Raw genomic sequence first — 56,407 nt, 5'->3', positions numbered from 1 at the left:
AGGCCGCGCAGCAGCGGGTCGCCGCGGCCGAGGCGCACGCCGCCCGCGTCGTCGGCGAGGCCGAGGCCTCGGCCGCCGCCGTCCGCCGGGTGCGCGACGAGCTGACCGCCCGCCTCACCGAGGCCCGCCGGGTGCTCTCCGCCCTGCCCGACCTCGGCGACCGGCCGCAGCCGCGTCCCGCGGCGCCGCAGCAGGGCCAGGGTGGCCAGCAGGGTCAGCCGCAGCAGGGCCAGCCCCAGCAGGGGCAGGCTCCCCAGCCGGCCCAGGCACCGCGCCCCGGGGCGACCGAGGAGGTGCGGCTGCCGCGCCGTGAGCCCGGCGGGCCGCAGACCGCCGTCCAGCCGGTCGCCGGGCCGCAGACGGCGATGCAGCCCGCCGTCGGTCCGCAGACGGCCGTGCAGCCGGCCGTGGGGCCGCAGACCGGCGGGCAGCCGGGCGCACCGCGACCGGCTCCGCACGCGCGCACCGTCGACACACCGGTCCAGGGGGTCGGGGAGGCCGCGGCCGCCCGCCAGCCCACCCGGTCGTCCTCGCCCTCCACGCTGCCGGCGGTGCAGCAGCCCGAGTCCGTCTCGACGGAGCGGACGCAGCAGATCCGCCCGGTCCACGCCAGCGGTCAGGAGGAGGACCGGCAGGCCGGCGGCTCCAGCCGTGTGGCCGAGCCCGGCCGGCCGGCCGAGGGCGCGCCCCCCGCGGGGGACGCGCCGACCAGGGTCCAGCCGGCCGTCACCCCGCAGGACACCGGCGGCCAGCCGGCCGTCCCCGGGCGCCGCTGACCCCGCATCCCCCGCGCGCGGGGGATGCCGCGACAGGGTAGGCACGACACGTGCCTGACACCGCCGGACCGGGGAGCCCCGGTGCGGCGGGCGGGCCGCGCCACGCCGCCCCCGCCGACGCCCCCGCCGCGGCCCTCACCCACCTCGGCCACCGGGCCCGGCACCGCGACCGGTCCTCGCTGCGGCGACCGCTCGTCCGCGGCGGCCTCCTGGCCCTCGTGCTGGCCGTCCTCGCCACCGCAGTGGTCCTGCTGCCGCGGCTGACCGGGGACGGCGGTACGGCCGCCGGGACGGGCGACCCGGCGACCGGGACCGCCACGCCGGCGGACTGGCTCCCGGCCGCCCTCCCGCCGTCGGCGGACCTGGCCGCCTCCACCGCCGTCCGCGAGGAGCTCATCGCCGGCGGGGTGCCGCCCGGCCGGCTCCGCGCGGCCGGGAGCGCCGTCCCGCCCGGTGCCCTGCTGGCGGTCGTCGGCCCCGCGCCCCCGGGCTCCCGGGTCGTCGCCCGCTTCGACCGGCCCGGCGACGACGACCTCCTGGTGGTCGACCCGCGGCCCGTCGAGCCCACGGCCGAGCAACGCGAGCGGCGGCGGTCGCTGGCCGCGGCCCTGCTGGCCAACCCGACCACCGGCGCGGACCCCGCCGTCGCGGCCGTCCTGCGCTCCGGGGAGGTGGACCTGCGGGTGCTGAGCCTCCTGGCCGGCCTCGTCGCGGGCGAGGGGGTCGGCATCGCCGCCCTCCCGGCCCTGCCGGGCGAGGAGGACGCCGGGACGCCGGCCCGGCGGGTGCTGATCGACGCCTTCGGCGGTGCGCCGGTGCCGGCCGACCCGGCGGGGACCGACCGGCTGCGCGCCTGGCTGGACGCCCAGTTGCCGCCGCTGCGTCCCGACGACGTGCAGGTGACCGCCGACGGCGTCCTGGTCTCCTTCCACCACGTCTCCGATCCCGACGGCCTGGTCGCCGGCGCCGTCGGCTGACGGCACGCCCGGCGGACCCCCGGCGTGCGCGTCCGGCGGGCGCGGGGTACACGTGAGTGACGCCCCGGCCGCGCTGCGACGCGACCGGGACCGCACACGGGGAGGAACGAGTGACGAGGACCAGCCGCGTCCTGGTGGTGACGGCGCTGGCGGCCGCGGTGAGTGGGCTGCCCCTGGCAACGGCGACGGCGGACGAGGGCGGCCTGCTGCGGCTGGCGCACCTGTCCCCCGACACCCCCGCGGTCGACGTGTACGTCGACTCGGTCGCCGACCCCGCCGCCGGGCAGGTCTTCCCGGCGGTCGGCTACGGCACGGTGTCGGAGTACCAGAGCGTCCCGGCCGGCACCTACGCCGTCAGCATGCGGGCCGCGGGCGCCGACCCGGACACCCCACCGGTGCTGTCGACGACCGTCGAGGTGGAAGCCGACAGCGCCCGCACGGTCGCCGGCGTCGGCCCGTTCGCCGACCTCGGGCTGGAGGTCCTCGAGGACGACCTGACGCCGCCGGCATCCGGGGCGGCCCGGCTGCGGGTCCTCGCCGCCGCGGCGAGCGCGCCCGCCCTCGCCGTCGGGGTGCCCGGCGGGCCGTCGCTGGCCGGCGACCTCGCCTTCGCCGACACCAGCGGCTACGTCGACGTGCCCGCCGGCCCTACGGGCATCGGGGTCACCCCGGAGGGCGGGCAGCCGGCCGAGCTGCCGGTCGAGCTGGCCGCGGGGTCGGTCTACAGCGTGCTGGTGCTCGACCGGTCCGGCGGCGGGCTGACCGTGCGGGCCGTGCGCGACGCCGCGGGGACCGCCGTCGTCCCGGCCGGCGGCGTGGAGGCCGGCGCGGGCGGCGCGGCGCAGCCGGACGGGGTGTCGCTGCCCGTCGCCCTGACCACCGCAGGCGCAGCGCTGGCCGCCGGCGCGGGGGTGTGTCTCGCGACGGCGCGGCGCCTGGCCGGTCGCCCGCGGCACGCCGCCACCTCCCGGAGCCGGTGACGCTCCCGGCCCGCCACCGGGCTCCCCAGCGCGGGACCCGGTACCGCACGCCGCACCGGCGCAGGAGCCCGCTGCTGCCCGTGGTCCTGACCGTGCTCGCCCTGGGCGCCGTGACGGTCGCACTGCTCGTGCCCGGCTCGTCTGCCCCGGCGGCGGAGGCATCGGGCGCGACGGCGCCCGCGGCGTCGGTCCCCGGACCGGTGGTGCTCGCCGCCCAGCCGACGGCACCGGCCACGGTCCCCGTCCGGGTGCGGGTACCGGCGGCCGGCGTCGACAGCGCCCTGGTGGAGCTGGGCCTCGACCCCGCCGGCGCGCTGGCGGTGCCGGCCGACCCCTCCCTGGCCGGCTGGTACGCCGCCGGCCCGGTCCCCGGCGAGGTCGGGCCCGCGGTGCTGGCCGGGCACGTCGACTCCGCCCGGGGGCCGGCCGTGTTCGCCCACCTCGCCGGGATCGAGCCCGGTGACGAGGTGCTCGTCGACCGCTCCGACGGCACCACCGTCCGCTTCGCGGTGACCCGCGTCGAGCGGCACTCCAAGGGCGCGTTCCCGACCGAGGAGGTCTACGGGCCGACCCCCGACGCCCAGCTGCGGCTGGTGACCTGCGGCGGGGCCTTCGACCGGTCGCGGGGCAGCTACGAGGACAACGTCGTCGTCTTCGCGACCCTGGTGAGCTGAGGACCTGAGCCGGGCGCCGTCACCGACGGCGGTCGCGGGCGCGCCAGCAGGCGGTGTGCCAGTGCCGGCGCCGGTCGGCCGCGGAGTCGGTGTCCCAGGGGTCGAGGTCGGAGTCGCGCGCGAAGGCCGGCCAGGTCACCAGGTGCGGCGTCCCGGGCCGGACCTCCTGGTCGCAGCCCGGGCAGCGGTAGGGCTTGGTGCTCGCCGCGCCGGTCAGGGACCGCACGACCCAGTCGCCGTCGGCGGCCTCCTCGACCGGGTCGGACCGGGGTGCCAGCGGGGGGCGGCCCGACGGCCGCCCTCCGCTGCCGCGTCGTCCCCGTCGGGGCACCTCAGCGGCCGGAGTAGTCCCGGAAGCCCCGGCCGGTCTTGCGGCCGAGGTACCCGGCGGTGACCAGGTGCTCGAGCAGCGGCGCCGGCGCGAAGCCGGGCTCGCGGAACTCGGTGTAGAGCTCCCGCTCGATCGCCAGCGACACGTCCAGGCCGACGACGTCGAGCAGCTCGAACGGGCCCATCGGGTAGCCGCAGCCGACCTTCATCGCGGCGTCGATGTCGTCGGCGGTCGCGTAGTGCGCCTGGAGCATCTTCACCGCGTCGTTGAGGTAGGGGAACAGCAGCGCGTTGACGATGAACCCGGCGCGGTCGGTGCAGGAGACCGCGTGCTTGCCCAGCTGCGCGCAGACCGCGTGCGCGGTGGCCGCGACGTCGGGGGCGGTGGCGATCGTGCTGACCACCTCCACCAGCTTCATCACCGGCGCGGGGTTGAAGAAGTGCAGGCCGACGACGTCACCGGGGCGCTCGCTGGCCTTGGCGCACTCGATCACCGGCAGGCTGGAGGTCGTCGTCGCGAGGACGGCGCCGGGCTTGGCGATCTCCCCCAGCGCGGCGAACAGCGCCTGCTTGACCGGCAGCGACTCGACGACGGCCTCGACGACCAGGTCGCGGTCGGCGAGCTCGTCCAGCGACGTCGTCCCGCGGACCCGGCCCAGCACCTCGTCGCGGCCGGCCTCGTCGAGGCGCCCGCGGGCCACCTGCTTGTCCAGCGACCGGCGCAGCGCCGTCAGCACCGCCTCGACCTTCTCCGGCGAGCGGGCCTGGAACAGCACGTCGTAGCCGCCCTTGGCGACGACCTCGACGATGCCGGTGGCCATCGTGCCCGAGCCGACGACGCCGACCAGTGACACCGGCCGGGCGCCCTCGGCGGCACCGCCGGCCCGCGGGGTGTGTTCGTCGGGGACGACCTCGGCGGAGCCCGGGGCGGCGTAGGTGTAGAAGCCGCGGCCGGACTTCCGGCCCAGCAGGCCCGCGGTCATCATCTGCTTGATGATCGGGCTGGGCGCGTGCAGCCGGTCGCGCGACTGCTTGTACATCGTGTCGAGGATCTCGTATGCGGTGTCGATGCCGATGAGGTCCATCAGCGCCAGCGGCCCCATCGGCAGGCCGCAGCCCAGCCGCATGGCGGCGTCGATGTCCTCGCGGCTGGCGTAGCGGTTCTCGTACATGGCGACCGCGTGGTTGAGGTAGCCGAACAGCAGCGCGTTGGCGATGAAGCCGGCCTTGTCGCCGATGGTGACGTCGACCTTGCCCAGCCGGGCGGCGAGGGCCTCGACGTCCTCGATGACCGCGGGCTCGGTGACCACCGTGCGCACGACCTCGACCAGCTTCATGACCGGCGCCGGGTTGAAGAAGTGCATGCCGATGACCTTGCTCGGCCGGCCGGTGGCCACCGACAGCTCGGTCACCGACAGGCTCGAGGTGTTGGTCGCCAGGATGGTGTCGGGCGGGCAGATCTTGTCCAGCTTCGCGAACAGCTCGGTCTTGAGCTCCATCCGCTCGGGGACGGCCTCGACGACCAGCTCGGCCTGGGACAGGTCCTCCAGCGCGGTGCTGAAGCGGATCCGCCCGATGATGGCGTCGCGGTCGGCGGGCTCGAGCTTGCCGCGCGCGACGGCCTTGCCGGTGGACTGCTCGACGTGGGCCCGGCCGCGCTCGAGGGCCTGCTCGTCGACCTCGACGGCGGTCACCGACAGGCCCGCGCGGGCCATGACCTCGGCGATGCCCGCACCCATGGTGCCCAGGCCCACCACGCCGACCTCGGTCAGTTCTCTGGCCACGCTGCCATCCCTCCACGACGCTGACCGGGGCAGTGTCGCACCCGCGGAGCCCCGCGGCGGCGGTGGGTGCCGGGCCTAGAACAGCCGCTGGGTGGGGTCGTCGGTGCCCTTGAGGACGGCGTAGTCGACGGTCACGCAGTCGATGCCGCGGTCCTGGGCGAGCACCCGCGCCTGCGGCCTGATCTCCTGCGCGGCGAAGACCCCCTTGACCGGGGCGAGCAGCGGGTCGCGGTTGAGCAGCTCGAGGTAGCGGGTCAGCTGCTCCACGCCGTCGATCTCCCCGCGCCGCTTGACCTCGACGGCCACCGTCGCGCCGTCGGCGTCGCGGCACAGCAGGTCGACCGGGCCGATCGCGGTCGGGTACTCCCGGCGGACCAGCTGCCAGCCGGTGCCGAACGTCTCCACGTGCAGCGCCAGCAGCCGCTGCAGCTCGGCCTCCACGCCGTCCTTCTGCAGGCCCGGGTCGACGCCGAGGTCGTGCGAGGAGTCGTGCTCGACCGCCTCGATGGTGATGACCAGCTGCTCGCCGGCCTTGTTGGTGACCGTCCAGGTGCCCGCCCCGTCGACCAGCTCGTCCTCCAACCTGCAGGGAGGACTCATCCAGTTGAGCGGCTTGTAGGCGCGGTCGTCGGCGTGCACCGAGACCGAGCCGTCGGCCTTGACCAGCAGCAGCCGGGTGGCGAGGGGCAGGTGGGCGGTCAGCCGCCCGATGTAGTCGACCGAGCAGCGGGCGATGACCAGACGCACGGGCGCCGACGGTACCGGTCCGGTCACGACGGGAACCGCCGAGGACGGCCGGGCGTGCCAGGACCGTGACGACGACGTGGGCGGTGCGTGCGGCGTCCCTGCTGGCCGGGGCGCTGGTCCTGACCGCGTGCGCGGAGGGCGGTGGCGACCCCGGCGCGCCGGCGTCCCCGGGCCCCCTGCCCGCCGGGCTGGTCCTGCAGGTCGCCCACACCGGCGGGTTCACCACGCCGGAGGAGCTGGCCACCCGGCTGCCGCTGGTCAGCGTCTACGGCGACGGCCGGGTGCTGACCCAGGGCCCGCAGATCGCGATCTGGCCGGCGCCCGCGCTGCCGAACGTGCAGGTGGCCAGGGTCGACGAGGCGACCGTCCGTGACCTCGTCGACCGCGCGGTCGAGGCGGGCGTCACGGGGTCCGGCGACCTCGGCGAGCCGCCGCTGGCCGACGCGGCGACCACCCGCTTCACGCTCGTGACGGCCGAGGGCACGTCCGTGCGGGAGGTGTACGCCCTCGCGGAGACCCCCGACGACACCGTGACCGACGAGCAGGCCGAGGCCCGTGGCCGGTTGCAGGACCTGGCCGACGAGCTCACCGGCCTGGGCGGTGGTGCGACGGAGACCTACGAGCCGCAGACGGTGGCCGCCGTCGTGCAGCCGTACACCGGCGGCGACCCCGAGCTGCCGCAGCCCGAGGTCGCCTGGCCCGGCCCCGACCTGCCCGGCACCCCGCTCGGCGCCGGGCTGACCTGCGTGAGCGCCACCGGGCAGCAGGCGGCCGACCTGCTGGCCGCGGCGGCCTCGGCCACCGTGCTCACCCCGTGGGTGACCGCCGACGGCAGCCGCTGGTCGGTCGCGTTCCGGCCGGTGCTGCCGCACGAGTCCGGCTGCGCCGACCTGGCTCCCTGACTCAGTCCGTCCAGACCGCCGGGCGCTTCTCGAGGAAGGAGCGCATGCCCTCGCGGGCGCCCTCGATCTGGCTGGCCGCGGCCATGACCTCGACAGCGGTGGCGTAGGCGTCGCGCTCGGGCCGGTCGAGCTGGGCGTACAGCGTCTGCTTGCCCCACGCCTTGCTCGCCCGCGACCCGCGGGTGGCCCGGGCCACCAGGTCGTCGACGGCGGCGTCGAGCCCGGCGTCGGGCACCACCCGGTTGACCAGCCCCCAGTCCAGCGCGGTCCGGGCGTCGATGACGTCGCCGGTGAGCGCCAGCTCCATCGCCCGCTTGCGGCCGACGTTGCGGGCGATCGCGACCATCGGCGTGTGGCAGAACCAGCCGCCCTTGCCGCCGGGTGCGGCGAAGCCGGCCGACTCCGCGGCGACGGCGAGGTCGCAGGAGGCGACCAGCTGGCAGCCGGCGGCGGTGGCCAGCGCGTGCACCCGGGCGACGACGACCTGCGGCACCTGCTCGAGGGTCTGCATGAGCTCGGTGCACAGCGCCAGCAGGCTGCGCACCTCGGGCAGCGGGGCGTCGAGGACGTCGCGGAAGTCGTGGCCGGCGCTGAACACCGGCCCCTCCGCGCCGAGCACGATCCCGGCGGCGTCGCTCTCCCCCACCTCCGTCACCGCGGCGAGCAACTGCTGCAGGTGGTCGCGGGACAGCGCGTTGCGGCGCTGCGGCCGGCACATCGTGATGCGGACGACGTCCCCGTCGCGCTCGACGCGGGGGGCACCCTCGGCGGTCATGTGAGCGACCTCACCACGACCGGGTCGCCCCGGGCAACGTGGCTGGGGAGGCTGGAGGGCGTGCTGCCCGAGCCGGTCACCGACACCGCGCCGCGCGGCGCGGGGCGGACCCTGTTCACCCAGGGCTGGCGCGACGTCGCGTTCGTGCACTGGGCGGTCGACCCGGCCGTCGTCGCCCCGCTGCTGCCGCCGGGCACCCGGCCCGACGTGCACGCGGGGTCGAGCTGGGTCGGCCTGGTGCCCTTCCGGATGCGGCGCATCGGCGTCCTCGGCTCGCCGGGGCTGCCGTGGGTCGGCTCGTTCCTCGAGACCAACGTGCGGCTGTACTCGGTCGACGACCGGGGCCGCCGCGGCGTCGTCTTCCGGTCCCTCGACGCCGACCGGCTGCTGCCCGTCCTGGTGGCCCGGGCGGCGGGACTGCCCTACCTGTGGTCGCGGATGCGGATCGCCCGCGACGGCGACCGGATCACCTACTCCTCGCACCGGCGCTGGCCCGGCCCGCGCGGGGCCGGGGGGCGGATCGAGGTCCGCGTGGGCGAGCGGCTCACCGACCCCGGCCCGCTCGAGCGCTTCCTCACCGGCCGGTGGGGGCTGCACCAGACCGCGCGCGGCCGGACGGTCTACTGGCCCAACGAGCACCCCGCCTGGCCGCTGCACCGCGCCGAGCTGCTGGCCTGGGACGGTGACCTGCTGGCCGCGGCCGGCCTGCCCGGCGTCGGCGGCCCGCCGGACAGCGTGCTGTTCTCCCCCGGCGTCGACGTGCGCTTCGGCCCGCGCTCCTAGGCCGGCGCGGGCACCCGCTCGTCGAGGCCGTGCGCGTCCCGGATGACGTCGACGACCTGGCCCATGATGTCGGTGAGCCCGAAGTCCTTCGGCGTGAACACCCGGGCCACGCCCTGCTCGCGCAGCCGGCGGGCGTCACCGTCGGGGATGATCCCGCCGACGACGACCGGCACGTCGTCGAGCCCGGCCTCCCGCAGCCCGCGCAGCACCGCCGGGACGACCTGCAGGTGCGAACCGGACAACACCGACAGCCCGACGACGTGCACGTCCTCCTCGACCGCGGCCGAGACGATCTGTGCGGGTGTGAGCCGGATGCCCTGGTAGACCACCTCGAAGCCGGCGTCGCGCGCGCGCACGGCGATCTGCTCGGCGCCGTTGGAGTGCCCGTCGAGGCCGGGCTTGCCCACCAGGAACCGCAGCCGGCCGCCGAGCTCGTCCCCGGTGGCCCGCACCCGCTCGCGGACCGCCACCAGCGTGTCGTCGGCCTCGCCGCCGCCGGTGGCCGCCGCCACGCCGGTGGGCGCGCGGTACTCGCCGAACGCCTCGCGCAGCACGCCGGCCCACTCCCCCGTCGTCACCCCGGCGCGGGCGCACTCCAGGGTCGCCGCCATCAGGTTCTCGTCGGTGCCCGCGGCCGCCCGCAGCCGGTCGAGGGCCCGCCGCACCGGCTCGGGGTCCCGCCCGGCGCGCCAGGCGCGCACCGCCTCCTGGGCCGCGGCCTCGACGGCCGGGTCCACGACCTGGATCGCGGTGTCGAGGTCGGCCAGCAGCGGGTTGGGTTCGGTGGCCTCGAAGCGGTTGACGCCGACGACGACGTCCTCGCCGCTCTCCATCCGGCGGCGCCGCTCGGCCAGCGAGGCGACCAGCTGCCCCTTCATGTAGCCGGACTCGACGGCGGCCACGGCGCCGCCCATCTCCTGCACCCGCGCGATCTCGGCGCGCGCCCCGTCGACGAGCTCGGCGACCTTCCGCTCGACGACCACCGACCCGGTGAACAGGTCCTCGTACTCGAGCAGGTCGGTCTCGTAGGCCAGCACCTGCTGCAGCCGCAGCGACCACTGCTGGTCCCAGGGCCGGGGCAGGCCCAGCGCCTCGTTCCACGCCGGCAGCTGCACCGCGCGGGCGCGGGCGTCCCGGGACAGGGTGACCGCCAGCATCTCCAGCACGATCCGCTGGACGTTGTTCTCCGGCTGCGCCTCGGTCAGGCCGAGCGAGTTGACCTGGACGCCGTAGCGGAACCGGCGGTGCCGGGGGTCCTGCACGCCGTAGCGCTCCCGGGTCAGCTCGTCCCAGAGCCGGGTGAACGCCCGCATCTTGCACATCTCCTCGACGAAGCGGACGCCCGCGTTGACGAAGAAGGACATGCGCGCGACGACCTCGCCGAAGCGCTCCGGCGGCACCTGGCCGGAGTCGCGCACGGAGTCGAGGACCGCGATCGCGGTGCTCATCGCGTAGGCGATCTCCTGCACCGGCGTCGCGCCGGCCTCCTGCAGGTGGTAGCTGCAGATGTTGATCGGGTTCCACCGCGGCATCGCCGTCACGGTGTAGGCGACCATGTCGGTGATCAGCCGCATGGAGGGCCCGGGCGGGAACACGTAGGTCCCCCGCGACAGGTACTCCTTGATGATGTCGTTCTGCGTCGTCCCCGCCAGCGCCGCGACGTCGTGGCCGTGCTCCTCGGCGACCGCCTGGTAGAGCGCCAGCAGCCACATCGCGGTGGCGTTGATCGTCATCGACGTGTTCATCCCGTCGAGCGGGATGCCGTCGAAGAGCGCCCGCATGTCGCCGATGTGCGTCACCGGGACGCCGACCTTGCCGACCTCACCGACGGCGAGCTCGTCGTCGGGGTCGTAGCCGGTCTGGGTCGGCAGGTCGAAGGCGACCGACAGCCCGGTCTGTCCCTTCGCCAGGTTGCGCCGGTACAGCGAGTTGGACTCGGCCGGCGACGAGTGCCCGGCGTAGGTGCGCATGACCCAGGGGCGGTCGCGCTCGTCCGGTGACGAGGGGAACGGCATGCCAGCGGAGTGTAAGGGGACCTACTGGCCGGTAACAGCACCGGCCGGAGGCCTCCGGCGGTGGCACACTCGATCGTGCGCGACCGGGCCGCGAGGGCCCGGCACCGATCGCCGAGGGAGGCCGGGATGCTGCAGCCGGGCAGTCTCAGCTACATCGCCGGGCCCGTCGTCGCGATCGTGGTCATGGTGCTGCTGGTGCTGTTCATGCGCTGGGCGTTCGGGGGCAGCTCCACGGGCGGGATGCGCCGCCGGCGGCCCACGCCGTCGGACGACGGCCTGCTCACCCGCGTGGCCACCCTCTCCCGCCGGGAGTCGGCGCTGGCGCTGCGAGCGGTGCTCTCCGACGCCGGCATCCGCTCGACGATCCGCTGCCCCGAGGCGCACCGGGCCGACGTGCTGGTGTTCCGCGAGGACGCCGCCCGCGCCCGCGAGCTGGCCGCGTCCTTCCCCGCCGCCTAGTCAGTCCGGGCGCTCGACCCGCTCGACCTGCGCGCCGAGACCGCGCAGCAGCTCGACGAAGTCGGGGTAGCCGCGGTCGACGTGGTGCACGTCCTGCACCTCGGTCACCCCGTCGGTGAGCAGCCCGGCCAGCACCAGCCCGGCACCGGCGCGGATGTCGGTGGCCAGCACCGGGGCGCTGGAGAGCCGCTCGCGGCCGCGCACCACGGCGTGGTGGCCGTCGGTGCGCACGTCGGCGCCGAGCCGCACCAGCTCGTTGACGAACATGAACCGGCCCTCGAACACGTTCTCGGTGACCAGCGCCGTCCCGGTCGAGACCGCGGCCAGGGCGACCGCCATCGGCTGCAGGTCGGTGGGGAACCCGGGGAAGGGCAGCGTGACGACGTCGACCGCGCGCGGCCGCTCCTCCATGGCCACGCGGATGCCGTCGGGGACCACCTCGACCGTGGCGCCGGCGCTGACCAGCTTGTCCAGCGGGACGGCGAGGTGCTCGGCCACCGCGCGCTCGACGACGACGTCGCCGCGGGTCATGACCGCACCGATCGCCCAGGTCCCGGCCACGATCCGGTCGGGCACGGTGCTGTAGGCGACCGGTGCCAGCGCCGTGACGCCCTCGACGGTGAGCGTGGACGACCCCGCTCCCTCGATGCGCGCCCCCATCGCGGTGAGCATCGAGCTGATGTCGACGATCTCCGGCTCCCGCGCCGCGTTGTCGATGACGGTGGTGCCCTCGGCGAGCACGGCGGCCATGAGCAGGTTCTCCGTGGCCCCGACCGACGGGAAGTCCAGCCAGATCGAGGTGCCCCGCAGCCGCGGCGCGCTGGCGACCAGGAAGCCGTGCTCGCTGTGGATCGAGGCGCCGAGCCGCTCCAGCCCGGAGATGTGCATGTCCAGCCCGCGCGAGCCGATCGCGTCCCCGCCGGGCAGGGCCACCCGGGCGCTGCCGCAGCGGGCGACCAGCGGGCCGAGCACGCTGATCGAGGCGCGCATCTTGCGGACCAGGTCGTAGTCGGTCTCGGTGGACGGGGCCTCGGGCACGTCGACGACGACCCGGCCGCCGCCGCCGGCCTCACCCGAGCGCTCGTAACCGACGCCGCAGCCCAGCCGGCGCAGGACCTCGCTCATGATGGCGACGTCGAGGATGTCGGGGACCTCGTCGATGGTCGTCCGCCCCGGGGCCAGCAGTGCTGCGGCCATGAGCTTCAGGGCGCTGTTCTTCGCCCCCGTGACGCGGACCCGGCCCTTGAGCGGCGTGCCGCCGGTCACCTCGAAGCACTGCACCGGGTCACCCTACGGCGGGCGTGCGACCCGCCTCCGCCCACCGCCTAGGCTCGGTCGCCATGACGGTCCGGCTCACCCGCATCTACACGAAGACCGGTGACGCCGGCCAGACGCACCTGGGCGACATGAGCCGGGTCGCGAAGACCGACCCGCGACTGGTCGCCTACGCCGACGTCGACGAGGCCAACAGCGTGCTCGGCGTGGCGCTGGCACTGGGGTCGCCGTCGCCGGAACTGGTCGAGCTGCTGCGCAGCGTGCAGAACGACCTGTTCGACGTCGGAGCCGACCTCTCGACGCCGGTCGTCCCGGACCCCGCTCACCCGCCGCTGCGGGTGACCGCCGCCTACACCGAGCGGCTGGAGGCGGCCTGCGACGCGCACAACGAGGCGCTGCCGGCGCTGACCAGCTTCGTGCTGCCCGGCGGCACCGCCCTCGCGGCGCTGCTGCACCAGGCGCGGGTGGTGGTGCGGCGGGCCGAGCGCAGCGTCTGGGCGCTGGTGGCCGCCGACGGCGAGCGGACCAACCCCGAGACGGCGCGCTACCTCAACCGGCTCTCGGACCTGCTGTTCATCCTCGCCCGCGAGGCCAACCCGGACGGCGACGTGCTCTGGGAGCCCGGCGCACACAGCGGCGTGCACGCCCAGCGGGCCGCCCGCGGCTAGTGGACCGGCGGGGCCGACTCCACCCAGGACAGGAAGCCGGTCACCGTCGAGGGGTCCATGGCCAGCTCCCGGGGCCCGCTGCCGGTCTCGCAGGTGAGGACGACGGCGTCGTCGGGCAGGGCGACGTCGTCCCGGCCGGCGGCGCGGCGGCCGGCCACGCGGAACTCGGTCCGGCACAGCCGCTGCTGCGGGCGCACCGACAGCGACAGCGCGCGGTACCAGAGCAGCGCGTCCCCGCCGTACCAGGCGACCCCCACCGACCAGCGGGAGCTGCCCAGCGGGCGCAGCCACATGGGAACCGCGCCCAGGCCCATCAGGAGCAGGCGGCGGCGCAGCAGGAACCCGACCACCAGGGCGAGGACCAGCGCCGCGGCGAGGAGCAGGAGGGCGGTGGTCACCGGCGGGCGGTGCGGGCTCGGTCCGGTGGGGTCAGACGGCCTGGCCGGCGGCCCGCAGGCGGGACTGGGCCCGGCGCGCGGCGGCCAGGGCGTCGGGGTCGTCGCCCGCCTGCTCGGCGCGGCTCAGCGCCGCGCGGGCGCGCTCGACGTCGATCTCGGAGCTGATCTCGGCGTTCTCCGCGAGGATGGACACCCCCTGCGGGGTCACCGAGAGGAAACCGCCGTGGGCGGCGGCGACGACGTCCTGGCCGTCGGCGCTGCGGATGGTGACGACGCCGCCGGGCGCCAGCTCGCCGAGCAGCGGGGCGTGACCGGGCAGCACACCGATCTCGCCCTCGGTGGTGCGGGCGATGACCATGCTGGCCTCACCGGACCAGATCGTCCGCTCGACGGCCACCAACTCGACCTGCAGGGTCGCCACGACACTCCTCCGGGTCCACCGACGCTGCGGTGCTGGGACGCCGGCCGGGCGGGCACGGCGACGGACCTGCCCACTCTAGCCGCGTGATCCCGGGGCACCCGGTGCGGGCCGGGTGAGCTGCTGGAACGGCCACCCTCCAGGGGCCCGCGCCGAGCTCGCGAGGCGTGGGGGCAGGGTGGTCTTCCCTCAGGCGGCCCGGCGGTAGAGGAGCGTCCAGCGGCCCACGCGGACCCACGGGTGGCGGACCGTGGAGGCCGGTGCCCACTCCTCGGTGTCGTACCGGATGTCGGTCACGTGCGAGACGGGAGCCGACGGCGGCCAGGTCCACCCGGGATCGGGTGTACACACCGTGGGCCCGGCCACCGCGCTCTGGGTGCTCGCCCCGTCCAGCCAGTCCATCGTCTCTCCCGCGCTGCGCGACCGGTCCCTCCGGGCGCCATCTGCTCGATCGGCAGAGAGGCTCCCGCGCTTGAGGGTGCATCCGCCAGGGTCGTGCCCACGGTTCACCCGTTGCGAACCACCGGATGGGGCACTTCCTGGCCGGTCCCGACGCTGCGTAGGCGCACACACGCGGAACGGCCCGCGCAGGTCTCGGATGGGTAACGGTGCCGCCCTGCCGGCACCCCGCGGACCCGGGAGAACGCGACGGCCGGGCACCCCCGCGAGGGGTGCCCGGCCGTCCTGCGTGGTGACGGGCTGGAACGGCCACCCTTCAAGGCCCCGCGCCGAGCCTGCGAGGCGTGGGGAGAAGGGTGGTCCTTGCTCAGCCGCGCTTGAGCTTCTCGGCGTTGCGCTCGAGGTCCTCGAGGCCACCGCACATGAAGAAGGCCTGCTCGGGCACGTGGTCGTAGTTGCCCTCAGTGAGCGCCCGGAAGGCCTCGAGGGTCTCCGACAGCGGCACGAACGAGCCGGGCTGACCGGTGAAGGCCTCGGCCACGAACATGTTCTGCGAGAGGAACCGCTCGATCCGCCGCGCGCGCTGCACGGTGACCTTGTCCTCCTCGGAGAGCTCGTCGATGCCGAGGATCGCGATGATGTCCTGCAGCTCCTGGTAGCGCTGCAGGATCTGCTTGACGGTCTGGGCGACCTGGTAGTGCTCCTGCCCGACGTACTGCGGGTCGAGGATCCGGCTGGTGGAGTCCAGCGGGTCGACGGCCGGGTAGATGCCCTTCTCCGAGATCGGCCGGGAGAGCACCGTCGTCGCGTCGAGGTGGGCGAAGGTGGTGTGCGGCGCCGGGTCGGTGATGTCGTCGGCGGGCACGTAGATGGCCTGCAGCGAGGTGATCGAGTGACCCCGCGTCGAGGTGATCCGCTCCTGCAGCTCGCCCATCTCGTCGGCGAGGGTCGGCTGGTAACCCACGGCGGAGGGCATGCGGCCCAGCAGCGTGGAGACCTCGGACCCGGCCTGGGTGAACCGGAAGATGTTGTCGATGAAGAGCAGCACGTCCTGGTTCTGCTCGTCGCGGAAGTACTCCGCCATCGTCAGCGCCGACAGGGCGACCCGCAGCCGGGTGCCCGGCGGCTCGTCCATCTGACCGAACACCAGCGCGGTCGAGTCGATGACGCCGGACTCGGTCATCTCGGTGATGAGGTCGTTGCCCTCGCGGGTGCGCTCGCCGACGCCGGCGAACACCGACACGCCACCGAACTCCTGGGCGACGCGGCGGATCATCTCCTGGATCAGCACGGTCTTGCCCACGCCGGCACCGCCGAACAGGCCGATCTTCCCGCCGGCCACGTACGGGGTGAGCAGGTCGATGACCTTGATGCCGGTCTCGAGCAGCTCGGTGCGGCCCTCGAGCTGGTCGAAGCGCGGCGCGTGCCGGTGGATCGACCAGTGCGGGGCGTCGGCACCGTGACCGGGGGCGTCCAGGCAGTCGCCGAGGGCGTTGAACACGTGGCCCTTGGTGACGTCACCGACCGGGACGCTGATCGGGGCGCCGGTGTCGCGGACGTCGGCACCGCGGACCAGGCCGTCGGTGGGCTGCATGGAGATGGTGCGGACCACGTTGTCACCCAGGTGCTGGGCGACCTCGAGGGTCAGCGTCTTGCCCAGGTCGGCCAGGGTGACGTCGACGTGCAGGGCGTTGAACAGGTCCGGGATCGCGTCGCGCGGGAACTCGACGTCGACGACCGGGCCGGTGACCCGGACGACGCGGCCGGTCGTCTGGGTGGTCGGACGGTCCTCGGTGACGGTCATGGGGGTGCTCTCCTGCCCTTCGGGCCTCGGTGGTCTCGCAGTCCAGTGTCCTCCGCCCCCGGTGGGGGCGGAGGACGGTGGGGGTCAGTCGTCGGCGCCGGCGCTGACCAGCGCGTCGGCGCCGCCGACGATCTCGCTGATCTCCTGGGTGATCTCCGCCTGCCGCGCCTGGTTGGCCTGGCGGGAGAGGTTCTTGGCCAGCTCCTCGGCGTTGTCCGAGGCCGACTTCATCGCCCGCCGGCGCGACGCCGACTCCGAGGCAGCCGCCTCGAGCAGGGCCGCGTAGATGCGGGTGGTGACGTACTTGGGCAGCAGCGAGTCGAGCAGCGCGTCGGCCGAGGGCTCGAACTCGTAGGACGTCGGCACGCCGGAGGGGCCGACGCCCGTGCCGTCCCCGGAGTCCTCGTCCTCCCGCTGGAGCTCCTCGGTGTCGACCGGTGCCAGCCGCCGGGCGACCGGCACCTGGCTCAGCAGCGACACGAACTCCGTGTAGACGATGTGCACCTCGTCCACCGCCCCGCTGCGGTCGGCGTCCTCGCCGGGGGCGAAGACGTCAATCAGCGCCCGGCCGACCTCCTGCGCGTCGGAGTAGGCCGGCTGCTCGGAGAACCCGGTGAAGGTCTCCTCGACCGGGCGGTCGCGGAAGGAGTAGTAGGTCTCCCCCTTGCGACCGACGACGTAGAGCACCGGCTCCTTGCCCTGCTGGCGCAGGGTGCCGAGCAGCTCCTCGGTGCGGCGCAGCACGTTCACGTTGTACGAGCCGGCGAACCCGCGGTCGGAGGTGACCACCAGGACCGCCGCCCGCCGGGTGCCGGTCCGCTCGTTGAGCAGCGGGTGCTCCAGCGACGCCGACGACGCCAGCGCCGACAGCACGCGGGTGATCTCGCGGGCGTAGGGCTTGGAGGCCTCCACCCGGGCCTGGGCGCGCACGATGCGGGCGCCGGCGATCAGCTCCTGGGCCGAGAAGATCTTCTTCGTCGACTGGGTGGAGCGGATCCGGCGCCGCAGCGCGCGAAGCGAACCGGCCACGTCAGGCCCGCTTCGCCGTCGAGGCGCCCTGGGCGGTGGCGCCCCCCTGGGTGGTGGCCCCGCCCTGGGTGGTGGCGCCGCCCTGGCTGGTGGCCCCGCCCTGGGTGGTGGCGCCACGCTGGGTGGTACCGCCGCCCTGGGCGGTGGAGACGCCCTCGTCGTCGCCGGTCAGCGAGCTGCCGTCCGACGTCGTGAACTGGCCGTAGAACGCCGTGACGGCGCGCTCGAGGCTGTTGACGGCGTCGTCCCCGAGGGCCCGCGAGGTGCGGATCTCGTCGAAGACGCCGGTCTCGCTGCGGCCCACGTAGTCGAGGAACTCCGACTCGAAGCGCCGGACGTCGCCGACCGGGACGCGATCGAGCTTGCCGGTGGTGCCCAGCCACAGCGAGACGACCTCGCGCTCGACCGGGTAGGGCTGGTACTGGCCCTGCTTGAGCAGCTCGACCAGCCGCTGACCGCGGTCGAGGGTGGCCCGGCTGGAGGCGTCGAGGTCCGACGAGAAGGAGGCGAAGGCCTCGAGCTCGCGGTACTGGGCGAGGTCGAGGCGCAGTCGCCCGGCGACGGACTTCATCGCCTTGATCTGCGCCGAACCGCCGACCCGGGACACCGAGATGCCGACGTTGATGGCAGGGCGGACACCGGAGTTGAACAGACCCGTCTCGAGGAAGATCTGCCCGTCGGTGATCGAGATGACGTTGGTCGGGATGTAGGCCGACACGTCGTTGCCCTTGGTCTCGATGAGCGGCAGCCCCGTCATCGACCCGGCGCCGAGCTCGTCGGAGAGCTTGGCGCAGCGCTCCAGCAGCCGGGAGTGGAGGTAGAAGACGTCGCCGGGGTAGGCCTCGCGGCCCGGCGGGCGGCGCAGCAGCAGCGAGACGGCGCGGTAGGCCTCGGCCTGCTTGGACAGGTCGTCGAACACGATCAGGACGTGCTTGCCCTCGTACATCCAGTGCTGGCCGATGGCCGAGCCGGTGTAGGGGGCGATGTACTTGAAGCCGGCCGACTCCGACGCCGGGGCGGCGACGATGGTCGTGTACTCCATCGCGCCGGCCTCCTCGAGGGAGGCGCGGATCGCCGCGATCGTCGAACCCTTCTGGCCCACCGCGACGTAGATGCAGCGCACCTGCTGCGCCGGGTCGCCGGTGGCCCAGGCCTGCTTCTGGTTGATGATCGTGTCGGTGACGATCGCGGTCTTGCCGGTCTGCCGGTCGCCGATGACCAGCTGGCGCTGACCGCGGCCGATGGGGGTCATCGCGTCGATGGCCTTGATGCCGGTCTGCAGCGGCTCGTGCACCGACTGGCGCTGCACCACGGTGGGGGCCTGCAGCTCGAGGGCGCGGCGGCCGGTGGTGGCGATCGGGCCCGCGCCGTCGATCGGGTTGCCCAGCGGGTCGACCACGCGGCCGAGGTAGCCGTCGCCCACCGGCACGGACAGGACCTCGCCCGTGCGGCGGACCTGCTGGCCCTCCTCGATGCCGGCGAAGTCACCCAGGATGACGACACCGACCTCGCGCACGTCGAGGTTCAGGGCCAGTCCGCGGACGCCGCTCTCGAACTCGAGCAGCTCGTTGGTCATGACCGAGGGCAGGCCCTCGACCCGGGCGATGCCGTCGCCGGCCTCGGTGACGATCCCGACCTCTTCCCGGGAGACGTCCGGGGAGAACTCGGTGACGTAGTTCTGGATGGCACTGCGGATCTCGTCTGCGGAGATCGTCAGCTCGGCCATGGGTCGCGTCCTCTTCCCTGCTGAGGTGGTGCTGGTGGTCTGGGTGGGCGGGCGCCGGGTCAGCCGGTGAGCCGGCGGCCGGCGGCCTCGAGCCGGTTGGCGATGCTGCCGTCGATGACCTCGTCACCGACGCGGACGACGAGACCGCCGAGCACCGCCGGGTCGACGGTCACCTGCAGCCCCATGGTCCGGCCGTAGATCCGGCCGAGCACGGTCTGCAGCCGCTGCTCCTGCGCGGTGGTCAGCGGCACCGCCGTCGTGACGTGGGCGACCGACCGGCCACGGCGGGCCGACGCCGACGCCGAGAGGCGCTCGACCCGGTTCTCCGCGTTGCCCACGTGCCGCGCGGTGAGCGAGTTCCGCAGCAGCAGCTCGGAGACCGGGCTGACCCGGCCCGACAGCAGCCGGTCGAGCAGCGCGGTCTTGCCGGCGACCGGCGCGCGGTCGTCGGAGAGGATGCGCGACAGCTCCGGGTCGCCGGCGACGATCCGGCCGAACCGGAACAGCTCGTCCTCGACGCCCTCGAGCTCGCCGCGTGCCTCCGCGGCGTCCAGCCCCGCCTCGGTCGCGAGGACCTCCACGGCCTCGACGAGGTCGAGCGGCCGCGACCAGCGCTGCCGGGCGACGGTCTCGACCAGGTCGACGGTCGCCTCGGAGACCCGGCCGCCGAGGATCCGGCGGGTCACGCCGGCCCGGTCGACCGGCTTCACCGACGCGTCCGACAGCGCGCGGCGCAGCGAGACCTGGCCGTCGAGCAGCCGCGCGACGGCGAACAGCTCCTCGGCCAGGGCCAGCAGTCCCGGGCCGGCGGCACCGCGGGTCGTCGCCGCCAGGCGCTCCCGGCTGACCGCGAGCGCCTCCCGGCTGGAGGCGTCCATCAGCGGTCCGACCCGGGGACGAACACGGTGCTGCCGGTCCGGCCGTCGGAGGCGCCGCCGGCACTCATGCCGTCGAGCTGGTCGAGGAAGCGGTCGACGGTCCCGCGGCGGCGGGCCTCGTCCTCGAGGGACTCGCCGACCACCCGGCCGGCCAGGTCGACGGCGAGCGCGCCGAGCTCACCGCGCAGCTGGTTGACCACCGACTGGCGGTTGGCGGCCAGCTGCTCCTCGCCGCGGGCGACGATCCTCGCGGACTCCTCCTGCGCCTGGGTCCGCAGCTCCTCGAGGATCTGCTGGCCCTCGGCGCGGGCCTGGTCGCGGATCTGCGCGGCCTCGGTCCGGGCCTCGGCCAGCTGGGCGCGGTACTGCTCCAGCGCGGCCTTCGCCTCGGCCTGCATGGCCTCGGCGCGCTCGATGCCGCCCTCGATCGCCTCGCGGCGGGCCCGGAAGACCTGCTCGAAGCGCGGCGCGATGAACCGGAAGAAGACCAGCAGCACGATCGCGAAGGCGATCAGGCCGATGATGATCTCACCCAGCGGCGGCAGCAGCGGGTTGGCACTCTCCGCAGCGAGGATGCTCATGGTCTCAGTGTCCCTGTCTGAGTCGGTGACCCGTGCCTGGAGCTACGGATCAGGTGCCGAAGACGAAGGGGACGACGAAGCCGATCAGCGCGAGCGCCTCGGAGAGGGCGAACCCGAGGAAGGCGTAGGTACGGGTCAGACCGGCCGACTCGGGCTGCCGGGCGGTGGCCTGGATGTAGGCGGCCCACACGATGCCGACGCCGATGCCCGGGCCGATGGCGGCGAGGCCGTAGCCCACGGAGCCGATGCTGCCGGTCAGCTCAGCGAGAAGATCCATGACGGGGTGTTCCTCCTGTGTCGTCGCCCGGTGTCCGCCGGGCGGCTTGCGGGGGTCGTGCGGGTGGTGCGGTCCGGGTGGTGCGGGTCAGGCCGTCAGTGCTCGGCCTCGATCGAGCCGTTGAGGTAGGTCCCCATCAGCACGGTGAAGACGTAGGCCTGCAGGAAGATGACCAGCAGCTCGAAGAACGTCATCACGATCGCCATGAGGGCGGAGACGGGACCGAACACGATCGAGAAGTTGTCCCGGCTGAACAGGTAGACCGCGCCGAGCGAGAAGACGACCAGCAGCATGTGGCCGGCGAACATGTTGGCGAAGAGCCGGACCGCGAGGGTGAACGGCCGCACGACGAAGTTCTGCAGGATCTCGATCGGCGTGACCAGGACGTACATCGGCTTGGGCACGCCCGGCAGGAACAGGATGTCCTTGAAGTAGCGGCCGGCGCCCTGCTCGCGGATGCCGATGTAGATGTAGAGGACCCAGCAGATGCCGGCGAGCACCAGCGGGAACGCGAACAGCGACATCGGCGAGATCTGCGCGAACGGGATGATCGCCATCAGGTTGTTCGCGAGGATGAAGAAGAACAGCGACGCGAGGAACGGGGCGAACGGCAGGCCTCTGGGACCGACGACGTCGCGCGCGATGCCGTCGCGGACAAGTGAGTAGCCGCTCTCGCCGACGAACTGCAGCTTGCCCGGGACGATCTGCGGCCTGCGGACCGTCGCCACCATGAAGACCAGCATCGCCAGCGTGGCGATCCACAGGATCAGCGTGATGCGGGTGATGGCGAAGTCGATGCCGAGCACCGAGAACTCGGCGATCGGTTCCGGGTAGAACTCGCTGAGACCGGGGGCCTGGAAACCGTCCCCGCTGCTCTCCTCGACCGCGAGCACGTCTGCGAGCGCGAGGGCGCTGGAGGTCACCGTTGTCCCTTCTGCGTCCTGGGCCGGCTCCGTCGTCCGCCCGGGCTGTCGCTCTTCTCGGGTGCACCGGGTGTCGGTGGCAGCCCGCCGTACCGTTTCACGACCAGGTAGATGGCCGCCGAGATGCCGAGGAGGATCCCGACCGGCAGGAACACCCGCGTGTCCAACCACCGGTCGAGCAACCAGCCCGCCCCGCCCCACACGGCCATCCCGGAGATCATCGTCCCGATGACGGCGTAGCCGGTCTCGGCACCACTACCCCGGGGAGCGGATGGTCGCGCAGATCGAGGCCGGGGGTCCCCGCGCACGGGGTCGTCCTCGGCCATCGCCGGGACACTATCAGCCGCGTGTCGCGGGCCCGTCCGGTGCCGGGGGGAGGGTCGCCCGACCGGGCGGCGCGGGCGGGGTGACGTAGTAGAGCGGCCGGGTCCAGACCCAGCGCAGCTGGACGACGCTCCACAGCAGAGCGCCCACGATGACCGCCCAGGCCATCGTGAGCCGGTCGAGCCAGCCGTCCTCGGGGAGCGCGCTCAGGATGCCGAACAGGACGACGGCCTTGACGAAGAAGGTCCCCAGCGCCGCGGGGAGCGTGAAGGTGTCGTTGATCCGGCCCGCCCAGGCGATGACCACACCGGAGACGACGAAGAACGCCGTCACCACCGCGGCTCCCACGAGCACGCCCACGGCGTCGGCCCAGCCGGCGACCAGCCCGGCGACCAGCGCCGCCACGGCGGCGACCGCGCCGGTGACCAGGGCGCCGACGCGCAGGAACGACAGGTCCCAGGGCACCTCCGGGGCGGGGCGGGGCGCGCTCACCGGAACCCCTGACCGGCACCGGCCGCGCGCGGCGCCGTCGCCCCCTGCGGCGACGGCGGCACGGGGGCGCCCTCCGGCCCGGCGGTCCGGCCTTGCCTGCTGCGGGTGGCGCGGGCGGTGGGGTGCGCGGCGCGGCTGCGCCGTCGCTGGGCGGCGATCTCGGCCGCCCGGGCCTCCCGGGCCGCCCGCCGGGTGTGCGGGCTGAGGACGACGACGACACCCACGGCGAGCAGCACCCCGATCACGACGAGCAGCTCCGCGGTCCCGCCGGTGATCGAGAGCGCCACCGCGCCGAAGGACAGGAGAGCCGCCCAGAAGTACATGGTCAGCACCGCCCGGCGGTGGGAGTGGCCGATGGCCAGCAGCCGGTGGTGCAGGTGCATCTTGTCGGGTGAGAAGGGCGACTGCCCGCGGCGGGTCCGCCGGACGACGGCCAGCACGAGGTCGGTGAACGGGATCGAGAGGACCGCGATCGGCACCAGCAGCGGCAGCGCCAGCGGCAGCAGGCTGGCCGCGGAGTCGAAGGTCTGCGCGTCGACCCGGCCGGTGGCGCTGACGGCCGCCGCCGAGAGCATGAGCCCCACGAGCATCGACCCGGAGTCGCCCATGAAGATCCGCGCCGGGCTGAAGTTGTGCGGCAGGAACCCCAGGCAGGCGCCGGCCAGCACGGCGGTGATCAGCGCCGGGGCGCTGGCCACCTCGTCGTAGCCGACCATGCTGAGGTTGTAGCTGTAGGCGAAGAAGGCCAGCGCGGCGATCGCCGAGACGCCCGCGGCCAGCCCGTCGAGGCCGTCGATGAAGTTGAGCGCGTTGACCGTCACGACGGTCAGCAGGATCGTCAGCGGCACGCCGACGTCCGGCCCGAAGGAGAGGGTCCCGATGTCGGCCACCGGTAGGAACAGGAAGGCCAGCTGGACGCCGAGCAGCACCATGACGCCGGCCGCGGCGATCTGGCCGGTCAGCTTGGTGAGCGCGTCGAGGCCCCACTTGTCGTCGAGGACGCCGAGCAGGCAGATCAGGCCGCCGGCGACGAGCACCGCGGCGGTCTGGGAGTCGTCGAACGTGCGCTGCAGGGCCGGCAGCCGGGTGGCGACGAGCACCGCGGCGGCCACCCCGAGGTACATGGCCACCCCTCCCCCGCGCGGGGTGGGGATCACGTGCACGTCGCGCTCGCGTGGCGCGGCCATCATCCGCAGCCGCACCGCCGCCACCCGCACCACCGGGGTGGCGAGGAAGGTGACCAGGCCCGCCGTGAGCAGGACGACGGCGTACTCGCGCACGGCTCAGCCCCGCCCGGCCCCGCGCGGGACCCGGGCCGGGCGCGCGGCGGAGGGGCTCATCGCGGCGGTGCTCCCTGGGCGAGACGGCAGGGCGGTCTCCCCACGGTATCGCCCGCGCCGTGACCGGAGCGGGACCGAGCGTTCCCGTGCGGCCTAGTCAGTGACGTCAGGGAGGACCTCGCGCAGCCGCTCGACGGGGACCGCGCCCACCCGCAACACGCGCGGCACGGAGCCGGTGCAGTCCACGATCGTGCTGGCCGCCGAGCCGGTCCGCGGTCCGCCGTCGAGCACGACCGCGGCGTGCGTGCCGAGCTGGGCGACCGCCTCCTCGGCGGTGGTCGCGGCGGGCCGGCCGGAGCGGTTGGCGCTGGACACGGCCAGCGGGCCGGTGCGGCGCAGCAGGTCGCGGGCGACGTCGTCGTCGGGGAGGCGGACGGCGACGGTGCCCTCCGCGTCGCCGAGGTCCCAGGCCAGGGAGGGCGCGTGCTCGACGACGAGGGTCAGCCCGCCGGGCCAGAACGCCTCGGCCAGGCGGGACGCCGCGGCCGGGACGCTCATGGTCAGCCCGGCCAGCGTCGAGGCCTCCCCGATCAGCACGGGCACGGGCATCGCGCGGCCGCGGTTCTTCGCCGCGAGCAGGCCGGCGACCGCCGCCGGGGAGAAGGCGTCGGCACCGACGCCGTAGACGGTGTCGGTGGGGAGCAGGACCAGCTCACCGCGGGCTATCGCCGCCGCGGCGGCGTCCAGGCCCGCCGTGCGCGCGGCGGGGTCGGTGCAGTCGTAGACGTCGGCCACGGGCGGTCAGTCTCCCCCACCCCGGACGGCGGTGGTGTAGCGCGGGCGGCCGGCCAGGTCGGGGTGGTCGGCCACGTCGGCGAAGTCGCCGGTGCCGCGGACGAGCGCGGGCAGCGCGCTCCCCTGCTGGTCGGCGTGCTCGATGCCCAGGGCGCCGCCGGCCCGCAGCAGCCGGCCTGCGGTGCGCAGCAGGCCGCGGACGACGTCGAGGCCGTCGGGGCCGCCCCACAGCGCCAGCGGCGGGTCGTGGTCGGCGACCTCGCGCGGCACCCGGGCGCCGTCGGGCACGTAGGGCGGGTTGGAGACGACGAGGTCGACGGCGCCGTCGAGCTCGCGCAGCAGGCCGGGGTCGGTCATGTCCCCGGCGAGGACGGTGACCTGCCGGTCGCCCGCGGCGGCGCGCAGCGCGGCGTTGTGCCGGGTCCACTCCAGCGCCTGCGGGTCGCGCTCGACGGCGGTGACCCGCGCGCCGGGGTGCTCGTGGGCGAGGGACAGCGCGATGGCGCCCGAGCCGCTGCCCAGGTCGACGACGACCGGCTCGTCGAGGCCGGCCAGCCGCCCCAGCGCCCACTCGACGAGCTGCTCGGTCTCCGGCCGCGGCACGAACACGCCCGGTCCGACGGCGAGCTCGAGATGGCGGAAGGGCGCCCGGCCGGTGAGGTGCTGCAGCGGGGCGCGGGCGGCGCGCTGGTCGAGCAGCGCGGTGAAGCGGGCGGCGGTGTCCTCGTCGACGTCGTCGAGGGTGAGCAGCGCCGCCCGCGGGCGGCCGAGGACGTGCGCCAGCAGCAGCTCGGCGTCCACGCGCGGCGAGTCGACGCCGGCGTCGGCCAGCCGACGGGCGGCGCCGGCGAGCAGCGTGCGGGTGTTCAGGACCCGGCCGCCAGCAGCTCGGCGGTGTGCGCGCGGGTCAGCGCGTCGATGACCGGGTCGAGCTCGCCGTCGAGGACCTGGTCGAGGTTGTGTGCCTTGAAGCCCACCCGGTGGTCGGAGATCCGGCTCTCCGGGAAGTTGTAGGTGCGCACCCGCTCGCTGCGGTCGACCGTGCGGACCTGGCTGCGCCGCTGGTCGCTGGCGGTGGCCGCGGCCTCCTCACGGGCGGCCGCCAGCAACCGGGAGCGCAGCACGCGCAGCGCCGACTCGCGGTTCTGCAGCTGGCTCTTCTCGTTCTGCGAGCTGACCACGATCCCGGTGGGCAGGTGGGTGATCCGGACGGCGGAGTCGGTGGTGTTCACGCTCTGCCCGCCGGGACCCGAGGAGCGGAAGACGTCGATGCGAAGGTCGTTCGGGTCGACGGTGACGTCGACCTCCTCGGCCTCGGGCAGCACCAGGACGCCGACGGCGGAGGTGTGGATGCGGCCCTGCGACTCGGTGACCGGCACCCGCTGCACGCGGTGGACGCCGCCCTCGAACTTGAGCCGGGACCAGATGCCCTCGTCGCCGCGGGACTTCACCGCGATCGAGACGTCCTTGTAGCCGCCGAGCTCGGCGGGGACGGCATCGAGCACCTCGGTGGCCCAGCCCCGGCGCTCGGCGTAGCGCAGGTACATGCGCAGCAGGTCGCCGGCGAACAGCGCCGACTCCGCGCCGCCCTCCCCCGCCTTGATCTCGAGGATGACGTCCTTGTCGTCGTCGGGGTCCTTCGGCAGCAGCAGCTCACGCAGCCGGTCGGTGAGCCCGTCGACGCGGAGCTCCAACTGACGTGCTTCGTCGTGGAAGGACGCGTCCTCCGCGGCCAGCTCACGGGCGGCGGCGAGGTCGTCGCGGGCGGCGTCCAGGCTGCGCGCGGTCTCCACGACGGGCGCGAGCTGGGCGTAGCGGCGGCCCAGCCGGCGGGCGCGGCCGGGGTCGGCGTGCACCGCGGGGTCGGCGAGCTCGGTCTCGAGCGCGGCGTGCTCCTCGAGCAGCCCGCGCAGCCGGTCGGGCGCGGCGTCGGTGGGACTGCTCATCACAGGACCTCTCGGGCGGGACGTGGCGGGCACTTCCGCGGAAGTGCACGAGGGGATGGGGCGGACACGACGACGGCGCCCGCCCCACGCGAGGTGGGACGGGCGCCGTCGGAGGTGCTACTTGCCGGCGTTCGCGCCGCGCTTGCCGAAGCGCTTCTCGAAGCGGGCCACGCGGCCGCCGGTGTCGAGGATGCGCTGCTTGCCCGTGTAGAACGGGTGGCAGGCCGAGCAGGTCTCGACGGTCAGCTGACCGTTGGGAGCCGTGCTGCGGGTGGTGAAGGTGTTCCCGCAGCCACAGGTCACCGTGGTGGTGTGGTAGTCGGGGTGGATGCCGGGCTTCATGTCGCCTCTTCCGGGGTCTGGGCCGTTCAGGTGGTCGAACGCCGGTGACGGGCCGGTCATTCCGGCCGTCCGCACGGCGCTGGCGCGGGGCTCGGCCGACCAGTATCCCTGATCGGCCGGGCCCCGCCGGCGGGTGGCTGCTCGCCGGCCCCGCCGGTGGCGCTAGTCGAGCGCGGTGCCGGGCGTGTTCTTCTGGACCTGCATGAGGAACTCGATGTTGTTGCGCGTCTTGCGCAGCTGGGCGAGCAGCAGTTCCAGGGCCTGCTGCGGCTCGAGCGCGGCGAGCACCCGGCGCAGCTTGATGACGATGGCCAGCTCGTCGGGCGACATGAGGATCTCCTCCTTGCGCGTGCCCGACGCGTTGACGTCGACGGCCGGGAAGACCCGCTTGTCCGCCAGCCGGCGGTCGAGCTTGATCTCCGCGTTACCGGTGCCCTTGAACTCCTCGAAGATGACCGTGTCCATGGTGGACCCGGTCTCCACCAGCGCCGAGGCGATGATGGTCAGCGAGCCGCCGTTCTCGATGTTGCGGGCGGCGCCGAGGAAGCGCTTGGGCGGGTAGAGCGCCGTGGAGTCGACACCGCCGGAGAGGATGCGCCCGCTGGCCGGGGCGGCCAGGTTGTAGGCGCGGCCCAGGCGGGTGATCGAGTCCAGCAGCACGACGACGTCGTGGCCCATCTCGACCAGGCGCTTGGCCCGCTCGATGGACAGCTCCGCGACCGTGGTGTGGTCCGACGGCGGCCGGTCGAAGGTCGAGGCGATGACCTCGCCCTTCACCGAGCGCTGCATGTCGGTGACCTCCTCGGGCCGCTCGTCGACGAGGACGACCATGAGGTGGCACTCGGGGTTGTTCGTGGTGATCGCGTTGGCGATCGCCTGCAGCACCATCGTCTTGCCGGCCTTGGGCGGCGACACGATGAGCGCGCGCTGACCCTTGCCGATCGGCATCACCAGGTCGATCACACGCGTGGTCAGCTGGTGCGGGTCGGTCTCCAGCCGCAGGCGCTCCTGCGGGTAGAGCGGGGTCAGCTTGGTGAACTCGGGGCGGTTGCGCGCCTGCTCGGGCTCGAGCCCGTTGACCGTGTCGAGGCGGACGAGCGCGTTGTACTTGTCCTTGCGCTCCCCCTCCCGCGGCTGGCGGACGGCGCCGGTGATGGCGTCACCGCGGCGCAGGCCGTGCCGGCGCACCTGCGACAGGGACACGTAGACGTCGTTCGGGCCGGTCAGGTAGCCCGAGGTCCGGACGAACGCGTAGTTCTCGAGCACGTCGAGGATGCCCGCGACCGGCAGGAGGACGTCGTCCTCGCTGACGGTCGGCTCGCCCTGCTGCTCGAACCGTTCGCGCCCGTTGCGGCGGTTGCGGTCGCGGTAGCGGCGGCCGCGGCGGCCGCGGCCGCCCTCGAAGTCGTCGTCGTCCTCGTCGTTGCGGCCGTCGTTGCGGCCGTCGGCAGCGCGGTCGGTGCGGTTGTCCGGGCGGCCGCTGCGCTCGGCGCGGTCACCGCGGTCGGGACCGCGGTTGCCGTCGCGCTGGCCGTCCCGCCCGTCGCGGCCGGTGCGCTCACCGTCACGACCGGTCCGCTCGCCGTCACGACCGGTCCGCTCGCCGTCGCGGGCGGTGTCGCGGCTGGTGTCGCGGCTGGTGTCCCGACCCTCGCGGGTGGTGTCGCGGCCGTCGCGGTTGCGGTTGCGGTCCCGGTTGCGGGCCGGGCGCTCGCCCTCGCCGCGCTCGGGACGGTCGCCGTCGGTCCGCTCGCCGTCAGTGCGCTCGGTGCGCTCTGCCGGCGGGGCGGTCGGGGCGTCGGCGGCCGGCGCGGCCTCGGCAGGCGCGGCGTCGGTGACGGGGACGGCCGGCGCGGCCTCGGCGGCCTGGGTCGGCGCGCCGGCGGGGCGGCTGGCCGCCCGGCGGCGGCGCGGGGCACCCTCGGCGACCGGGGCGGCGGTCCCGGTCAGCGGGCCGCCGTTCGCGCCTCCGCTGACAGGGGCCTCGACCGGCGGGGCGGTCGCGGCGACGCCTCGCGTCGCGGGGGCGCCGGAGGCGGAGCCGGCCTCGTCGGCCGGGGCGCTGGGCGCCGGGACGGCGCCCGGCGCGCTGTCGACCTGACGGGCGGAGATGGCGGCGACGAGGTCGCCCTTGCGCATGCGGCCGACACCGGAGATGCCCAGCTCGGCGGCCAGTCGCTGGAGCTCGGGGAGCAGCATCCCGGCCAGCCCGCTGCCGCGGCGGCGGGTCCGGCCCGCCGAGCCAGGAGCGGCAGGTGCCTCGCCCGTGGCGACGCCCTCGGGGGCGCCGACGGTCGCGAGGTCGGTGGTTTCGCTCACGTACAGGTCCTTCCCTGCTGTGACCTGCGCCTACCGGCACAGGGGGTGACCCGGCGCCGGCCCCGGTCCCGACGGGTTCGGGACAGGAGGGAGCGGCGGATCCGATGGGTGCGGAGCGGGATCAGCGTCGACAGGAAGGTCGTCTGCAACGTTCCGCGCGAGGCTCGCCCGAGGGCGGCTACGCCAGGAAGCCTAGGCTCGCCCCACGGTCGGGACAACACCGCTGTCAGGCGGAGTGTTCCTCGTTACGAAGACGATACCCCAGGCGTCACGGCCGACACTCGTGCGCCACCGTGGTCCACCTCCAGGGGGTACACGCGCCACCCCTCCGGGGTGAGCGAGATCACCTCGCGCACGTGGCCGGCCGACGCCGGATCGGCCCGGTCGTCGCCGGCCCGGTGCCGCCCGAGCACCAGCACGCTCGGGCCCGCACCCGACACGACCGCCGCGTGGCCGGCGGCGCGCAGCCGGTCGACCAGCGCGAGCGTGCCGGGCATCGCGGCCGCGCGCTGCCGCTGGTGCAGCCGGTCGTCGGTGGCCTCGAGCAGCATCCCCGGCTCGGCGATGAGCGCGTGCACCAGCAGCGCCGCGCGGGCGGCGTTGTACGCGGCGTCGCAGTGCGGCACCGCGGCGGGCAGCAGCGTGCGCGCGGTGTGCGTCGCGAGCGTGCCCTCGGGGACGAGCACCACCGGCGCCACCTCGGCGCTGACCGGCAGCCGGTCGGCCCGCGCCCCGGCCGGCGTGGTCCAGGACAGCGTCGCCCCGCCGAGCAGGCAGGCGGCGACGTTGTCGGGGTGGCCCTCCAGGTCCGACACCAGCCGCAGCACCGCGCCGTCGTCGCGGACGTCGACGCCGGGGCACAGCTCGAACGCGCCGACCACGCCGGCGACGACAGCCGCCGCCGACGAACCCATCCCCCGGCCCTGCGGGATGGCGTTGACCGCGCGCACCCGCAGGCCCGGCGGCGACCAGCCGAGCAGGTCGCACGCGTCGCGGAAGGACCGGACGACCAGGTGCCGCTCGTCGGCGGGCAGCTCCTCCGCCCCGACGCCGGCGACCTCCACCGACAGCCCGGCGTCCGCGACGGCGAACTCGACGACGTCGTGCAGCGTCAGCGCGAGGCCGGCGCAGTCGAAGGCGGGGCCCAGGTTCGCGCTGGTGGCGGGGACCTGCACCCGGACGGCGGGGGTGCTCACAGACCGAGCTGCGCGACGGCCGCGGCGGCGTCGACCGGCACGGTCACCGGCGCGGGCGCTCCGGAGATGGCCCAGTCGGGGTCCTTGAGCCCGTTGCCGGTCACCGTGCACACGACGCGCTGCCCGGGCTCGAGCTCGCCGGCCGCGGCCACCTTGAGCAGCCCGGCCACCGACGCGGCCGAGGCCGGCTCGACGAAGACCGCCTCGGTGCGGGCCAGCAACCGGTAGGCGGCGAGGATCTCGCGGTCGGTGACCGCGTCGATGCGCCCGCCGGACTCGTCGCGGGCGGCCAGCGCCTTGGTCCACGACGCCGGGTTCCCGATCCGGATCGCGGTCGCGATGGTGGTCGGCTGCTCGACGACCCGGCCGGTGACGATCGGCGCGGCACCGGCGGCCTGGAACCCCCACATCCGCGGGCGCCTGGTGGCCGGGCCGTCGTCGGCGTACTCGCGGTAGCCCTGCCAGTAGGCGGTGATGTTGCCGGCGTTGCCGACCGGCAAGCAGTGCACGTCGGGGGCGTCGCCGAGCACGTCGACGATCTCGAACGAGGCGGTCTTCTGCCCCTCGATGCGGAACTGGTTGACGCTGTTGACCAGGCTGACCGGGTAGTCGATCGCGAGCTTGCTGGCCAGCGCGAGGCAGTCGTCGAAGTTGCCGTCGACCTGCAGCAGCTTGGCGCCGTGCACCAGGGCCTGGGCGAGCTTGCCGAGCGCGATCTTCCCCTGCGGCACGAGGACGGCGCAGACCATCCCGGCGCGCGCGGCGTAAGCGGCGGCGCTGGCGCTGGTGTTGCCGGTGGAGGCGCAGATGACCGCCTGGGAGCCCTCTTCCAGGGCCTTGGTGATGGCCATGGTCATCCCGCGGTCCTTGAACGACCCGGTCGGGTTGGCGCCCTCGACCTTGAGGAACACCTCGCAACCGGTGCGCCGCGACAGCTCGGGCGCCGGCACCAGCGGGGTGGCGCCCTCGTGCAGGGTGACCACCGGCGTCGCCGGGCTCACCGGCAGCCGGGACCGGTAGGCCTCGATCAGGCCGGGCCAGGCCGGCGAGACGGCACCCGGCAGCGTCCCCGTCATGACAACCCCTCCACCCTGAGCACGCTGGTCACCCCGCGGACCGCGGGCACCTCCCGCAGCGCGGCGATCGTGGCCGACAGCGCCGCGTCCGGTGCGCTGTGCGTGACGATGACCAGCGTGGCGGCGTCGCCGTGCCCGTCCTGGCGGACGGTGGCGATGCTCACCTCGTGCCGGGCGAACTCGGTGGCCACGGTCGCCAGCACGCCGGGCACGTCGGCGACGTCGAGGCTGACGTGGTAACGGGTCGGCGTCTCGGCGATCGGCCGGGTCGGCAGCTCGGCGTAGGCGGTGGGGCCGGCGCCGGCGGCCCCGGCCACCCGGTTGCGGGCGACGGCGACGAGGTCGCCGAGGACGGCACTGGCGGTGGGCTCGCCGCCGGCGCCCTGCCCGTAGAACATCAGCTGCCCGGCGGCCTCGGCCTCGACGAAGACGGCGTTGAACGCCCCGCCGACGGCGGCCAGCGGGTGGGTGGTCGGGATCATCGCCGGGTGCACGCGGACGGCGACCGAGTCCCCGTCGGGCCCCGCGACGCGCTCGCAGATCGCCAGCAGCTTCACCGTGCAGCCGATCTCGGCGGCGCGGGCGACGTCGGTCGCGGTCACCGCGGAGATGCCCTCGCGGTGCACGTCGGAGGCGGTGACCGCGGTGTGGAAGGCCAGCGAGGCGAGGATCGCGCCCTTGGCGGCGGCGTCGAACCCGTCGACGTCGGCGGTCGGGTCGGCCTCGGCGTAGCCGAGCTCGGTGGCCTCGGCCAGCGCCTCGGTGAACCCGGCGCCGGTCTCGGCCATGCGCGACAGGATGTAGTTGGTGGTGCCGTTGACGATGCCCACGACCCGGCGGATCTGGTCGCCGGCCAGCGACTCGCGCAGCGGGCGCAGCAGCGGGATCGCCCCGGCCACCGCCGCCTCGTAGTACAGGTCCACGCCGGCCTTGGCCGCCGCGGCGTGCAGCGCGACGCCGTCCTCGGCGAGCAGCGCCTTGTTCGCGCTGACCACCGACTTGCCGGACTCGATCGCGGCCTGGATCAGCGAGCGGGCCGGCTCGATCCCGCCGATGACCTCGACGACGAGGTCGACGTCGTCGCGGGTGACCAGGCCGTGCGCGTCGGTGGTGAGCAGCCCGGCGGGCACGTCGGGGTGCCGGTCGGGACGGCGGACGGCGACCCCGGCGACCTCCACCGGGCGGCCGACGCGGGCGGTGAGGTCGGCGGCCTGCTCGCCGACCAGGCGCAGCACCGCGCCGCCGACCGTGCCGCAGCCGAGCAGGGCGACCTTCAGGGGCGTCACGACTGGGCTCCCACCGGGTGCTCGGGCGCGGGCTGGTCGACCGCCGGCGACGGCGCGGGGCGGTTCGCGAGGACGGCGTCGAGGGCGAACACGTCGGCCAGTGTCTGCCGCCGGACGATCTCGGTGGCGACGCCGTCCCGGACGGCGACCACGGGCGGCTTGAGCAGGTAGTTGTAGTTGCTGGCCATCGACCAGCAGTAGGCGCCGGTGGCGGCGACGGCGAGCAGGTCGCCGGCCCGCACGTCGGAGGGCAGCCACAGGTCGCGGACCAGCACGTCGCCGCTCTCGCAGTGCTTGCCGACGACGCGGCACAGCGCCGGCGGGGCGTCGGAGGTGCGGTTGGCCAGCACGCAGGTGTAGTCGGCGTCGTAGAGGGCGGTGCGGATGTTGTCGCTCATCCCGCCGTCGACCGAGACGTAGTTGCGCACCGGCGGCGCACCGTGGCTGCCGCTGCCCAGCCGCACCGGCTTGATGGTGCCGATCTCGTACAGCGTCACGGTGCCCGGGCCGGCGATGGCGCGGCCCGGCTCGACCGCCAGCCGGGGCACCGGCAGGTCCAACGCGGCGCACTCGGCGGCGACCACGGTGCGCAGCCGGCGGGCCACGTCGCCGGGGGTGACCGGGTCGTCGTCGGGCAGGTAGGCGATGCCGAAGCCGCCGCCGAGGTTGAGCTCCTCGAGCACCTCGCCGGTGGCCTGGTGCACCTGGCCCATCAGCCCCACCACGCGGTGCGCGGCGGCCTCGAAGCCGGCGGTGTCGAAGATCTGCGAGCCGATGTGGCTGTGCAGGCCGGTCAGGTGCAGCGCCGGCTCCCGGATGACCCGCACGGCGGCGGTCAGCGCGTCGCCCGTGGCCAGGGAGAACCCGAACTTCTGGTCCTCGTGCGCGGTGGCGATGAACTCGTGGGTGTGCGCCTCGATGCCGACGGTGGTGCGCACCAGCACCGGGACCGGGGCTCCCCCGGCCGCCACCCGCGCCGCCGCCATGGGCACCAGCCGGTCGATCTCGTCGAAGGAGTCGAGGACGACGTGCCCGATGCTGGCGTCGACGGCCAGCTGCAGCTCGACCAGGGACTTGTTGTTGCCGTGCAGCGCGATCCGCTCGGCGGGGAAGCCGGCGGCCAGTGCCACGGCCATCTCGTTGCCGCTGCAGGCGTCCAGGTGCAGGCCGTCGTCGGCGAGCCACCGGGCCACCTGGCCGCAGAGGAACGCCTTGGAGGCGTAGTGGACGTCGGCGCCGTCGAAGGCGGTGGCGAAGTCGGCGGCACGGCCGCGGAAGTCACCCTCGTCGAGGACGAACAGCGGGGTGCCGTGCGCGCGGGCCAGCTCGGTGACCGGCCGGCCGGCCAGGTGCAGCTCGCCGTCGACCCGGCGGGACGAGCGCGGCCAGACCTGCTCGTCGAGGGCGCCGAGGTCCTCCGGCGGCGTGCCGGCCGAGGGCGGCGGGGCCATGGCGCCGTGCAGCGGCCCCGCCGGGTGCGCCCTCACATCCGCTCCGGGGCGGAGACCCCGAGCACGCCCAGGCCGTTGCGCAGCACCACCGCGGTGGCGGCGCACAGCCACAACCGCGCGGTGGTGAGCGGCCCGGGTTCCTCGTCGCCGCGGGGCAGCACCCGGCAGACGTCGTAGAAGCGGTGGTAGGTGCCGGCCAGCTCCTCCAGGTAGCGGGCCACCCGGTGCGGCGCGCGCAGCTCCGCCGCGGAGGTCAGCACCCGCGGGAACTCGCCGATCGCGCGCAGCAGGTCGTTCTCCCGCTCGTGGGTCAGCAGGGCGACGTCGACGTCCCCCGCCTCCCCGAGCGCGATGCCCAGGTCGGCGGCGTTGCGCAGCACCGAGGAGATGCGGGCGTGCGCGTACTGGACGTAGAAGACCGGGTTGTCGTTGGTCTGCCGGCTCCAGAGGTCCAGGTCGAGGTCGATCTGCTGGTCGACCGAGGCCCGGGCCAGGGCGTACCGGGCGGCGTCGGCGCCGACGGCGTCCACGAGGTCCTCGAGCAGGACGACGGTGCCGGCGCGCTTGCTCATCCGCACCGGCTCGCCGTCGCGGACCAGGTTGACCAGCTGGCCGAGCAGGATCTCCAGGTTGGCCTCGGGGTCGTCGCCGACCGCGGCCACCAGCGCCTTGTAGCGGCCGACGTACCCGGCGTGGTCGGCGCCGAGCATGATGACGACCTTGTCGAAGCCCCGGGAGCGCTTGTCCAGGTAGTAGGCGCAGTCGGCGGCGAAGTAGGTCGGGTCGCCGTCGCTCTTGACCAGCGGCCGGTCCTTGTCGTCGCCGAAGTCGGTGGTGCGCAGCCACACGGCGCCGTCGGCCTCGTAGACGTGGCCGTTCTCCCGCAGCCGCGCGATCGCCTTCTCCAGCGCCCCGGTCTCGTGCAGGGTGCGCTCGCTGAAGTAGACGTCGAACTCGACGCCGAACGCGGCCAGCGTGCGCTTGATCTCGGCGAACATCAGCTCCACGCCGCGCTCGCGGAAGCGCTCCTGCTGCTCGGCCTCGGGGAGCTCGAGCACGCCGGGCTCGGCGGCGACCACCTGCGCGGCGATCTCGCCGACGTAGTCGCCGGCGTAGCCGTCCTCGGGCACCGGCCGCCCGGCCGCGGCGGCCATCAGGCTGCGGGCGAAGCGGTCGATCTGCGCGCCGGCGTCGTTGAAGTAGTACTCCCGCGTCACGGTCGCGCCGCTGGCCTCGAGCAGCCGGCCGAGGGCGTCCCCGACGGCCGCCCAGCGGGTGCCACCGATGTGCACCGGGCCGGTCGGGTTGGCCGACACGAACTCGAGGTTGAGCCGCTGCCCGGCCAGCGCGTCGGTGTGTCCGTAGGCGGCGTCGGCGGTGACCGCGTCGACCGCGATCCGGCCCAGGGCACCCTGCGTCAGGGTGATGTTGAGGAAGCCCGGGCCGGCGACGTCGACCCGCCCGATGCCCGGCCGGGTGCGCAGCTCCCCGGCGATCGCCTCGGCCACCTCGCGCGGCGGCCGGCCGGCCGGCTTGGCCAGCCGCAGGGCCACGTTGGTGGCGTAGTCGCCGTGCTCGGGGTTCTTGGGGCGCTCGACGACGACGTCGTCGGGGACGGCGACGGCGAGCGTGCCGCGCTCGACCACCGCCGCGACGACGGCCCGGACGAGGTCGCGCAACTGCTCCGGTGTCACCCGGGAAGCGTACGCAGCGGGCGCGACCCGGTTCCGCGCCGTACCCGCGGTGCCGGGGCACGCACAGGAACCCGACCTAGACTCCCGGGCGAGGGCGGGCGCGAGACCTGCCGCGCCGGCGCGCACCCATGCTGCGCCACGACCGGCGGACGCACCACTCGACGATCACCGAGGAGAGCACGTGGCCAAGGACCGCAAGCCCGATTCCGGCCGCGCCGGAGGCGGGGCGACCCGCTCCGGCGGCGGGACGGGCAGGGGCGGCTCCGGCGCGCGCCCCGCCTCGACGGGCAGGACGCCGAACCGCGGCACCGGCGGGCGTGGGCGCACCCGGCCGCCGACGCAGGTGGTCACCCAGCAGCGGCCGTGGGGCCTGATCGCCGCCGCGGTCGCCGTCGTGGTCTTCGCCGCCGCGGCGATCACCTACGCCGTCCTGCAGGTGCGCGAGGCCGACGAGGCGCGCATCGACTCGATCGACGAGATCGCGGGCATCGAGAGCTTCGACTACGCCGCCGGCCAGGAGCACGTGACCACCCCGGTGCAGTACGAGCAGTCGCCGCCGGTCGGCGGGCCGCACGACGGCGAGTGGGCCGACTGCACCGGCACCGTCTACGACGCCGACATCCGGCACGAGAACGCCGTGCACTCCCTCGAGCACGGCGCCGTCTGGATCGCCTACGACCCGGAGCGGCTCTCCGACGACGACGTCACGCGGCTCGAGGGGCTGGTCGACGGCATCTCCGGCCGGCTGCTGTCGCCCTACGCCGGCCTGGACGCCGCGGTGAGCCTGCAGTCGTGGAACCACCAGCTCAAGGTGGACTCGGCCGACGACCCGCGGATCGAGCAGTTCGCCGACTTCCTCACCTTCAACGGCGAGGTCGAGGGCGCCTACCCGGAGATCGGCGCCAGCTGCGAGAACCCCGACTTCGTCGCCGACCCGCTCGTCACCGGCGAGGGCAGCCGCGGCACCGACGCCATGACCACCGACGCCCCGACCACGCCGACCGCGGCGGCCGACGGGACCAGCACGGAGTGAGGCCGCGATGACCGCCACCGCCGTCCGCCCGGACCAGGACGCCCCGGCCCCGGGCCGCCGCGGCCTGCGCGCCGTCCTGCTGGCCGTCATCGCCGTCGCGCTGGTGGCCCTCGGCGGGGCGCTGGCGGTGGGGCTGGGCATCGGCCAGGAGGAGACGCCGACGGCCGACTCGGTCGACGCCGGGTTCTCCCGGGACATGGCGGTGCACCACCGGCAGGGCGTCGAGATGGCCAACCTGGCGCTCGAGCGGAGCACCGACCCCGAGGTCCGCCGGCTCGCCTTCGACATCTCCAGCACGCAGACCAACCAGGCCGGCCGGATGGAGGGCTGGCTGTCGCTGTGGGGGCTGTCGCGCTCCGGCGGCGACCACATGGCCTGGATGGGTGGGGAGCACGCCGGTCACGGCGCGTCAGGGGCCGACGGCGCGGTGATGCCCGGGATGGCCACCGAGGCGGAGCTGGCGCAGCTGCGGTCCCTGACCGGGACGGCGTTCGACGTGGAGTTCCTGCGGCTGATGACCCGTCACCACCAGGGCGGCTTCGACATGGCGCAGTACGCGGCGGAGAACGCCGCCGAGCCCGCCGTGCGGAGACTGGCCCGCTCCATCGCCGACACGCAGAGCGCCGAGGTGACGACGATGGTCGACATGCTCACCGCGCGGGGCGGGACGCCGCTGCCGGCGCCCTGACTCCCGGCGTCGGGGTGGCCGGGGACGGCTGGTAACTTCTCCCCTGCCCCGAGCCCCCGTAGCTCAGGGGATAGAGCACCGCCCTCCGGAGGCGGGTGCGCAGGTTCGAATCCTGCCGGGGGCACACCGGGTCGGAGGCCCCGCAGCGAGTCGCTGCGGGGCCTCCGTCGTGTCCGCGGCGCGGTGCCGCCGGACGGGTCAGGCCAGGAAGGACTCCCAGCCGCCGGCCGGGGCCGTGCCCACCGGCAGGGTCCGCAACCGGTCGAGGACGGCGGGGTCCTGCGCGTCCAGCCAGGCCACCAGTTGACGGAAGGACACCAGCCGCACCTCGGGCCGGCCGGCGATGGCCCGCAGGGTGTCCTCCACGGCGTCCATGTAGATCCCGCCGTTCCACTGCTCGAAGTGGTTGCCGACGAAGAACGGCGCGCGGTTGGTCGTGTACGCGCGCTCGAACCCGGCCAGGTAGGCGTCCCGGGCCTGCTGCCGCCAGGCGTCGTACATCGCCGGGTCACCGGACACGTCGCCCCGGGACTGCCGGTACATGAAGTTGTAGTCCATGGCGAGCGCGCCGCCGCTCGAGCCCGGATCGCTGCTCGGGAAGGGCACCGACGGCAGCGGGAAGTCCCAGAGACCGAGCTTCCTCCCGGGCCAGACCTGCTGCCCGCCGGGTGAGCTGGCGTCGTACCTCCACCCCAGCGCGGCAGCGGCCGGGAGCAGTCCGTCCTGGCCCTCGAGGCACGGGGTACGGCCCCCGATCAGCTCGACGTCGTAGTCGAAGGGGAGCGGCGGCAGGTCGCTGCGGCCGGTGGTGGTCTTCCAGGTCTGCACGAACCGCTTGGCCTGGGTGATCTCGCTGGTCCAGTCCTCCGGGGACCACGACCGGACGCCGGTCTCACCGCAGAAGTGGCCGTTGAAGTGGGTACCGATCTCGTGCCCGTCCAGCCAGGCGAGGCGGACCTCGGCCATGGTGTCGAGCACCTCCTGGGTCGACAGGAACCCGATGTCGGAGGAGCCGACCGGGTGCCGCGGCGGGGCGTACTGCATCCGGTGGTCGACCGGCAGCGCGTACAGCCCGGTGAGGAAGAAGGTCATCGAGGCGTGGATCTCCTGCGCCAGCCGCCGGAACCGGGGGAACTGACCCGAGGACAGGTTGGCCGCGCCGTCCCAGGAGAAGACGACGAACTGGGGCGGACGCTCGCCGGGCAGCAGCCGCCGCGGGACGGGCTGGTGGGGCTGCGGTCCGGTGTCGGCCGTCGACCCGTCGCCGATCAGCCGCACCGCGGGGACCGGAGCCGGCGGGGGTCCGGGAGGCGGTGGAGCCGGGGTGATGGCGGGCGCGGGCGCGCTCTCCGTCGCCGTCGTGAAGGACCGCACTCCGATACTGCAGCCGGTGGCGGCGAGCACGGAGGCCCCCGCCCAGCTCAGCAGTGCCCGTCGGCTCACTGCCCGCACGAGTCGTCACCGGTGATGCCCACGAGCTCCCCCACCACGCCGGCCCCCGTGCCCGCGCCACCCGGTCGCGGTGGCCCGACGGACGGTAGCGGCCCCGGGGAGGATCCGGAACTGCTCCGTGCGCTCCGGGACGACGACGCGCCGGAGCCGGGGTCAGCGGTCGCCGGTCCCGGACCACGACGCACGAGGCCGCGCCGGCCGCCCGGAGACGGCCACCGACGGGACCTTCCTCGTCCCGGCGGAGCGCTCGCCTCGAGTCGACGGGCCGGCGGCCGATGACGACGGGTACGCGGTGACCACCGCGGACGTCGTCCATCCAGGGAGGACCGCGATGCCCCGCCCCGACCCCCGCCAGGACCCCTGGCACGCCCCCGACCCGAGCTTCCTCGGCGAGGAGTCCCAGGGCGGGACGGGCAACCACGCCGGAGCCGAACTCGCTCTCGCGCGGCTGCTGCGCTGGTTCCTCGGCCGCACGGACGGCCGGGACACCCGCGAGGCGATCGAGACCCGGGCCCGCGAGGCCCGGCTCAAGGCCGAGCGCAGGGCCGCCAGGCGGTCCCGCTGACCCCGTGCCTCCTCGACCGCCCTCGGGGGAGGTCAGTGCGGGCGGTAGGGGACGTACGAGCCCGTCACCACCACCGCGGGCGCCGGGCCGGGCACGCCGTAGCCGTCACCGTCGACGTCGCCGTCCGCGACCTCCGGCCCGCCGCCCACGCCGAGCAGCGTGCGGGTGACCTGCTGGGTGGAGTCGAGCAGGTCGTCGAGCGCGCGGTCGACGTGCGCGGCGGTGACCTCGACCACCGGGTCCTGCTCGTGCAGCGCCTCCAGGACCGCGCGGCGCAGCAGCTCCTTGAGGAACGAGGCGGTCACGCCCTCGGTGCGCTCGACGGCACGCGCCACGTCGTCCTCCGCCAGCCGCAGCGGCACGTCGCGGCCGTACAGCTCCAGCAGCCGGCGGCGGGCCGCGGCGTCCGGGAGGTCGACGTCCACCGCGACGTCGATGCGGCCGGGCCGGGCAGCGAGCGCCGGCTCGAGCAGGTCGGCCCGGTTGGTGGTCAGGACGAACAGCAGGTCGGCGTCGGGAGCCGCGCCGTCCATGGCGTCGAGCAGGTCGAAGAGCACGGGGCTGCCGCCGGGGCCGAAGGACCGGTCCATGGCGACGAGGTCGACGTCCTCGAGCACCACCACGGCCGGCTGCAGGTCGCGGGCCAGCTCGGTGACCGAGCCGACCACGCCGAGCGAGCGGCCCGTGAGCAGCAGCCGGGTGTAGTCGTCCATCCGGCCGAGCAGGTAGCGCACGGTGTGCGTCTTGCCGGTGCCCGGCGGCCCGTAGAGCAGCAGGCCGCGCTTGAGGTGCTGGCCGGCGGCCCGCAGGCCCGCGCGGTGCCCGGCGACGCCCAGGGAGTGCCGCTCGACCCGGTCGAGGACGGCGGCGGGCAGCACGACGTCGTCGCGCTGCAGGTCCGGCGGGTCGAGGAAGGTCAGCACGACCTGGCCCATCGGCCCGGGAGTGACCTCGACCAGCCGGCCGCGGTACACGTTCAGCTCCCGGCGCAGCCGGTCGAGCTCGGCGAGCACACCCTGCGCCCGCTGCACCGGCAGCCCGGCGACCTCGACGCGCAGCGTCGGCTGCTCGTGCTCCCTGGGCCCCTGCACCAGCAGCACGTAGCGGCCGGCGTCGTCGCTGACCAGCACCAGGGCCAGCCGCAGGCAGGCGAGCGTGGACCCCGGACCGTTCGGCAGGTCGACCACCGAGGGCGCGCTCAGCCGGACCGGCGGCAGCCCCTCGCCGGTCATCAGCTGCTGCAGGTCGATCCCGCCGAAGTGCGGCGGGAGCACGACGCCGCGCACCTCCACGGTGCGTCCGTCGGCCGCGGCCCAGGCGTCGAGTGCGGTCTGCAGGTTGACGTGCTCGAAGGCCGCCAGCTCCCGCGCGACCACCGACTCCTGCAGACCGGCCGGTCCGAGCGTCTCCTGCACGAGCGCGACGACCTCGTTGCCCGCTCCCTGGCCCGGGACGTGCAGCCACTCGAGCAGCGACCGCAGCCCGGCGGCGAACTCCCTGGCCTCGGTCTCGGATGCCTCGCTCGCCACAGCGCCACCTGCTCCCGGTCGGTCGGACGTAGCGGCGCAGCGTAGCCATCACCGCACTCGCCCGCGGCTCCGCGGCCGGGGGTCCCTGGTCGCCCGGCGCCCGCAAGGGGACGATCCTGGGCGGACTCACCCGGGCCGATCGAGGAGGCCGTCCTGAGCCAGCAGCACGCAGTCGAGCGCCGCCATCCCCCGACCGCGCTCATGAGCCTGGTCAACCCCGTCGTGCGGCGCCTCGTGCGCCGCGGCCGGGCCGGCGGCCAGCTGCTCGTCCTCCACCTCACCGGTCGGCGCACCGGCCGGCGTTACGACGTCCCGGCCGGCTACCACCTCGTCGACGGCGTCCCGACCGTCTTCACCAACAGCGGCTGGCGCCACAACTGCGCGGGGGGCGCCGAGATCGAGGTGACCTTCCGCGGGCGGCGTCGTCCGGCCCACGCGGAGCTCGTGACCGATCCGGCAACGGTGGCCGCCGTCTACCGGCGGCTCATCGAGGAGATGGGCTGGCGGGCCGCGCAGCGCCGGATGGGCATCCGGATCACCGTGGGCCGCACGCCGACGCTCGAGGAGCTGCAGGACGCGATCAGCCGGTCGGGCCTGTCCCTGATCCGGCTCCAGCTGCGCTGAGGGCGCCCGGTTAGCGTGCGTGCCATGGAGCACACCGGGGTGCAGACCACCCGCGCCGGCGACGTCGAGCTGGCCTACGAGACCTTCGGCTCGCCCGAGGACACACCGCTGCTGCTGGTCATGGGCCTGGCCACGCAGATGATCGGCTGGCCCGACGACTTCTGCCGGATGCTGGCCGACCGCGGCCTGTACGTCGTCCGCTTCGACAACCGCGACATCGGGCTGTCCACCCACCTGGACGCCGCCGGCGCGCCCGACGTGCTCGCCGTCATGGGCGGGGACCACTCGCGCGTCGCCTACCGCCTGGCCGACATGGCCGAGGACACCGCCGGACTCCTCGACGCCCTCGGGCTGGACAGCGCGCACGTCGTCGGCGCCTCGATGGGCGGGATGATCGCCCAGTCCCTGGCCACCCGGCACCCGGACCGGGTGCGCAGCCTGACCTCGATCATGTCGACGACCGGCGACCCCGCGGTCGGCGCACCGGCCGAGGCCGCGCTCGGCGTGCTGCTCGCCCCGCCGGCGACCGACCGGGAGAGCGCCGTGCAGCGCGCGGTCGACACCTACCGCGTCATCGGCTCCCCCGGCTTCGAGTTCGACGAGTCCGGGCTGCGGGAGCGGGCCGGGCTGTCGTTCGACCGGGCGTACAACCCGGCGGGGGTGGCCCGCCAGCTCGCCGCGATCCTGGCCAGCCCCGACCGCACCGCCGACCTCGCGCGGGTCGCCGTCCCCACCCTCGTGGTGCACGGCGCCGAGGACGCGCTGGTGAACGTGTCCGGCGGCCGGGCGACGGCGGCGGCGATCCCCGGCGCCGAGCTGCTGGTGGTCGAGGGCATGGGCCACGACCTGCCGCGCGAGGTGTGGCCGCAGCTGGTCGACCGGATCGCCGCGCTGGTCGACCGGGTCGAGCGGGGCTGAGCCGCACCCGGGGCCCCGCCGCGACGGCGGGGCCCCGGGATGCCGGGCTCAGCTGGTGAGCATCCCGCCCTCCACCGGGATCGTCGTCCCGGTGACGTAGCCGCCGGCGTCGCTGACGAGGAAGACCAGGGCCGCGGCCAGCTCCATCGGGTCGCCGGCGCGGCCGGCGAGGACCCGGCCCATCTGCTGGTCGAGGTAGCCCTCCGGGTACTGGTCGGTCATCTCCGAGGCGAAGAAGCCCGGCGCCAGCGCGTTGACCCGGATGCCCTTGCGGCCGGTCCACTGCTGGGCGAGGTCGCGCGTCAGGCCGATCAGCCCGGCCTTGCTGGCGGCGTAGGCGGCCTGCGGCAGTCCCGCGGTGGTCAGCCCGAGGACGCTGGAGATGTTCACGATGGAGCTGCCCGGCTTCATCACCCGGCCGCAGGCCTGCGCCATCCAGTAGCAGCCGTTGAGGTTCACGTCGATGACCGCGCGGAACTCCTCGGGCTTCTCCCGGGTGGCCGGCGCGGCGGTGCCGATGCCGGCGTTGTTGACCAGCACGTCGACCCGGCCGAACTCCGCCATGGTGGCGTCGACCAGCGCCTGGCAGTCCTCCACCTCCGCCACGTCGGTGCGCACGGTGATCGCCCGCCGGCCCGCCGCCTCGACCGCCTCCTTCGTGGCGGCCATCCGGTCCTCGCGCCGGGCGCCGAGCGCGACGTCGGCACCGGCCTGGGCCAACGCCCGGGCGAACACCACGCCCAGCCCCGACGAGGCCCCCGTCACGATCGCCACCCGGCCGTCGAGCCGGAACATGTCCAGGATCGTCCTGTCCGCCACGCCGCTCTCCCCTCTCGCTGCTGCTCCCGTCCCCGGGACGGTAGCCGGGGGTGTGGTAGGCCACCCGGCGGGCGGGTAGGGCACCCGCGGACGAGAGGAGGCCGGCCATGACACCAGCCGGGACCCCGGGCAGCCAGCCGGGGCCGCCCCTGTGGCGGCAGGCGTTCGACGCCGCGGAGCGCCGGGTGACCCCGCACGCGGAGAGCCTCGTGCGCACGCCCGGCTTCGCCACCGGCGTGACCCTGCTGCGGCGGGCGCAGAACCTGGCCCGGGACACCGCGCGTGGCCTGTCCGCCCGCGCCTGGCACCTGGTCAACCTGCCCGCCGGCAGCGACCTCGCCCGGCTGCGGGCCCAGATCGGCGCCCTCGACCGCGAGGTGCGGCGCCTGACCGTGCAGCTGGAGACCCAGCGGCGGGCCACCGCCGCGATCCCCGACCCGATCCAGGAGGGACCCGATGGCCACGGTGCCGAGTCCGCAGGCGGTCCTCGACCGCGTCCGGCGCGACGTCGAGCGCAACGCCCTCCGCGCGCGTAACGGCATCAAGCTCGTCACCGGCGTCGACCGCCCCGGTGTCGGGCTGACGCCCAAGGACGTCGTCTGGGAGCGCGGCCGCACCCAGCTGTGGCACTACCGCAGCGACCGGGTGCGGTACTCGCCGCCGCTGCTGGTCGTCTTCAGCCTGGTCAGCCGTAGCTACATCCTCGACCTCACGCCGGGCAACTCGTTCATCGAGCAACTGCTCGACGCCGGCTTCGACGTGTACATGGTCGACTGGGGCGAGCCCGACGAGCGCGACGCGCAGAACCGGCTCGAGGACTACGTCGACGACTACATCCCCGCGGCCGTCGACCGGGTGCTGGAGATCTCCGGCGCCGACGAGGTCAACCTCTTCGGCTACTGCTTCGGCGGCGACCTCTCGCTGCTCTACGCCGCCCACCACCCCGACGCCCCGGTGCGCAGCCTGACGGTGCTCGCCACCCCGGTGGACTTCACCGAGATGGGCCCGATGGCCGACGTCTTCCGCGGCGGGCTGGAGGTCGACGACGTCGTCGACGAGAACGGCAACGTGCCGCCGCGGGTCGTCGTCCAGGGCTTCAAGACCCTCACCCCGACCGCCGAGGTCACCCGCTACGTGACCCTGTGGGAGCGGCTCTGGAGCGACGAGTACGTGTCGGCCTACCAGGCGATGACCGGCTGGTCCGACGACCACATCCCGTTCCCCGGCGCGGCCGCGCGGGAGACGGTGCAGATGCTCGTGCGGGACAACGGCATGGTCACCGACCGGCTGACCGTGGGCGGGGACCGGGTGCACCTGTCCGACATCCGGCTGCCGTTCCTCACGGTCCGCGCCGACCGCGACCACATCGTCCCGCCGGCGGCCACCGCGCCCTTGATCGACCTGGTGGGCTCCGAGGACAAGCACGAGCTGCGGCTGGCCGCCGGCCACATGGGCCTGGTGGTCGGCCGGACGGCGGCGAAGACCACGGTGCCGGAGATCATCGGCTTCCTGCGCACGCGCAGCGAGGAGAGCGCGCCCGCCCGGGCGGCCGGGCAGGAGGGATGAGCGTGGACGTCGTCGACCTGCGCCCCGAGCACGCCGACGCGCTGCTGCGCTTCTTCCGGGACCTGCCCGAGGGCGACCTGACCTTCATCGAGGAGGAGGTCACCGACCCCGCCGTCGTCCGGTCGTGGGCGAACGGCTCCGGCGGCGGGCGGCGCTTCGTCGCCGTCGACGGGGACGAGGTCGCGGGCTACGTCGCCGTGCGGCCGCTGCCGGGCTGGTCGGCGCACGTCGGCGAGGTGCGACTGGTCGTCTCCCCCACCCGGCGCGGCTCCGGCCTGGGCCGGCGGCTGGCCCGGCAGGCGCTGGTGACGGCGGTCGGCGACGGGCTGGCCAAGCTGGTCGTGGAGGTGGTCGCCGAGCAGGGCGCAGCGCTCGCCCTGTTCACCGACCTGGGGTTCACCGGCGAGGCGCTGCTGCGCGACCACGTCCGCGACCGCGAGGGGAACCTGCGCGACCTGATGGTGCTCGCCCACCACGTCGACGAGACCTGGGCCGGCATGGCCACCGTCGGCCTCGACGAGGCGCTCGGCCAGGACCTGAGCTGAGTCCGGTTCCGTCTCCCGGCCTCCCTGCAGGGGCCCGCCACGAGCCCGCGAGCGGTGGGGGGCAGGGAGGTCCTCCGACTCAGCTGAGGAGCCCGCCGGCTGTCGGAGGGGGCCGGGACTCCCGGCGGTCAGGACCCGCGAGCACGGGGTCGCGCCACGCCCGGCCTGCGACCGCCCGCGCCCGGACGACCCCCGGTGCCGGAGGGACCGGCGGACCCTCCGGGGATGGCTTCCTTCCTCCTCGTGCACGGTGCCTGGGGCGGCGGCTGGGTGTGGGACGACGTCGCCCGCCACCTGAGGGACCTCGGCCACCGGGTGACCGTGGTCGACCAGCTGCCCAGCGCCGGCACCGATCCGCGGACGCTGGGTGACCTGCGCGCCGACGCCGACCGCGTCCGGCAGGCCCTCGACGGGATCGACGAGCCGGTGGTGCTGGTCGGGCACTCCTACGGCGGCATGGTCATCACCGAGCTGGCCGACGACCCCCGGGTACGCCACAGCGTCTACGTCGCCGCCTTCTGGCCTCAGCGTGGCCAGTCGCTGCTGGACCTCGCGGGCGGGGACGCGCTCCCGGCGTGGGTCGAGCCGCGCGACGACGGCTCGCTGGCCGTGACCCGCGACGTCGACACCGTCCGCGAGGCGCTGTGCGCCGACCTGTCCAGCGAGCAGGCAGCAGCGTTCCGCGACCGGCTCGTCCTGCAGTCGGTCGCGGCGTTCACGGCGCCGAGCACCGCTCCGGAACGCGGTCATCCGACGACCTACGTGGTGTGCGCCCAGGAGTCCGACAACTGCATCCCGGTCCCGGCGCAGGAGGCGATGGGCGCGCAGGCCGGGCGGCTGGTGCGGCTGCCCTCGGCGCACATGGCGGCGCTGTCGGTCCCCGGCGAGCTGGCCCGGGTCCTCGCCGGCGTCGCCGAACCGGCCGGCGTGGGCTCCTGAGGGCTCAGACCTCCGTGACCCGGCCGGCGTCGACGGCGAACCGCCGGGTCACCGCCACCGCCTCGAGCATGCGGCGGTCGTGGGTGACCAGCAGCAGGGTGCCGGGGTAGGCGGCCAGCGCCGACTCCAGCTGCTCGATGGCCGGCAGGTCCAGGTGGTTGGTCGGCTCGTCGAGCACCAGCACGTTGACCCCGCGCGCCTGCAGCAGGGCCAGCGCGGCGCGGGTGCGCTCCCCCGGCGACAGCGTGGTGGCCGGGCGGGTCACGTGCTCGGCGGTGAGGCCGAACTTCGCCAGCAGGGTGCGCACGTCGGCGGTGGGCCAGTCGGGCACCTCGGCGCCGAAGGCCTCCAGCAGCAGCCGCTCGCCGACGAAGAGCCCGCGCGCCTGGTCGACCTCGCCCAGCCGCACCGCCGGCCCGAGGGAGGCGCTGCCCGACGCGAGCGGCACCCGGCCCAGCAGCGCGCCGAGCAGGGTCGTCTTGCCCGAGCCGTTCGGTCCGGTGATCGCCACCCGGTCGCCCCAGTCGACCTGCAGACCCACCGGCCCGAGGGTGAAGTCCCCCCGGTGGACGACGGCGTTGCGCAGCGTGGCGACGACGGCCCCGGCGCGCGGTGCCGCGGCGATGCTCATCCGCAGCTCCCACTCCTTGCGGGGCTCCTCGACGACCTCCAGCCGCTCGATCCGCCGCTCGGTCTGCTTGGCCTTGGCCCCCTGCTTCTCGGCCGTGGCCCGGTTGTGGGCCTTGATGAACTTGTCGGGGTCCTTCTGCTTCTTGACCGCGTCCCGCACGCCCTTGGCCAGCCAGTTGCGCTGCATGCGCGCCCGCGCCTCGAGTTCGGCCTTCGTCCCGGCGTACTCCTCGTACTCCTCGCGCGCGTGCCGGCGGGCGACCTCGCGCTCGACGAGGTAGCTCTCGTAGCCGCCGTCGTGCACCCGCACCAGCTGCTGGGCCAGGTCGAGCTCGACCACCCGGGTGACGGTGCGGGCGAGGAACTCGCGGTCGTGGCTGACCACCACGATGCCGGCGCGGTTGCCGCCGACGAACCGCTCGAGCTGGTCGAGCCCGGCCAGGTCCAGGTCGTTGGTGGGCTCGTCGAGCAGCAGCAGGTCGTAGCGGGACAGCAGCAGCGCGGCCAGCCCGACCCGGGCCGCCTGCCCGCCGGAGAGCCCGGGCATCGGAGCGTCGGGCGCGACACCCGGCGCCACCTCGGCCAGCACCTGCTCGAGGCGCTCGTCGAGGTCGGCGCCGCCCAGGGCCAGCCAGCGCTCGAGCGCCTCGCCGTAGGCGTCGTCGGTGCCGGGACGGCCGTCGGCGAGGTCGGCGGTGGCGGCGTCGAGAGCGGCCTGGGCGGCGGCGACGCCGGTGCGGCGGGCGAGCGCGGCGGCCACCGTCTCGCCTTCGCGGCGGTCCCGCTCCTGCGGCAGGTGCCCGACGGTCGCCGTGGGCGGGCTGAGGGTGACCGCGCCGGACTCGGCCGGCAGCTCACCGGCCAGCGTGCGCAGCAGCGTGGACTTGCCGGCGCCGTTGACGCCGACCAGCCCGACGACGTCGCCGGGGGCGACGACGAGGTCGAGGCCGGAGAACAGGACGCGCGCGCCGTGGCCGGCGGCCAGGCCGCGCGCGACGAGGGTGGCGCTCATGGGGGTGCTCCCGGGAGGACGGTCGGATCGAGGACGCCGTCGGCAGCGGCGCTGCCGGTTCCGGGAGTCACAGCACGCGCCCACGGTAGCGCGGGCGGGGTCAGCCGTCGTGCGGGTTCCCCTCGCACGGGGCCGCGTCGGGCTCCCCCGCCGCCTGCCGGCTGACCCGCCAGGGCTGCACCGACTCGTAGCCGCGCACCGCCACCGGCTCCATGGGCCGCACCCGGTACTGCGGTAGGCCGCGCACGTGCCCGGCGAGCACCCGGTCGACCAGCAACGCCCCGGCCGGGGCGATCGACGTGAGCCGGCTGGCGAGGTTGACCACCGGCGAGTAGACGTCGCCCAGGCGGGTGAGCACCGCCCCGTAGGCGGCGCCCACGCGCAGCGGCGGGCGGTCCCCGGCGTCCCAGGCGGTGGGCAGCCGCAGCCCGATCTCGACGGCGTCGACGGCGGAGGCGGCGGTGAAGAGGACCCCGTCGCCGACGGTCTTGACCACCCGGCCGCGCGAGCGGGCGATCACCTCGGTCGCCGTCGCCTCGAAGGCCTCGACCATCGCGCCGAGCTCGCGGCCGCCCATGCCGCGCGAGCGGGACGTGTAGCCGACCAGGTCGGCGAAGCCCACGGCCAGCTCACGCCGGTCCCCCGGCGTCTCGGAGGACAGCGCCCGGTCGACGTTCGCGGCGAGGTGGCGCCGCCACACGTAGTCCTGGGTGCGGCTCAGCAGCGGGATCAGCGCCTCGGCGGTGGCCACGACGTCGACCGGCGTCCCGGGGGCCTGCTCCCGGGCCCGGCGGACGAGCGCGTCGGCGAGCAGGTCGGTCTGCCAGTCGGCCAGCCGGGACAGCGCCTGGCCGGTGGCGCGGGCGATGGACGCCTCGCTGCCGCGGTCGACGAAGCCGGAGTCGATCAGCTCCGACACCGTGGCCAGGGCCCCGACGTCGGCGAGGGTGAAGGCGGGGTCATCGTCGGCGACGTCGGGGAAGCCCAGCGCCCGCCACAGCCGCTGGGTGCGCTCGGGGGGCATGCCGGCCGCCGCGGCGACCTCGAGCCGGGTCAGCCGGCGCGGGCCACCGAGCAGCAGCCGCTCCAGCGCCTCCCGGACGTCGGGATCGGGCGGGATCGGCTCGGGGTCGGGTCCGGCGGGGTGCACGGCGACCTGCCCCGGCTCAGCCCGTCGTCCGGCCGGCGGGGGCGCCGGAGACCGTTCCCGCCCGACAGCCGCTCACGGCAGCGCACTGTAGTGACCGGACGGCGGGCGCGTGTGCCCGTGGTCACGAGCGCGGCGAACGGCGGGTGGACGCCGGGTGGCCGGCGGGCGTCGGGCGGCACGCCGGAGGCCGCGGGCCTCGGTCGGCGGCGGGCGGTGCGCTTGGATGACGGGGCACGGGGGTGCGGACGGCGGCAGGGCGCGACGAGGAGGACCGATGGCCAGCGGCACCACCGCAGGACCCCGACCCGTGCGGATCGAGGTGTCCGGCCTGACCAAGACCTTCGGCACGGTGCGCGCCGTCTCCGACCTCGGGTTCACCGTGGAGCCCGGCTCGGTCACCGGCTTCCTCGGCCCCAACGGCGCGGGCAAGACGACGACGCTGCGGATGGTCCTCGGCCTGATCACCCCCGACACCGGCACCGCCACCTTCGACGGCGTCCCCTACGCGGCGCTGCGCGAGCCGGTGCGCACCGTGGGCGCGGTCCTCGAGACCGCCTTCCACCCGGCCCGCTCCGGCCGCGACCACCTGCGCGTCTACTGCCGCGCCGCCGGGATCCCGGTCGCCCGCGCCGACGAGGTCCTCGAGCGGGTGGGGCTCGCGACGGCGGGACGGCGCCGGGCGGGCGGCTACTCGCTGGGCATGCGGCAGCGGCTGGCGCTGGCCACCGCGCTGCTCGGCGACCCGCCCGTGCTGGTGCTCGACGAGCCGGCCAACGGCCTGGACCCCGAGGGGATCCTCTGGCTGCGCGGCTTCCTGCGGCACCTCGCCCACGACGAGGGCCGCACCGTCCTGGTGTCGAGCCACCTGCTCGCCGAGATGGAGCAGACCGCCGACCGCGTCGTCATCGTCGGCGCCGGCCGGCTGGTGCGGCAGGGCTCGATCGCCGAGCTGCGCTCGGGCGCCCAGGGCGCGGGGACCGTGCTCGCGCGCAGCCCGGAGGCCGACCGGCTGGCCGCGGTGCTCGCCGCCGAGGGGCTGGCGGCCACCCGCAGCGACGACGGCCTGGTCACCGTCGAGGGCGCGACCCCGGCCGAGGTCGGCGCGCGGGCCTTCGCCGCGCGGGTGGAGCTGCACGAGCTGCGCGCCGAGACCACCGGCCTCGAGGACCTCTACTTCCGGCTCACCGCCGGCCAGGAGCAGTTCGCGGCCGGCTCCCCCGCCGGGCCCGCGCAGTACACGACCGAGGGAGCGGCCCGATGAGCGCGCTCGTCCGCGCCGAGTGGACCAAGCTGGTCACCACCCGCGTCTGGATCGGCCTGGTCATCGGCGCGTGCGTGATGGCCGGCGGGTTCGCCGCGCTGTTCACCGGCCTGGCCGGCGCCGAGCCGGACGGCGGTCAGCCGGGCCTGCCGCCGGTGGGGACGCCGCAGTACGAGGAGGTCGTGTTCTCCGTCGCGGCCAACGCCAGCGTCTTCCTGCTCATCCTCGGGATCATCGGGATGACCCAGGAGTACCGGCACCGGACGGCGACGCCGACCTTCCTCACCACCCCGCGCCGCGGCCGCGTCGTCGCCGCCAAGCTGCTGGCCTACGCCGCCGCGGCGGTGCCGGTCGCGCTGCTGGTGCTCGCCGTCGTCGTCGTCGTCGTGCTGCTCTACGCCGGCGCGCGCGGGGCGGCGCCGTCGCTGGACGGGGACAACCTGCGCACGCTGGGCACCGCGGGCCTGGTGCTGGTCGTGTTCGCCGTGATCGGCGTCGGCGTGGGCGCGCTGCTGCGCAACCAGGTCGGCGCCATCGTCGGCTCGCTGGTGTACCTCTACGTCGTCGAGCCGATCATCTCCTCGATCGGCGCGATCCAGGGCGCCTACAAGTGGCTGCCCGGCGGCGCGGTGCAGGCCGTCACGTCGGACTTCCAGGCGCCCGAGCTGCTCGACCCGTGGCAGGGCGGCCTGCTGCTGCTCGGCTACGGCCTGGTCGCGGCGCTGCTGGGCACCCTGCTGGCCGTCCGCCGCGACGTCGTCTGAGCCCCGGCCGGCGCGCACCCCACACCGAGGACGAGGGACCCCTGCATGACCACCCGCATGACGGTGCAGCGACTCGCACGCCTGGTGCAGACCGGCGACGTCGAGGCCGTGCGCGCCGCCGTCACCGACGCGCCGCGGCTGCTCGCCGGGACCGTGGAGCAGGCCGGCGAGAGCGGCTGGACGCCCCTGCACCTGGCCGTGGCGGCCGGCCGCGAGGACGTCGTCCGCGAGCTCGCCGCGGCCGGCGCCGACCTCGGGGCGCGCACCGAGTCCGGCCGCACGCCGTTGCACGTCGCCGTCGAGCACGCCTCCGGGCTGGTGCCGGTCCTCGACGAGCTCGGCGCCCCGGTCGACGCCCCCGCCGCCGCCTACCTCGACGACGTCGGCCGGCTGGCCGGCGAGCTCGACGGCGGCGCGCCGCTCACCGACCCGGGCACCGGGCTGGACCTGCTCACCGTGGCCGCGGCCGGTGGGGCGGCCGGCACCCTGCGGCTGCTGCTCGACCGCGGGGCCGACCCCGACGGCGGGGCGCTGGCCGCGGCCGCGGCGGTGCGCCGGCCCGACCTGGTGCGCGTGCTGCTCGACGCCGGCGCCCGCGTCGACCGCCGCGACCCCGACACCGGCCGCACGCCGCTGCACGAGGCCGTGGCCGCCGGACCGGGCGGCGACGCGCCCGAGGTCGTGCGCCTCCTGCTGGCCGCCGGGGCCGACGTCGACGCGACCACCTCCGACGGCGCGAGCGCCCTCGACATCGGCCGGGTCGCCGCCGCCCGCCACCGGCGCGACGACGCAGGTCAGGCCGGTGCCCGCGACGCGCTCGTCGACCTGCTCGTGGCCGCCGGCGCCCGCAGCTGAGCCCGCGCGCGAGGATCCCCCGGGCAGGCCCGGCGCGCGAGCCGGACGGCAGGTCGGGCGGGACCGACCGGCGTAGAGTCAACGCCCGGTCCAGAGACGTCCACCGACGACGAAGAAGGCACTCGACCCCGTGTCACGCGACAACTCATCCCGGCCGTCCTCCACCGGTACCTCCTCGGCGGTGGCGGGCTTCGGCACCAACGAGTGGCTGGTCGAGGAGATGTACCAGCAGTTCCTCGCCGACCCGTCCAGCGTGGACCAGGCGTGGCACGAGTTCTTCGCCGACTACCGGCCGGGCAGCCCGGTCGCGGCGAGCGACGACCGTGAGCAGGCGCCCGCCCCGGCCGAGGCCGTGGCGACCGCGCCCGCGAGCCCGTCGCCGAAGCCGGCCCCGGCCCCCGCGCCGGCCGCGGGCAACGGCGCCGAGCCCGCCGCGCGCCCGGCCGCCACCGACGCCGCCGCCTCCGCCCCCGCGGCGGCCGCCCCGGCAGCGCCCGCCACCCGGTCGACCCCGGTGCCCGAGCGCACCGAGGACACCGTCGTCGACCGCGCCGCCGACCGCGCCGAGCAGAAGGCGAAGGCCGCCCCGGCCCCGGCCGCGCCGCAGCCGGCGAAGGCCCCCGCCGGCGACGGGCCGAAGCGGACGCCGCTGCGCGGTGCCGCCGCCAGCGTCGTCAAGAACATGAACGCCTCGCTCACCGTGCCCACGGCGACGAGCGTGCGCGCGGTGCCGGCCAAGCTGCTGGCCGACAACCGCATCGTCGTCAACAACCACCTCAAGCGCTCGCGCGGCGGCAAGGTCTCCTTCACCCACCTGATCGGCTACGCGCTGGTCCGGGCGCTGGACGACTTCCCGAACATGAACGCCGCCTTCGCCGAGGTCGACGGCAAGCCGACCCTCGTGCAGCCCGAGCACGTCAACTTCGGCCTGGCCATCGACCTGCCCAAGGCCGACGGCTCCCGCTCGCTGGTCGTCGCCTCGATCAAGGCCGCCGAGGAGATGGACTTCGCCCAGTTCTGGGGCGCCTACGAGGACGTCATCCGCCGGGCCCGCGCCGGCAAGCTGACCCTCGAGGACTTCTCGGGCACCACGATCAGCCTGACCAACCCGGGCACGATCGGCACCGTCCACTCGGTGCCGCGGCTGACCGCCGGCCAGGGCGCGATCATCGGCGTCGGGGCCATGGAGTACCCGGCCGAGTTCCAGGGGATGAGCCCCGAGGCGCTGACCGAGCTCGGCGTCTCGAAGATCATCACGCTGACCTCGACCTACGACCACCGGATCATCCAGGGCGCCGAGTCCGGCGACTTCCTGCGCCGCCTGCACCAGCTGCTGCTGGGCGAGGACGGCTTCTACGACGAGGTCTTCCGGTCGCTGCGCATCCCCTACGAGCCGGTGCGCTGGATGCCCGACGTGCGGGTCAGCCGCGAGGGGCAGATCGACAAGGAAGCCCGGGTCATCGAGGTCATCGAGTCCTACCGGCGCAACGGCCACCTCATGGCCGACACCGACCCGCTCGAGTTCAAGGTCCGCAGCCACCCCGACCTCGACATCCTCCAGCACGGCCTGACGCTGTGGGACCTCGACCGGACCTTTCCCGTCGGCGGCTTCGCCGGCGAGAAGGTGATGCCGCTGCGCGACATCCTCGGCGTGCTGCGCAACTCCTACTGCCGCACCGTCGGCGTGGAGTACATGCACATCACCGACCCCGAGGAGCGCGAGTGGCTCCAGCAGCGCATCGAGGTCAAGCACGAGCAGCCCGACCGGGAGAAGCAGAAGCACATCCTCGGCCGGCTCAACGCCGCTGAGGCCTTCGAGACCTTCCTGCAGACCAAGTACGTCGGCCAGAAGCGGTTCAGCCTCGAGGGCGGCGAATCCGTCATCCCGCTGCTCGACGAGGTGCTCATCGCCGGCACCGACCACGGCCTCGACGAGGTCGCGATCGGCATGGCCCACCGCGGCCGGCTCAACGTGCTGGCCAACGTGCTCGGCAAGAGCTACGCCAAGATCTTCGGCGAGTTCGAGGGCAACATCGACCCCGGCACCGTCCAGGGCTCCGGCGACGTCAAGTACCACCTCGGCGCCGAGGGCACCTTCGAGAACCCGTTCACGCCGGGTGCGGAGATCGCCGTCTCGCTGGCCAGCAACCCCTCGCACCTGGAGACGGTCAACCCCGTCCTCGAGGGCGTCGTCCGCGCCAAGCAGGACATGATCGACAAGGGCGAGCAGGGCTTCACCGTCCTGCCGGTGCTGCTGCACGGCGACGCCGCCTTCGCCGGCCAGGGCGTGGTGCAGGAGACGCTGAACCTGTCGCAGCTGCGCGGCTACCGCACCGGCGGCACCGTGCACGTCGTCATCAACAACCAGGTCGGCTTCACCACCAGCCCGGCGGCGTCGCGCTCGAGCCTGTACTCCACCGACGTCGCGCGGATGGTCAACGCGCCGGTCTTCCACGTCAACGGCGACGACCCCGAGGCGTGCGTCCGCATGGCCCGGCTCGCGGTCGAGTACCGGCAGGCGTTCAAGAAGGACGTCGTCATCGACCTCGTCTGCTACCGCCGCCGCGGGCACAACGAGGGCGACGACCCGTCGATGACCCAGCCGCTGATGTACGAGATCATCGACCGCAAGCGCTCGGTCCGGAAGCTCTACACCGAGGCGCTCATCGGCCGCGGCGACATCACCCTCGCCGAGGCCGAGGAGGCCCTGAAGGACTACCGCGACCAGCTGGAGCGGGCGTTCGCCGAGACGCACGACGCGAGCGAGACCCCCAAGCCGCAGCCGGTCATGGACCAGCCCGGCGAGCAGGGGACGGCCGTCGCCACCGCCATCACCCCCGAGGTGATGAAGGCGATCGGCGACGCGCACGTGTCCCTGCCCGCCGAGTTCACCGTGCACCCCAAGCTCAAGCGGATGCTCGAGCGGCGCGCGGCGATGGTGAGCGAGGGCGGCATCGACTGGGCGATGGGCGAGCTGCTCGCCTACGGGTCGCTGCTGATGCAGGGCATCCCGGTGCGGCTGGCCGGCCAGGACTCCCGCCGGGGCACGTTCGTACAGCGGCACGCGGTCCTCATCGACCGGGAGACCGCCGCCGAGTACACCCCGCTGGCCCACCTGTCCGAGGACCAGGCGAAGTTCTTCGTCTACGACTCGCTGCTGTCCGAGTACGCCGCCCTGGGCTTCGAGTACGGCTACTCGGTGGCCAACCCGAGGGCGCTGGTGCTCTGGGAGGCGCAGTTCGGCGACTTCATCAACGGCGCGCAGATGGTCATCGACGAGTACATCAGCTCCGGCGAGGCCAAGTGGGGCCAGCGCTCGGGCGTGGTGCTGCTGCTGCCGCACGGCCTCGAGGGCCAGGGCCCCGACCACTCCAGCGGCCGCATCGAGCGCTTCCTGCAGGTCTCGGCGGAGAACAACATCACCGTCGCCAACTGCACGACGCCGGGCAACTACTTCCACCTGCTGCGCCGCCAGGCGCTCTCCGACGTGCACCGGCCGCTGGTCGTGTTCACGCCGAAGTCGCTGCTGCGGGCCAAGGCGGCGGTCAGCCCGGTCGCGGACTTCACCGACGAGGGCTTCCGCCCGGTGCTCCCCGACCCGGGTGTCGGCGGCGAGCCGCTCGACGACGCCGCGGTGCGCCGGGTGCTGCTGTGCAGCGGCAAGGTCGCCTACGACCTCCTGGCGCAGCGCGAGGCCGAGGGACGCGCCGACACCGCCGTCGTCCGCGTCGAGCAGCTGTACCCGCTGCCCGGCGAGCAGGTCCGGCAGGCCCTCGACCGGTACCCGAACGCGACCGACCTGGTCTGGGTGCAGGAGGAGCCGGCGAACATGGGCGCCTGGTCGTTCATGGCGCTCAACCTGCCCGAGCACCTCGGCGGCCGGACCCTGCGCCGGGTCAGCCGCCGGGCCTCGGCCAGCCCCGCCGTCGGCTCGGCGAAGGTGCACGAGGTCGAGCAGAAGGAGCTCGTCGCCCAGGCGTTCGCCGACTGACCGGGTACTCCACGACGTGTACTTCACCGACAGGGGCCTGGAGGAGCTGGCCGACCGGCGGGGCGGGGAGCAGGTGACCCTCGCCTGGCTGGCCGACCAGCTGCAGGCCTTCGTGGACCAGCACCCGGACTTCGAGGTGCCGATCGAGCGGCTGGCGACCTGGTTGGCGCGCGGCGGCACCGACGACGTCGACGACCTCGACGACTGACGGCGCCTGCCCGCGCGATGATCAGGTGACCTGATCGTGGCGCGTCCTCCCTCACGTCCCACCGCGAGGGAGGACGCGC

56 protein-coding genes and 1 tRNA gene (1 of these 57 cut by a window edge) are annotated in these 56,407 nt (G+C 74.9%); 23 read left to right on the top strand and 34 right to left on the bottom strand.

Annotated features, from left to right (window positions below; genetic code table 11):
• The 4 genes from ACI79V_RS15770 to ACI79V_RS15755 all read left to right on the top strand — a co-directional run.
• On the top strand, window positions 1-776 hold the 3' portion of the coding sequence (locus ACI79V_RS15770; RefSeq protein ID WP_456890598.1) for a hypothetical protein. 637 nt of this gene lie to the left of the window's left edge; the window shows 776 of its 1,413 coding nt (coding positions 638-1,413); its start codon lies off the left edge, out of view; the stop codon is at window positions 774-776.
• Window positions 777-826: 50 nt separating this feature from the next.
• Window positions 827-1,753, top strand: a complete 927-nt coding sequence (locus tag ACI79V_RS15765; protein WP_456890597.1) for a hypothetical protein — start codon at window positions 827-829, stop codon at window positions 1,751-1,753.
• A gap of 110 nt (window positions 1,754-1,863) precedes the next feature.
• Window positions 1,864-2,733 carry a DUF4397 domain-containing protein gene (locus ACI79V_RS15760; RefSeq protein WP_456890596.1) on the top strand — a complete coding sequence of 290 codons (870 nt, stop codon included), beginning with the start codon at window positions 1,864-1,866 and terminating at the stop codon, window positions 2,731-2,733.
• Window positions 2,730-3,407 carry a class F sortase gene (locus tag ACI79V_RS15755; RefSeq protein ID WP_456890595.1) on the top strand — a complete coding sequence of 226 codons (678 nt, stop codon included), beginning with the start codon at window positions 2,730-2,732 and terminating at the stop codon, window positions 3,405-3,407. Before ACI79V_RS15760 ends, ACI79V_RS15755 begins: the two co-directional genes overlap by 4 nt.
• 19 nt (window positions 3,408-3,426) lie before the next feature.
• Here ACI79V_RS15755 and ACI79V_RS15750 read toward each other — a convergent pair whose 3' ends face one another.
• The 3 genes from ACI79V_RS15750 to nucS form a co-directional block, all read right to left on the bottom strand.
• Window positions 3,427-3,633: a hypothetical protein gene (locus ACI79V_RS15750; protein WP_456890594.1), complete on the bottom strand. Its 207-nt coding sequence runs from the start codon at window positions 3,631-3,633 to the stop codon at window positions 3,427-3,429.
• 106 nt (window positions 3,634-3,739) lie between these two features.
• Window positions 3,740-5,521: a 3-hydroxyacyl-CoA dehydrogenase family protein gene (locus tag ACI79V_RS15745; RefSeq protein ID WP_456890593.1), complete on the bottom strand. Its 1,782-nt coding sequence runs from the start codon at window positions 5,519-5,521 to the stop codon at window positions 3,740-3,742.
• 75 nt (window positions 5,522-5,596) lie between these two features.
• On the bottom strand, window positions 5,597-6,268 hold the full coding sequence (gene nucS / locus ACI79V_RS15740; RefSeq protein WP_456873734.1) for an endonuclease NucS: 672 nt from the start codon (window positions 6,266-6,268) through the stop codon (window positions 5,597-5,599).
• An 83-nt stretch (window positions 6,269-6,351) separates the two neighbouring features.
• Here nucS and ACI79V_RS15735 point away from each other — a divergent pair, with 83 nt between their 5' ends.
• Complete coding sequence (locus ACI79V_RS15735; RefSeq protein WP_456890592.1) at window positions 6,352-7,170, top strand: hypothetical protein; 819 nt, start codon at window positions 6,352-6,354, stop codon at window positions 7,168-7,170.
• A 1-nt stretch (window position 7,171) separates the two neighbouring features.
• Here ACI79V_RS15735 and ACI79V_RS15730 read toward each other — a convergent pair whose 3' ends face one another.
• Window positions 7,172-7,945 carry an enoyl-CoA hydratase-related protein gene (locus tag ACI79V_RS15730; protein WP_456890591.1) on the bottom strand — a complete coding sequence of 258 codons (774 nt, stop codon included), beginning with the start codon at window positions 7,943-7,945 and terminating at the stop codon, window positions 7,172-7,174.
• Between ACI79V_RS15730 and ACI79V_RS15725 the strand changes: the two genes are divergently transcribed.
• Window positions 7,946-8,728, top strand: coding sequence for a YqjF family protein (locus tag ACI79V_RS15725; RefSeq protein WP_456890590.1), 783 nt, complete (start codon window positions 7,946-7,948; stop codon window positions 8,726-8,728).
• Here ACI79V_RS15725 and ACI79V_RS15720 read toward each other — a convergent pair.
• Window positions 8,725-10,743, bottom strand: a complete 2,019-nt coding sequence (locus ACI79V_RS15720; protein WP_456890589.1) for a protein meaA — start codon at window positions 10,741-10,743, stop codon at window positions 8,725-8,727. The two genes, ACI79V_RS15725 and ACI79V_RS15720, sit on opposite strands and share 4 nt — an antisense overlap.
• Before the next feature lie 126 nt (window positions 10,744-10,869).
• Between ACI79V_RS15720 and ACI79V_RS15715 the strand changes: the two genes are divergently transcribed.
• Window positions 10,870-11,202, top strand: coding sequence for a hypothetical protein (locus ACI79V_RS15715; RefSeq protein ID WP_456873739.1), 333 nt, complete (start codon window positions 10,870-10,872; stop codon window positions 11,200-11,202).
• Here ACI79V_RS15715 and murA read toward each other — a convergent pair whose 3' ends face one another.
• Entirely contained in the window at window positions 11,203-12,483 is a 1,281-nt protein-coding gene (gene murA / locus ACI79V_RS15710; protein WP_456890588.1) for a UDP-N-acetylglucosamine 1-carboxyvinyltransferase, read from the bottom strand.
• A gap of 59 nt (window positions 12,484-12,542) precedes the next feature.
• Between murA and ACI79V_RS15705 the strand changes: the two genes are divergently transcribed.
• Window positions 12,543-13,145, top strand: a complete 603-nt coding sequence (locus ACI79V_RS15705) for a cob(I)yrinic acid a,c-diamide adenosyltransferase (protein ID WP_456890587.1) — start codon at window positions 12,543-12,545, stop codon at window positions 13,143-13,145.
• Here the strand turns inward: ACI79V_RS15705 and ACI79V_RS15700 are convergent.
• The 23 genes from ACI79V_RS15700 to argS form a co-directional block, all read right to left on the bottom strand.
• A complete protein-coding gene (locus ACI79V_RS15700) occupies window positions 13,142-13,543 on the bottom strand; it encodes a DUF2550 domain-containing protein (RefSeq protein WP_456890586.1) in 402 nt (133 codons plus the stop codon). The genes ACI79V_RS15705 and ACI79V_RS15700 overlap by 4 nt on opposite strands.
• A 31-nt stretch (window positions 13,544-13,574) precedes the next feature.
• Window positions 13,575-13,964: a F0F1 ATP synthase subunit epsilon gene (locus ACI79V_RS15695; protein WP_456873743.1), complete on the bottom strand. Its 390-nt coding sequence runs from the start codon at window positions 13,962-13,964 to the stop codon at window positions 13,575-13,577.
• 186 nt (window positions 13,965-14,150) lie between these two features.
• Window positions 14,151-14,363: a hypothetical protein gene (locus tag ACI79V_RS15690; RefSeq protein WP_456890585.1), complete on the bottom strand. Its 213-nt coding sequence runs from the start codon at window positions 14,361-14,363 to the stop codon at window positions 14,151-14,153.
• Window positions 14,364-14,727: 364 nt separating this feature from the next.
• Entirely contained in the window at window positions 14,728-16,164 is a 1,437-nt protein-coding gene (gene atpD, locus ACI79V_RS15685; protein ID WP_456890584.1) for a F0F1 ATP synthase subunit beta, read from the bottom strand.
• An 84-nt stretch (window positions 16,165-16,248) separates the two neighbouring features.
• Window positions 16,249-17,193, bottom strand: coding sequence for a F0F1 ATP synthase subunit gamma (locus ACI79V_RS15680; RefSeq protein ID WP_456890583.1), 945 nt, complete (start codon window positions 17,191-17,193; stop codon window positions 16,249-16,251).
• 1 nt (window position 17,194) lies between these two features.
• Window positions 17,195-18,919, bottom strand: a complete 1,725-nt coding sequence (gene atpA, locus ACI79V_RS15675; RefSeq protein WP_456890582.1) for a F0F1 ATP synthase subunit alpha — start codon at window positions 18,917-18,919, stop codon at window positions 17,195-17,197.
• 59 nt (window positions 18,920-18,978) lie between these two features.
• On the bottom strand, window positions 18,979-19,797 hold the full coding sequence (locus ACI79V_RS15670) for a F0F1 ATP synthase subunit delta (protein ID WP_456890581.1): 819 nt from the start codon (window positions 19,795-19,797) through the stop codon (window positions 18,979-18,981).
• Window positions 19,797-20,378: a F0F1 ATP synthase subunit B gene (locus ACI79V_RS15665; protein WP_456890580.1), complete on the bottom strand. Its 582-nt coding sequence runs from the start codon at window positions 20,376-20,378 to the stop codon at window positions 19,797-19,799. The genes ACI79V_RS15670 and ACI79V_RS15665 overlap by 1 nt, the downstream gene beginning before the upstream one ends.
• Before the next feature lie 49 nt (window positions 20,379-20,427).
• Window positions 20,428-20,655: an ATP synthase F0 subunit C gene (gene atpE / locus ACI79V_RS15660; protein ID WP_029432783.1), complete on the bottom strand. Its 228-nt coding sequence runs from the start codon at window positions 20,653-20,655 to the stop codon at window positions 20,428-20,430.
• Window positions 20,656-20,750: 95 nt separating this feature from the next.
• The gene (gene atpB / locus ACI79V_RS15655) at window positions 20,751-21,578 is read right to left on the bottom strand and encodes a F0F1 ATP synthase subunit A (protein WP_456873749.1); all 828 of its coding nucleotides are present in this window, start codon (window positions 21,576-21,578) and stop codon (window positions 20,751-20,753) included.
• Window positions 21,575-21,799, bottom strand: a complete 225-nt coding sequence (locus ACI79V_RS15650) for an AtpZ/AtpI family protein (protein ID WP_456890613.1) — start codon at window positions 21,797-21,799, stop codon at window positions 21,575-21,577. Before ACI79V_RS15650 ends, atpB begins: the two co-directional genes overlap by 4 nt.
• A gap of 118 nt (window positions 21,800-21,917) precedes the next feature.
• Window positions 21,918-22,394: a hypothetical protein gene (locus ACI79V_RS15645; protein WP_456890579.1), complete on the bottom strand. Its 477-nt coding sequence runs from the start codon at window positions 22,392-22,394 to the stop codon at window positions 21,918-21,920.
• A complete protein-coding gene (locus ACI79V_RS15640) occupies window positions 22,391-23,674 on the bottom strand; it encodes a glycosyltransferase family 4 protein (protein ID WP_456890578.1) in 1,284 nt (427 codons plus the stop codon). Before ACI79V_RS15640 ends, ACI79V_RS15645 begins: the two co-directional genes overlap by 4 nt.
• Before the next feature lie 153 nt (window positions 23,675-23,827).
• On the bottom strand, window positions 23,828-24,469 hold the full coding sequence (locus ACI79V_RS15635) for an L-threonylcarbamoyladenylate synthase (RefSeq protein WP_456890577.1): 642 nt from the start codon (window positions 24,467-24,469) through the stop codon (window positions 23,828-23,830).
• Window positions 24,470-24,475: 6 nt separating this feature from the next.
• Window positions 24,476-25,324 carry a peptide chain release factor N(5)-glutamine methyltransferase gene (gene prmC, locus ACI79V_RS15630; protein WP_456890612.1) on the bottom strand — a complete coding sequence of 283 codons (849 nt, stop codon included), beginning with the start codon at window positions 25,322-25,324 and terminating at the stop codon, window positions 24,476-24,478.
• An 11-nt stretch (window positions 25,325-25,335) separates the two neighbouring features.
• Window positions 25,336-26,415: a peptide chain release factor 1 gene (gene prfA, locus ACI79V_RS15625; protein WP_456890576.1), complete on the bottom strand. Its 1,080-nt coding sequence runs from the start codon at window positions 26,413-26,415 to the stop codon at window positions 25,336-25,338.
• 117 nt (window positions 26,416-26,532) lie between these two features.
• Entirely contained in the window at window positions 26,533-26,757 is a 225-nt protein-coding gene (gene rpmE, locus ACI79V_RS15620; protein ID WP_456873755.1) for a 50S ribosomal protein L31, read from the bottom strand.
• 162 nt (window positions 26,758-26,919) lie between these two features.
• A complete protein-coding gene (gene rho, locus ACI79V_RS15615; RefSeq protein WP_456890575.1) occupies window positions 26,920-29,076 on the bottom strand; it encodes a transcription termination factor Rho in 2,157 nt (718 codons plus the stop codon).
• A 245-nt stretch (window positions 29,077-29,321) separates the two neighbouring features.
• Window positions 29,322-30,272, bottom strand: a complete 951-nt coding sequence (gene thrB / locus ACI79V_RS15610) for a homoserine kinase (RefSeq protein ID WP_456890574.1) — start codon at window positions 30,270-30,272, stop codon at window positions 29,322-29,324.
• A complete protein-coding gene (gene thrC / locus ACI79V_RS15605) occupies window positions 30,269-31,348 on the bottom strand; it encodes a threonine synthase (RefSeq protein ID WP_456890573.1) in 1,080 nt (359 codons plus the stop codon). Before thrC ends, thrB begins: the two co-directional genes overlap by 4 nt.
• The gene (locus tag ACI79V_RS15600) at window positions 31,345-32,634 is read right to left on the bottom strand and encodes a homoserine dehydrogenase (RefSeq protein WP_456890572.1); all 1,290 of its coding nucleotides are present in this window, start codon (window positions 32,632-32,634) and stop codon (window positions 31,345-31,347) included. Before ACI79V_RS15600 ends, thrC begins: the two co-directional genes overlap by 4 nt.
• Window positions 32,631-34,121 (bottom strand): diaminopimelate decarboxylase, encoded by a 1,491-nt coding sequence (gene lysA / locus ACI79V_RS15595; protein ID WP_456890571.1) that lies wholly within the window; start codon window positions 34,119-34,121, stop codon window positions 32,631-32,633. Before lysA ends, ACI79V_RS15600 begins: the two co-directional genes overlap by 4 nt.
• A complete protein-coding gene (argS, locus tag ACI79V_RS15590; protein ID WP_456890570.1) occupies window positions 34,118-35,779 on the bottom strand; it encodes an arginine--tRNA ligase in 1,662 nt (553 codons plus the stop codon). The genes lysA and argS overlap by 4 nt, the downstream gene beginning before the upstream one ends.
• 181 nt (window positions 35,780-35,960) lie before the next feature.
• On the opposite strand from argS, the gene ACI79V_RS15585 reads away from it, so the two are divergent.
• The 3 genes from ACI79V_RS15585 to ACI79V_RS15575 all read left to right on the top strand — a co-directional run bounded on the left by ACI79V_RS15585 (window position 35,961) and on the right by ACI79V_RS15575 (window position 37,624).
• The gene (locus ACI79V_RS15585; protein WP_456890569.1) at window positions 35,961-36,812 is read left to right on the top strand and encodes a DUF3105 domain-containing protein; all 852 of its coding nucleotides are present in this window, start codon (window positions 35,961-35,963) and stop codon (window positions 36,810-36,812) included.
• Between the two features lie 7 nt (window positions 36,813-36,819).
• On the top strand, window positions 36,820-37,500 hold the full coding sequence (locus ACI79V_RS15580) for a DUF305 domain-containing protein (protein WP_456890568.1): 681 nt from the start codon (window positions 36,820-36,822) through the stop codon (window positions 37,498-37,500).
• A 52-nt stretch (window positions 37,501-37,552) separates the two neighbouring features.
• A tRNA-Arg gene (locus ACI79V_RS15575) sits at window positions 37,553-37,624 on the top strand.
• A 74-nt stretch (window positions 37,625-37,698) separates the two neighbouring features.
• Here the strand turns inward: ACI79V_RS15575 and ACI79V_RS15570 are convergent.
• Window positions 37,699-38,778 (bottom strand): hypothetical protein, encoded by a 1,080-nt coding sequence (locus ACI79V_RS15570; protein ID WP_456890567.1) that lies wholly within the window; start codon window positions 38,776-38,778, stop codon window positions 37,699-37,701.
• A 505-nt stretch (window positions 38,779-39,283) separates the two neighbouring features.
• Between ACI79V_RS15570 and ACI79V_RS15565 the strand changes: the two genes are divergently transcribed.
• Window positions 39,284-39,517: a hypothetical protein gene (locus ACI79V_RS15565; RefSeq protein ID WP_456890566.1), complete on the top strand. Its 234-nt coding sequence runs from the start codon at window positions 39,284-39,286 to the stop codon at window positions 39,515-39,517.
• A 32-nt stretch (window positions 39,518-39,549) separates the two neighbouring features.
• Here ACI79V_RS15565 and ACI79V_RS15560 read toward each other — a convergent pair whose 3' ends face one another.
• Window positions 39,550-41,046 (bottom strand): AAA family ATPase, encoded by a 1,497-nt coding sequence (locus tag ACI79V_RS15560; protein ID WP_456890565.1) that lies wholly within the window; start codon window positions 41,044-41,046, stop codon window positions 39,550-39,552.
• 201 nt (window positions 41,047-41,247) lie between these two features.
• On the opposite strand from ACI79V_RS15560, the gene ACI79V_RS15555 reads away from it, so the two are divergent.
• Both ACI79V_RS15555 and ACI79V_RS15550 read left to right on the top strand, forming a co-directional pair.
• Window positions 41,248-41,670, top strand: coding sequence for a hypothetical protein (locus ACI79V_RS15555; RefSeq protein WP_456890564.1), 423 nt, complete (start codon window positions 41,248-41,250; stop codon window positions 41,668-41,670).
• Window positions 41,671-41,694: 24 nt separating this feature from the next.
• Entirely contained in the window at window positions 41,695-42,588 is an 894-nt protein-coding gene (locus ACI79V_RS15550; RefSeq protein ID WP_456890563.1) for an alpha/beta fold hydrolase, read from the top strand.
• Window positions 42,589-42,636: 48 nt separating this feature from the next.
• Here ACI79V_RS15550 and ACI79V_RS15545 read toward each other — a convergent pair whose 3' ends face one another.
• The gene (locus tag ACI79V_RS15545; protein WP_456890562.1) at window positions 42,637-43,407 is read right to left on the bottom strand and encodes an SDR family NAD(P)-dependent oxidoreductase; all 771 of its coding nucleotides are present in this window, start codon (window positions 43,405-43,407) and stop codon (window positions 42,637-42,639) included.
• A 107-nt stretch (window positions 43,408-43,514) separates the two neighbouring features.
• Between ACI79V_RS15545 and ACI79V_RS15540 the strand changes: the two genes are divergently transcribed.
• From ACI79V_RS15540 to ACI79V_RS15525, 4 genes are all read left to right on the top strand, one after another.
• On the top strand, window positions 43,515-43,943 hold the full coding sequence (locus ACI79V_RS15540) for a hypothetical protein (protein WP_456890561.1): 429 nt from the start codon (window positions 43,515-43,517) through the stop codon (window positions 43,941-43,943).
• Window positions 43,864-44,973 (top strand): alpha/beta fold hydrolase, encoded by a 1,110-nt coding sequence (locus ACI79V_RS15535; RefSeq protein ID WP_456890560.1) that lies wholly within the window; start codon window positions 43,864-43,866, stop codon window positions 44,971-44,973. The genes ACI79V_RS15540 and ACI79V_RS15535 overlap by 80 nt, the downstream gene beginning before the upstream one ends.
• Window positions 44,970-45,518, top strand: coding sequence for an N-acetyltransferase family protein (locus ACI79V_RS15530; protein WP_456890559.1), 549 nt, complete (start codon window positions 44,970-44,972; stop codon window positions 45,516-45,518). The genes ACI79V_RS15535 and ACI79V_RS15530 overlap by 4 nt, the downstream gene beginning before the upstream one ends.
• A gap of 225 nt (window positions 45,519-45,743) precedes the next feature.
• Window positions 45,744-46,457: an alpha/beta fold hydrolase gene (locus tag ACI79V_RS15525; protein WP_456890558.1), complete on the top strand. Its 714-nt coding sequence runs from the start codon at window positions 45,744-45,746 to the stop codon at window positions 46,455-46,457.
• Between the two features lie 4 nt (window positions 46,458-46,461).
• Here ACI79V_RS15525 and ACI79V_RS15520 read toward each other — a convergent pair whose 3' ends face one another.
• Together ACI79V_RS15520 and ACI79V_RS15515 are read right to left on the bottom strand one after the other, a co-directional pair.
• On the bottom strand, window positions 46,462-48,099 hold the full coding sequence (locus ACI79V_RS15520) for an ABC-F family ATP-binding cassette domain-containing protein (RefSeq protein ID WP_456890557.1): 1,638 nt from the start codon (window positions 48,097-48,099) through the stop codon (window positions 46,462-46,464).
• Between the two features lie 100 nt (window positions 48,100-48,199).
• Window positions 48,200-49,249 (bottom strand): adenylate/guanylate cyclase domain-containing protein, encoded by a 1,050-nt coding sequence (locus tag ACI79V_RS15515; RefSeq protein ID WP_456890556.1) that lies wholly within the window; start codon window positions 49,247-49,249, stop codon window positions 48,200-48,202.
• A gap of 274 nt (window positions 49,250-49,523) precedes the next feature.
• Here ACI79V_RS15515 and ACI79V_RS15510 point away from each other — a divergent pair, with 274 nt between their 5' ends.
• From ACI79V_RS15510 to ACI79V_RS15490, 5 genes are all read left to right on the top strand, one after another.
• Window positions 49,524-50,510 (top strand): ABC transporter ATP-binding protein, encoded by a 987-nt coding sequence (locus tag ACI79V_RS15510; protein ID WP_456890555.1) that lies wholly within the window; start codon window positions 49,524-49,526, stop codon window positions 50,508-50,510.
• On the top strand, window positions 50,507-51,274 hold the full coding sequence (locus ACI79V_RS15505; RefSeq protein WP_456890554.1) for an ABC transporter permease: 768 nt from the start codon (window positions 50,507-50,509) through the stop codon (window positions 51,272-51,274). Before ACI79V_RS15510 ends, ACI79V_RS15505 begins: the two co-directional genes overlap by 4 nt.
• Before the next feature lie 45 nt (window positions 51,275-51,319).
• The gene (locus ACI79V_RS15500; RefSeq protein WP_456890553.1) at window positions 51,320-52,129 is read left to right on the top strand and encodes an ankyrin repeat domain-containing protein; all 810 of its coding nucleotides are present in this window, start codon (window positions 51,320-51,322) and stop codon (window positions 52,127-52,129) included.
• Window positions 52,130-52,310: 181 nt separating this feature from the next.
• Window positions 52,311-56,120 carry a multifunctional oxoglutarate decarboxylase/oxoglutarate dehydrogenase thiamine pyrophosphate-binding subunit/dihydrolipoyllysine-residue succinyltransferase subunit gene (locus tag ACI79V_RS15495; protein WP_456890552.1) on the top strand — a complete coding sequence of 1,270 codons (3,810 nt, stop codon included), beginning with the start codon at window positions 52,311-52,313 and terminating at the stop codon, window positions 56,118-56,120.
• Between the two features lie 16 nt (window positions 56,121-56,136).
• Window positions 56,137-56,328, top strand: a complete 192-nt coding sequence (locus ACI79V_RS15490) for a DUF6104 family protein (RefSeq protein ID WP_075014423.1) — start codon at window positions 56,137-56,139, stop codon at window positions 56,326-56,328.
• Window positions 56,329-56,407 lie beyond the last annotated feature (79 nt).

It is taken from the genome of Geodermatophilus sp. SYSU D00700, from assembly GCF_054050255.1.
This window is presented reverse-complemented; position numbering and strand designations above follow the sequence as displayed.

Coding starts and splice junctions, on each gene's coding strand:
- ACI79V_RS15730 (WP_456890591.1), bottom strand. CDS start 7,945: ATGACCGCCGAGGGTGCCCCCCGCGTCGAGCGCGACGGGGACGTCGTC.
- ACI79V_RS15720 (WP_456890589.1), bottom strand. CDS start 10,743: ATGCCGTTCCCCTCGTCACCGGACGAGCGCGACCGCCCCTGGGTCATG.
- ACI79V_RS15715 (WP_456873739.1), top strand. CDS start 10,870: ATGCTGCAGCCGGGCAGTCTCAGCTACATCGCCGGGCCCGTCGTCGCG.
- ACI79V_RS15705 (WP_456890587.1), top strand. CDS start 12,543: ATGACGGTCCGGCTCACCCGCATCTACACGAAGACCGGTGACGCCGGC.
- ACI79V_RS15690 (WP_456890585.1), bottom strand. CDS start 14,363: ATGGACTGGCTGGACGGGGCGAGCACCCAGAGCGCGGTGGCCGGGCCC.
- atpD (WP_456890584.1), bottom strand. CDS start 16,164: ATGACCGTCACCGAGGACCGTCCGACCACCCAGACGACCGGCCGCGTC.
- atpA (WP_456890582.1), bottom strand. CDS start 18,919: ATGGCCGAGCTGACGATCTCCGCAGACGAGATCCGCAGTGCCATCCAG.
- ACI79V_RS15670 (WP_456890581.1), bottom strand. CDS start 19,797: ATGGACGCCTCCAGCCGGGAGGCGCTCGCGGTCAGCCGGGAGCGCCTG.
- ACI79V_RS15665 (WP_456890580.1), bottom strand. CDS start 20,378: ATGAGCATCCTCGCTGCGGAGAGTGCCAACCCGCTGCTGCCGCCGCTG.
- atpE (WP_029432783.1), bottom strand. CDS start 20,655: ATGGATCTTCTCGCTGAGCTGACCGGCAGCATCGGCTCCGTGGGCTAC.
- ACI79V_RS15650 (WP_456890613.1), bottom strand. CDS start 21,799: ATGATCTCCGGGATGGCCGTGTGGGGCGGGGCGGGCTGGTTGCTCGAC.
- prfA (WP_456890576.1), bottom strand. CDS start 26,415: ATGAGCAGTCCCACCGACGCCGCGCCCGACCGGCTGCGCGGGCTGCTC.
- rpmE (WP_456873755.1), bottom strand. CDS start 26,757: ATGAAGCCCGGCATCCACCCCGACTACCACACCACCACGGTGACCTGT.
- thrC (WP_456890573.1), bottom strand. CDS start 31,348: ATGACGGGGACGCTGCCGGGTGCCGTCTCGCCGGCCTGGCCCGGCCTG.
- ACI79V_RS15580 (WP_456890568.1), top strand. CDS start 36,820: ATGACCGCCACCGCCGTCCGCCCGGACCAGGACGCCCCGGCCCCGGGC.
- ACI79V_RS15565 (WP_456890566.1), top strand. CDS start 39,284: ATGCCCCGCCCCGACCCCCGCCAGGACCCCTGGCACGCCCCCGACCCG.
- ACI79V_RS15555 (WP_456890564.1), top strand. CDS start 41,248: ATGAGCCTGGTCAACCCCGTCGTGCGGCGCCTCGTGCGCCGCGGCCGG.
- ACI79V_RS15550 (WP_456890563.1), top strand. CDS start 41,695: ATGGAGCACACCGGGGTGCAGACCACCCGCGCCGGCGACGTCGAGCTG.
- ACI79V_RS15540 (WP_456890561.1), top strand. CDS start 43,515: ATGACACCAGCCGGGACCCCGGGCAGCCAGCCGGGGCCGCCCCTGTGG.
- ACI79V_RS15535 (WP_456890560.1), top strand. CDS start 43,864: ATGGCCACGGTGCCGAGTCCGCAGGCGGTCCTCGACCGCGTCCGGCGC.
- ACI79V_RS15530 (WP_456890559.1), top strand. CDS start 44,970: ATGAGCGTGGACGTCGTCGACCTGCGCCCCGAGCACGCCGACGCGCTG.
- ACI79V_RS15525 (WP_456890558.1), top strand. CDS start 45,744: ATGGCTTCCTTCCTCCTCGTGCACGGTGCCTGGGGCGGCGGCTGGGTG.
- ACI79V_RS15520 (WP_456890557.1), bottom strand. CDS start 48,099: ATGAGCGCCACCCTCGTCGCGCGCGGCCTGGCCGCCGGCCACGGCGCG.
- ACI79V_RS15510 (WP_456890555.1), top strand. CDS start 49,524: ATGGCCAGCGGCACCACCGCAGGACCCCGACCCGTGCGGATCGAGGTG.
- ACI79V_RS15505 (WP_456890554.1), top strand. CDS start 50,507: ATGAGCGCGCTCGTCCGCGCCGAGTGGACCAAGCTGGTCACCACCCGC.
- ACI79V_RS15500 (WP_456890553.1), top strand. CDS start 51,320: ATGACCACCCGCATGACGGTGCAGCGACTCGCACGCCTGGTGCAGACC.